At 66.6% G+C, this 56,397-nt stretch carries 48 protein-coding genes (1 of these 48 only partly in view); 30 read left to right on the top strand and 18 right to left on the bottom strand.

The annotated features are described in order from the left end of the window. The 7 genes from BMY53_RS14020 to lpxD all read left to right on the top strand — a co-directional run. Nucleotides 1–738, top strand: the 3' portion of a protein-coding gene (locus BMY53_RS14020; RefSeq protein WP_092947090.1) for a purine-nucleoside phosphorylase. It extends 120 nt beyond the left edge of the window; 738 of the gene's 858 nt are visible here — the last part of the coding sequence; its start codon lies off the left edge, out of view; the stop codon is at nt 736–738. Nucleotides 739–890: 152 nt separating this feature from the next. After that, complete coding sequence (deoC, locus tag BMY53_RS14015) at nt 891–1,655, top strand: deoxyribose-phosphate aldolase (protein ID WP_092947166.1); 765 nt, start codon at nt 891–893, stop codon at nt 1,653–1,655. Nucleotides 1,656–1,668: 13 nt separating this feature from the next. Continuing rightward, the gene (gene deoA / locus BMY53_RS14010; RefSeq protein WP_092947089.1) at nt 1,669–2,988 is read left to right on the top strand and encodes a thymidine phosphorylase; all 1,320 of its coding nucleotides are present in this window, start codon (nt 1,669–1,671) and stop codon (nt 2,986–2,988) included. 523 nt (nt 2,989–3,511) lie between these two features. Continuing rightward, complete coding sequence (gene trmB / locus BMY53_RS14005) at nt 3,512–4,306, top strand: tRNA (guanosine(46)-N7)-methyltransferase TrmB (protein WP_092947088.1); 795 nt, start codon at nt 3,512–3,514, stop codon at nt 4,304–4,306. A 139-nt stretch (nt 4,307–4,445) separates the two neighbouring features. Beyond that, nucleotides 4,446–5,675, top strand: a complete 1,230-nt coding sequence (gene coaBC, locus BMY53_RS14000; RefSeq protein WP_092947087.1) for a bifunctional phosphopantothenoylcysteine decarboxylase/phosphopantothenate--cysteine ligase CoaBC — start codon at nt 4,446–4,448, stop codon at nt 5,673–5,675. Nucleotides 5,676–5,825: 150 nt separating this feature from the next. After that, complete coding sequence (gene dut / locus BMY53_RS13995; protein ID WP_092947086.1) at nt 5,826–6,275, top strand: dUTP diphosphatase; 450 nt, start codon at nt 5,826–5,828, stop codon at nt 6,273–6,275. Nucleotides 6,276–6,422: 147 nt separating this feature from the next. After that, the gene (gene lpxD, locus BMY53_RS13990; RefSeq protein WP_092947085.1) at nt 6,423–7,556 is read left to right on the top strand and encodes a UDP-3-O-(3-hydroxymyristoyl)glucosamine N-acyltransferase; all 1,134 of its coding nucleotides are present in this window, start codon (nt 6,423–6,425) and stop codon (nt 7,554–7,556) included. 161 nt (nt 7,557–7,717) lie between these two features. Here lpxD and BMY53_RS13985 read toward each other — a convergent pair whose 3' ends face one another. Continuing rightward, the gene (locus tag BMY53_RS13985; protein ID WP_092947084.1) at nt 7,718–8,245 is read right to left on the bottom strand and encodes an FKBP-type peptidyl-prolyl cis-trans isomerase; all 528 of its coding nucleotides are present in this window, start codon (nt 8,243–8,245) and stop codon (nt 7,718–7,720) included. Between the two features lie 376 nt (nt 8,246–8,621). Between BMY53_RS13985 and BMY53_RS13980 the strand changes: the two genes are divergently transcribed. From BMY53_RS13980 to BMY53_RS26705, 3 genes are all read left to right on the top strand, one after another. After that, nucleotides 8,622–9,755 carry a JmjC domain-containing protein gene (locus BMY53_RS13980; RefSeq protein WP_092947083.1) on the top strand — a complete coding sequence of 378 codons (1,134 nt, stop codon included), beginning with the start codon at nt 8,622–8,624 and terminating at the stop codon, nt 9,753–9,755. Nucleotides 9,756–9,808: 53 nt separating this feature from the next. Beyond that, nucleotides 9,809–10,306, top strand: a complete 498-nt coding sequence (locus tag BMY53_RS13975; RefSeq protein WP_092947082.1) for a hypothetical protein — start codon at nt 9,809–9,811, stop codon at nt 10,304–10,306. A gap of 200 nt (nt 10,307–10,506) precedes the next feature. Beyond that, nucleotides 10,507–10,704: a hypothetical protein gene (locus tag BMY53_RS26705; protein ID WP_092947081.1), complete on the top strand. Its 198-nt coding sequence runs from the start codon at nt 10,507–10,509 to the stop codon at nt 10,702–10,704. A gap of 200 nt (nt 10,705–10,904) precedes the next feature. Here BMY53_RS26705 and bamC read toward each other — a convergent pair whose 3' ends face one another. The 7 genes from bamC to BMY53_RS13935 all read right to left on the bottom strand — a co-directional run bounded on the left by bamC (nt 10,905) and on the right by BMY53_RS13935 (nt 17,616). Beyond that, nucleotides 10,905–12,062: an outer membrane protein assembly factor BamC gene (gene bamC / locus BMY53_RS13965; protein ID WP_404947876.1), complete on the bottom strand. Its 1,158-nt coding sequence runs from the start codon at nt 12,060–12,062 to the stop codon at nt 10,905–10,907. 73 nt (nt 12,063–12,135) lie between these two features. Beyond that, nucleotides 12,136–13,017 (bottom strand): 4-hydroxy-tetrahydrodipicolinate synthase, encoded by an 882-nt coding sequence (gene dapA, locus BMY53_RS13960; RefSeq protein WP_092947080.1) that lies wholly within the window; start codon nt 13,015–13,017, stop codon nt 12,136–12,138. Nucleotides 13,018–13,105: 88 nt separating this feature from the next. Beyond that, nucleotides 13,106–13,750, bottom strand: a complete 645-nt coding sequence (locus BMY53_RS13955) for a class I SAM-dependent methyltransferase (protein WP_092947079.1) — start codon at nt 13,748–13,750, stop codon at nt 13,106–13,108. Then, nucleotides 13,747–14,550, bottom strand: a complete 804-nt coding sequence (locus tag BMY53_RS13950) for an SDR family oxidoreductase (RefSeq protein ID WP_092947078.1) — start codon at nt 14,548–14,550, stop codon at nt 13,747–13,749. The genes BMY53_RS13955 and BMY53_RS13950 overlap by 4 nt, the downstream gene beginning before the upstream one ends. A 50-nt stretch (nt 14,551–14,600) precedes the next feature. Continuing rightward, a complete protein-coding gene (locus BMY53_RS13945; RefSeq protein ID WP_092947077.1) occupies nt 14,601–14,780 on the bottom strand; it encodes a hypothetical protein in 180 nt (59 codons plus the stop codon). Further along, nucleotides 14,777–16,060, bottom strand: coding sequence for an MFS transporter (locus BMY53_RS13940; RefSeq protein ID WP_092947076.1), 1,284 nt, complete (start codon nt 16,058–16,060; stop codon nt 14,777–14,779). Before BMY53_RS13940 ends, BMY53_RS13945 begins: the two co-directional genes overlap by 4 nt. Before the next feature lie 92 nt (nt 16,061–16,152). Beyond that, nucleotides 16,153–17,616, bottom strand: a complete 1,464-nt coding sequence (locus tag BMY53_RS13935; protein WP_092947075.1) for an amidohydrolase family protein — start codon at nt 17,614–17,616, stop codon at nt 16,153–16,155. 184 nt (nt 17,617–17,800) lie between these two features. On the opposite strand from BMY53_RS13935, the gene BMY53_RS13930 reads away from it, so the two are divergent. From BMY53_RS13930 to parC, 5 genes are all read left to right on the top strand, one after another. Then, entirely contained in the window at nt 17,801–19,459 is a 1,659-nt protein-coding gene (locus BMY53_RS13930) for a hypothetical protein (RefSeq protein WP_092947074.1), read from the top strand. Between the two features lie 313 nt (nt 19,460–19,772). Next, on the top strand, nt 19,773–21,761 hold the full coding sequence (locus BMY53_RS13925) for a DNA topoisomerase IV subunit B (RefSeq protein ID WP_092947073.1): 1,989 nt from the start codon (nt 19,773–19,775) through the stop codon (nt 21,759–21,761). Further along, nucleotides 21,733–22,350 carry a GNAT family N-acetyltransferase gene (locus tag BMY53_RS13920; RefSeq protein ID WP_255370191.1) on the top strand — a complete coding sequence of 206 codons (618 nt, stop codon included), beginning with the start codon at nt 21,733–21,735 and terminating at the stop codon, nt 22,348–22,350. Before BMY53_RS13925 ends, BMY53_RS13920 begins: the two co-directional genes overlap by 29 nt. Next, on the top strand, nt 22,347–23,063 hold the full coding sequence (locus BMY53_RS13915; protein ID WP_255370190.1) for a lytic transglycosylase domain-containing protein: 717 nt from the start codon (nt 22,347–22,349) through the stop codon (nt 23,061–23,063). Before BMY53_RS13920 ends, BMY53_RS13915 begins: the two co-directional genes overlap by 4 nt. Nucleotides 23,064–23,155: 92 nt before the next feature. After that, nucleotides 23,156–25,492 carry a DNA topoisomerase IV subunit A gene (gene parC / locus BMY53_RS13910; RefSeq protein ID WP_092947071.1) on the top strand — a complete coding sequence of 779 codons (2,337 nt, stop codon included), beginning with the start codon at nt 23,156–23,158 and terminating at the stop codon, nt 25,490–25,492. A 9-nt stretch (nt 25,493–25,501) separates the two neighbouring features. Here the strand turns inward: parC and BMY53_RS13905 are convergent, their stop codons facing one another. Together BMY53_RS13905 and BMY53_RS13900 are read right to left on the bottom strand one after the other, a co-directional pair. After that, the gene (locus BMY53_RS13905; protein WP_218151232.1) at nt 25,502–26,197 is read right to left on the bottom strand and encodes an ion channel; all 696 of its coding nucleotides are present in this window, start codon (nt 26,195–26,197) and stop codon (nt 25,502–25,504) included. 75 nt (nt 26,198–26,272) lie between these two features. After that, a complete protein-coding gene (locus tag BMY53_RS13900; RefSeq protein WP_092947070.1) occupies nt 26,273–27,166 on the bottom strand; it encodes an SDR family oxidoreductase in 894 nt (297 codons plus the stop codon). Between the two features lie 150 nt (nt 27,167–27,316). On the opposite strand from BMY53_RS13900, the gene BMY53_RS13895 reads away from it, so the two are divergent. Together BMY53_RS13895 and BMY53_RS13890 are read left to right on the top strand one after the other, a co-directional pair. Beyond that, nucleotides 27,317–28,201, top strand: coding sequence for a helix-turn-helix transcriptional regulator (locus tag BMY53_RS13895; protein ID WP_404947878.1), 885 nt, complete (start codon nt 27,317–27,319; stop codon nt 28,199–28,201). A gap of 35 nt (nt 28,202–28,236) precedes the next feature. Beyond that, entirely contained in the window at nt 28,237–31,263 is a 3,027-nt protein-coding gene (locus tag BMY53_RS13890) for a sensor histidine kinase (protein ID WP_177200876.1), read from the top strand. A gap of 33 nt (nt 31,264–31,296) precedes the next feature. On the opposite strand, the gene BMY53_RS13885 is transcribed toward BMY53_RS13890, so the two are convergent. After that, nucleotides 31,297–32,337 (bottom strand): quinone-dependent dihydroorotate dehydrogenase, encoded by a 1,041-nt coding sequence (locus tag BMY53_RS13885; protein WP_092947067.1) that lies wholly within the window; start codon nt 32,335–32,337, stop codon nt 31,297–31,299. Nucleotides 32,338–32,514: 177 nt separating this feature from the next. Here BMY53_RS13885 and BMY53_RS13880 point away from each other — a divergent pair, with 177 nt between their 5' ends. The 3 genes from BMY53_RS13880 to rpiA all read left to right on the top strand — a co-directional run bounded on the left by BMY53_RS13880 (nt 32,515) and on the right by rpiA (nt 34,840). After that, nucleotides 32,515–33,648, top strand: coding sequence for a 3-deoxy-7-phosphoheptulonate synthase (locus BMY53_RS13880; protein WP_092947066.1), 1,134 nt, complete (start codon nt 32,515–32,517; stop codon nt 33,646–33,648). A 27-nt stretch (nt 33,649–33,675) separates the two neighbouring features. Next, a complete protein-coding gene (locus BMY53_RS13875) occupies nt 33,676–34,092 on the top strand; it encodes a hypothetical protein (RefSeq protein WP_255370189.1) in 417 nt (138 codons plus the stop codon). An 88-nt stretch (nt 34,093–34,180) separates the two neighbouring features. Next, on the top strand, nt 34,181–34,840 hold the full coding sequence (gene rpiA / locus BMY53_RS13870; RefSeq protein ID WP_177200875.1) for a ribose-5-phosphate isomerase RpiA: 660 nt from the start codon (nt 34,181–34,183) through the stop codon (nt 34,838–34,840). Here rpiA and BMY53_RS13865 read toward each other — a convergent pair. Continuing rightward, nucleotides 34,830–36,383 (bottom strand): methyl-accepting chemotaxis protein, encoded by a 1,554-nt coding sequence (locus tag BMY53_RS13865; RefSeq protein ID WP_092947064.1) that lies wholly within the window; start codon nt 36,381–36,383, stop codon nt 34,830–34,832. The genes rpiA and BMY53_RS13865 overlap by 11 nt on opposite strands. Nucleotides 36,384–36,549: 166 nt before the next feature. Between BMY53_RS13865 and BMY53_RS13860 the strand changes: the two genes are divergently transcribed. Further along, complete coding sequence (locus BMY53_RS13860) at nt 36,550–36,894, top strand: putative quinol monooxygenase (RefSeq protein WP_092947161.1); 345 nt, start codon at nt 36,550–36,552, stop codon at nt 36,892–36,894. A gap of 51 nt (nt 36,895–36,945) precedes the next feature. On the opposite strand, the gene mnmC is transcribed toward BMY53_RS13860, so the two are convergent. Both mnmC and BMY53_RS13850 read right to left on the bottom strand, forming a co-directional pair. Further along, a complete protein-coding gene (gene mnmC / locus BMY53_RS13855; protein ID WP_092947063.1) occupies nt 36,946–38,925 on the bottom strand; it encodes a bifunctional tRNA (5-methylaminomethyl-2-thiouridine)(34)-methyltransferase MnmC2/FAD-dependent 5-carboxymethylaminomethyl-2-thiouridine(34) oxidoreductase MnmC1 in 1,980 nt (659 codons plus the stop codon). Nucleotides 38,926–38,974: 49 nt separating this feature from the next. After that, a complete protein-coding gene (locus tag BMY53_RS13850) occupies nt 38,975–40,603 on the bottom strand; it encodes a DEAD/DEAH box helicase (protein ID WP_092947062.1) in 1,629 nt (542 codons plus the stop codon). Between the two features lie 475 nt (nt 40,604–41,078). Here BMY53_RS13850 and BMY53_RS13845 point away from each other — a divergent pair, with 475 nt between their 5' ends. Together BMY53_RS13845 and BMY53_RS13840 are read left to right on the top strand one after the other, a co-directional pair. Next, on the top strand, nt 41,079–41,786 hold the full coding sequence (locus BMY53_RS13845) for a winged helix-turn-helix domain-containing protein (protein ID WP_092947061.1): 708 nt from the start codon (nt 41,079–41,081) through the stop codon (nt 41,784–41,786). Between the two features lie 273 nt (nt 41,787–42,059). Then, nucleotides 42,060–42,758: a hypothetical protein gene (locus tag BMY53_RS13840; RefSeq protein WP_092947060.1), complete on the top strand. Its 699-nt coding sequence runs from the start codon at nt 42,060–42,062 to the stop codon at nt 42,756–42,758. Nucleotides 42,759–42,914: 156 nt separating this feature from the next. On the opposite strand, the gene BMY53_RS13835 is transcribed toward BMY53_RS13840, so the two are convergent. The 3 genes from BMY53_RS13835 to BMY53_RS13825 form a co-directional block, all read right to left on the bottom strand. After that, nucleotides 42,915–44,876 carry a B12-binding domain-containing radical SAM protein gene (locus BMY53_RS13835; protein ID WP_092947059.1) on the bottom strand — a complete coding sequence of 654 codons (1,962 nt, stop codon included), beginning with the start codon at nt 44,874–44,876 and terminating at the stop codon, nt 42,915–42,917. 95 nt (nt 44,877–44,971) lie between these two features. Further along, nucleotides 44,972–45,316, bottom strand: coding sequence for an HU family DNA-binding protein (locus tag BMY53_RS13830; RefSeq protein ID WP_092947058.1), 345 nt, complete (start codon nt 45,314–45,316; stop codon nt 44,972–44,974). A 259-nt stretch (nt 45,317–45,575) separates the two neighbouring features. After that, nucleotides 45,576–46,127, bottom strand: coding sequence for a LuxR C-terminal-related transcriptional regulator (locus BMY53_RS13825; protein WP_092947057.1), 552 nt, complete (start codon nt 46,125–46,127; stop codon nt 45,576–45,578). 130 nt (nt 46,128–46,257) lie between these two features. Here BMY53_RS13825 and BMY53_RS13820 point away from each other — a divergent pair, with 130 nt between their 5' ends. The 5 genes from BMY53_RS13820 to BMY53_RS13800 all read left to right on the top strand — a co-directional run bounded on the left by BMY53_RS13820 (nt 46,258) and on the right by BMY53_RS13800 (nt 51,917). Beyond that, entirely contained in the window at nt 46,258–46,959 is a 702-nt protein-coding gene (locus BMY53_RS13820; RefSeq protein ID WP_092947056.1) for a CoA transferase subunit A, read from the top strand. A 10-nt stretch (nt 46,960–46,969) separates the two neighbouring features. Further along, nucleotides 46,970–47,608: a 3-oxoacid CoA-transferase subunit B gene (locus BMY53_RS13815; protein WP_092947055.1), complete on the top strand. Its 639-nt coding sequence runs from the start codon at nt 46,970–46,972 to the stop codon at nt 47,606–47,608. A 205-nt stretch (nt 47,609–47,813) separates the two neighbouring features. Beyond that, a complete protein-coding gene (locus BMY53_RS13810) occupies nt 47,814–49,526 on the top strand; it encodes a DUF1800 domain-containing protein (protein ID WP_092947054.1) in 1,713 nt (570 codons plus the stop codon). Between the two features lie 12 nt (nt 49,527–49,538). Beyond that, nucleotides 49,539–50,927: a DUF1501 domain-containing protein gene (locus tag BMY53_RS13805; protein ID WP_092947053.1), complete on the top strand. Its 1,389-nt coding sequence runs from the start codon at nt 49,539–49,541 to the stop codon at nt 50,925–50,927. Nucleotides 50,928–51,257: 330 nt separating this feature from the next. After that, complete coding sequence (locus BMY53_RS13800) at nt 51,258–51,917, top strand: helix-turn-helix transcriptional regulator (RefSeq protein ID WP_092947052.1); 660 nt, start codon at nt 51,258–51,260, stop codon at nt 51,915–51,917. 84 nt (nt 51,918–52,001) lie between these two features. Here BMY53_RS13800 and BMY53_RS13795 read toward each other — a convergent pair whose 3' ends face one another. Then, nucleotides 52,002–53,591 carry an alkaline phosphatase D family protein gene (locus BMY53_RS13795; protein WP_092947051.1) on the bottom strand — a complete coding sequence of 530 codons (1,590 nt, stop codon included), beginning with the start codon at nt 53,589–53,591 and terminating at the stop codon, nt 52,002–52,004. A 101-nt stretch (nt 53,592–53,692) separates the two neighbouring features. On the opposite strand from BMY53_RS13795, the gene BMY53_RS13790 reads away from it, so the two are divergent. Both BMY53_RS13790 and BMY53_RS13785 read left to right on the top strand, forming a co-directional pair. Next, the gene (locus BMY53_RS13790) at nt 53,693–55,636 is read left to right on the top strand and encodes a gamma-glutamyltransferase family protein (protein WP_255370188.1); all 1,944 of its coding nucleotides are present in this window, start codon (nt 53,693–53,695) and stop codon (nt 55,634–55,636) included. 14 nt (nt 55,637–55,650) lie between these two features. Continuing rightward, nucleotides 55,651–56,274 (top strand): LysE family translocator, encoded by a 624-nt coding sequence (locus tag BMY53_RS13785; protein ID WP_092947049.1) that lies wholly within the window; start codon nt 55,651–55,653, stop codon nt 56,272–56,274. Nucleotides 56,275–56,397 lie beyond the last annotated feature (123 nt).

The raw sequence follows: 56,397 nt of genomic DNA, 5'->3' as shown, positions 1-56,397 counted from the left end.
GGCGGCGCGGTGGAGCAGCTGCAGGACCAGCAGCACCTGCCCTATGCCCAGCTGCCGGCCTTCCCGCAGCCCAAGGTCGAAGGCCACGTGGCCGAAGTGACGGTGGGCCGGGTGGGTCAGCAACGTGTGGTGATGCTGCGCGGCCGCGCCCACACCTACGAAAGCGGCGATTGCACCGGCATGGCCGGTGCCATTCGCAGCCTGAAGGCCTGGGGCGTGAAGGTGCTGCTGCTGACCAATGCGTCCGGCAGCCTGCGCGCGCACATGCCGCCGGGCAGCCTGGTGATGATCTCGGATCACATCAATGCGCCGCAGCGTTCGCCGCTGACTGGCCTGCCGGGCAACGATCGTTTCACCGACATGAGCCATGCCTACGACGGCGAACTGCGTCAGCAGGCCTTGAAGGTGGCCAAGACCCACAGCATGGTGCTGGGGCAGGGCGTGTATGTCTGGGCGGTGGGCCCGCAGTTCGAGACGCCGGCCGAGATCCGCATGTTCGCCGCCTGGGGCGCGGATGCCGTGGGCATGAGCACCGTGCCGGAAACCATCCTGGCCCGTCATGCCGGCCTGCGCGTGGCGGGCCTGGCGCTGATTACCAACATGGCCGCCGGCATGTCCGACGAGGCGCTGACCCACGCACTCACCCTGCAGCAGGCCAAGGCCTCGGGCGACCGGGCGGCGGCATTCCTGGGCCAGTTCCTGGCCTCGTTGGCAACGCTGGATTCCATTCACGCCTGAGCATCGGCAGGTGCAAGATGGGCAGGGCTCTCGCTGCGCAGGCGCGAGCTGCTGAGATTCTGGGTGTTGCGGTCCACGCGCCGGGCTCACAAGGTCGGGCGGTCGGTGGGCTGGCATCACCAACAAGGGAGTAGTGAAGCATGAAGACCGACATGAGTCTCGAACAAGCGGCGCGCCTGGCGCTGCAGTGCCTGGATCTGACCAGCCTGAATGATGGCGACACCGCCGCCACGGTCGACGCGCTCTGCCGTCGCGCCGTGGGCCCCGAAGGTCGTGGCCCTGTGGCAGCGGTCTGTGTGTGGCCCCGATTCGTGGCGCAAGCCCGCGCGGCCTTGCCCGCCGGCATCCATGTGGCCGCCGTGGCCAACTTCCCCGATGGCAGCCTGGACCTGGACCGGGTGCTGCGCGAGGTGGGCGAGATCTTCGGCGCGGGTGCGCAGGAAGTGGATGTGGTGCTGCCTTACCGTGCGTTGATCGAAGGCCGGCATTCCGAGGTGGCCGAGTTTCTGTCCGAAGTGCGTCATGCCACCCGGCCGCTGACGCTCAAGGTGATCATTGAATCCGGTGAGCTGACCTCCTCCGAGCTGATCGCCGATGCGACTCGTCTGGCCCTGATGGCTGGTGCGGACTTCGTCAAGACCAGCACGGGCAAGACCAAGGTTTCCGCCACGCTGGCGGCGGCCACCGTGATGCTGCACGAGATCCAGGCCAGTGGCCTGGGCAACGCGGGTTTCAAGGCCTCTGGCGGTATCCGTTCGGTGGTGGATGCGCGTGCTTATCTGCAGCTGGCTGCGCAGGCGCTGGGTGTGGAGGCCCTGCAGGCAAGACGTCTGCGCTTTGGTGCCAGTGGCTTGCTGGACGACATTGAAGCGGTGCTGGCCGGTCAGGCCAGCCAGGCTGTCAACAGCGTGTACTGAAGGCGGCCTGCTCATGCTGGTTCAAGAAATCATCCGCACCAAGCGCGAGGGCCTGGCCCTGGACGAAGCGCAGATCCAGCACTTTGTGCGGGGCCTGGTGGACGGCAGCTGGAGTGAGGGGCAGGTGGCGGCCATGGGCATGGCCATCTTCCTGAAGGGCATGGGCCGTGCCGAAGCCGTGGCGCTGACGCGCGCCATGATGCACAGTGGCCGTGTGCTGGCCTGGCCGGACATGCCCGGGCCGGTGCTGGACAAGCATTCCAGTGGCGGGGTGGGCGACAAGCTCAGCCTGATGCTGGCGCCCCTGGTGGCTGCCTGTGGCGGTTATGTGCCGATGATTGCGGGCCGTGGCCTGGGCCACACCGGTGGCACCGTCGACAAGCTCGAAGCGATCCCGGGTTATGGCACGGCGCCGGCACCGGCCGACTTCGACCGCATCGTCCGTACCCTGGGTTGCGCCATCATTGGACAGACGGGCGACCTGGCGCCGGCCGACAAGCGTTTCTACGCCACGCGCGACGTCACTGCCACGGTGGAGAGTGTGCCGCTGATCACGGCCAGCATCTTGTCCAAGAAGCTCGCCGCTGGTCTGCAGGGCCTGGCGATGGACATCAAGTGCGGCAATGGCGCCTTTGCTGCCACGCCGGCTTTTGGTGAAGAGCTGGCGCGCAGCATCGTGGAGGTGGCTGCGGGGGCGGGCTTGCGCACCCATGCGCTGATCACCGACATGAACCAGGTGCTCGGTGCCGAGGTCGGCAATGCGCTGGAAGTGCAGGGCGCGCTGGACTACCTGACCGGTCGTGTCCCGCGCGAGGTGCGCACCCACGAAATCACCTTGGCACTTGCCGCCGAGATGTTGCTGATGGGGGGCTTGGCCAAGAACCTGACCGACGCGCGTCAGCGGCTGCAGGCGGCACTGGACAGTGGCGCCGCCGCCGAGCGCTTTGCACGCATGGCGGCCGCTTTGGGCGGCCCGGTCGACCTGCTGGAGAAATCCCACCTCTATCTGCCGGCGGCACCGGTGGTGCGGCCTGTGCCGGCCTTGCAGTCCGGGCGGATCACGGCCATGCAGACTCGCGAGATTGGATTGATCATTGTGGAACTCGGTGGTGGTCGTCGGCTGCCGGGTGACGTGTTGGACATGCGTGTGGGTTTCAACGGCATGCGCCAGCTGGGTGACGTGCTTGCAGCGGGTGAACCGCTGGCCTTCGTCCATGCTGCGACGGAGGCCGCAGCGGATGCTGCTGCAGCGCGGCTGCAGGCAGCGATGACCTTGAGTGATGCCTCTGCGCCCTGGACTGCGTCACCGTTGGTGATGGCACGATTGGCTTGATGTGAGAGTGCTGCTGGCGCGCAGAGATGCATGCGCTGCATGAGCTGCACGAACTGCACAACTGCACAACTGCACAACTGCACGAAGCGGTATGTAGTTGTGGGCGGGTGCATGAGGTCGAGCTGAGCATGTCTTTAGACCCCCCCCTGTCTTGATGGGGGGTGGTTTTCGAAGTTGATTGGCGCAGACCACATCGGCGCAGTGCTGGGTTTGGGAAGGCGGCGGCCCGGGTGCCTTTTGCGTAAGTCAGGGAAGGAATGGCTGGCGAAGCCAGACAGGAGGGACATGGAGCAAAAGGTACCCGGGCCGGCGCCTTCCGGCGCATGAACCTGCTGGCGCGTCCCTGCGCATGAATCGGCTGGCGAGTCCCTGCGTGAACCGGCGCCGGTGCTTCCTGGCGCATGCACCGACGGGCCCGTTCAGGCGCATTGAACCGACCTGGCGCGTCCCGGCACACTGTGCCCGTAAAATCGCGCCTTTCGTCGGCGCCCGACGCCGACTTTCTCTTCTGCTGTTTTCATCCATGTCCCACCCCACCCCCGCCCAGCCCGAGATTCACGGCACCGACCTGCAAGACGAGGCGGCAGAAGACCCAGGCGTGGAAGACAGCAGCACCGGCACCGGCAAGGGCACAGACGTAGACCCCCGCCGCGCCCGCATCCGCAGCTTTGTCGTGCGTCCTGGCCGCATGGGCACGGGCCAGATCAAGGCCCTGGCCGAGCTGGGCCCTCGATTCATTCTGCCTTTCGAGGAGCGCCCCCTCGACACTGCCCAGGTCTTCGGCCGCCAGGCACCGGTCGTGCTGGAGATCGGGTTCGGCATGGGCGCTGCCACGGCGCAGATTGCGCACAGCTTGCCCGATCATGATTTTCTCGGCTGTGAAGTGCACGAGCCCGGTGTTGGTGCGCTGCTCAAGCTCATTGGCGAGCAGGACATCCCCAACATCCGCATTTTCCAGCACGACGCCGTGGAAGTGCTCGAGCACATGGTTCCTGAAGCCTCGCTGGCCGGCGTCCACATTTTCTTCCCGGACCCCTGGCACAAGAAGCGCCACAACAAGCGCCGGCTGATCCAGGCGCCGTTCGTGGCCAAGCTCGTCAAGCACATTGCACCGGGCGGCTATCTGCACTGTGCCACCGACTGGGCGCCCTATGCCGAGCAGATGCTGGAGGTACTGAGCGCCGACCCACACCTGCGCAACACCGCCCCGGATGGCGGCTACGCACCCAAGCCTGCCTATCGCCCGCTCACCAAGTTCGAGAACCGCGGCATCCAGCTGGGCCATGGCGTCTGGGACTTGGTATTCCAGAAGAAATAGGCTCAACCCGCGACTGATGTCCCTCCGATCTGCGTTTCGCGCAGCCGGTACGCGTAGCCAGGTGACCAAGGTCAATTGACGCCAGACGGGTAGCCCATCCGGCGGTGGGGCCAGGCCTGCACTGATAGAGTTGTCTGCTATGTCCGAATCCAATCCTCTGGCCGGCAAGCACCTGCTGCTGGGCCTCTCTGGTGGCATCGCCTGCTACAAGATCGCCGAACTGACCCGCCTGCTGGTCAAGGCCGGTGCCACGGTGCAGGTCATCATGACCGAGGCGGCCGAATCCTTCATCACGCCGGTGACGATGCAGGCCCTGTCCAACCGTCCCGTCTATACGAGCCAATGGGATGCGCGCCCGGACAACAACATGGCGCACATCAACCTCAGCCGTGAGGCGGACGCCATGCTCGTGGCGCCTGCCAGTGGCGACGTGATTGCCAGGCTGGCCCAGGGCCGTGCCGACGATCTGCTGACCCTCACCGCGCTGGCCCGGCCGGCGCTGCGCTGCGCCCTGCTGGTGGCCCCCGCGATGAACCGCGAGATGTGGGCCCATCCCGCCACCCAGCGCAACCTGCGCCAGATTACTGAAGACGGCGCCGTGGTGCTGGGCGTGGGCAATGGCGACCAGGCCTGCGGCGAAGTGGGCGACGGCCGCATGCTCGAACCCCAGCAGCTGCTGGAGCTGGTGGTGGCGCACTTCCAGCCCAAGGTGCTGGCGGGCCGCAAGCTGCTGATCACCGCCGGCCCCACTTACGAGGCCATCGACCCCGTGCGTGGCATCACCAACCGCTCCAGCGGCAAGATGGGCTTTGCCGTGGCCCGCGCAGCCGCCGAGGCCGGTGCCGAGGTCACGCTGGTGGCGGGGCCTGTGCATCTGCCCACGCCGCAGGGCGTGCGGCGCATCGACGTGCAGAGCGCCCGCGACATGCTGGACGCCGTCCTGCCCCTGGCCGCCTCCCACCAGGTCTTTGTGGCCACGGCTGCGGTGGCCGACTGGCGGCCTGCCCAGCAGCAGATGCACAAGATCAAAAAGAATGCGGCGCCGGGCCAGGCCGATATCCCTCGGCTGGAACTGGCGGAAAACCCGGACATCCTGGCCACTGTGGCAGCCTTGCCGCATCCACCTCTGTGCGTCGGATTTGCGGCGGAAAGCCAAGACTTGGTCAAGCATGCACGGGAGAAGCGCCAGCGCAAGAATGTGCCGCTGATCGTGGGCAACATCGGGCCAGCCACCTTCGGGCAGGACGACAATGCGCTCGTGTTGGTGGATGCGCGTGGAGAACGCGAGCTCTCCCGTGCCGACAAGCTCACGCTGGCGCGGGAGCTGGTGCGCGAGATCGCCCAGCGCCTGACCACCTACAACGCCTGAAGCTGCCCCAACCTGTTTGAACCTGCCTGAACCGGTTGAAGCCGCTGGCCCCCCCCAGTTCATTGCAGGCCATCCCCGGTCATCCCCGGTCATTCCCGGTCATTCCCGGTCATTTGGAATGGCCGGTGGCCTGCCCAACCCTTGCTTGTTATGACAACCATCGATCTGAAAGTGCTGGACCGCCGCATGGCGGAGCAACTGCCGGCCTATGCCACGCCTGGCAGCGCCGGCCTGGACCTGCGCGCCTGCCTGGACACCGCCATCACCCTGGCCCCCGGTGAAACCACTCTCGTGCCCACCGGCCTGTCCATCCATATCGGCGACCCCGGCCTGGCCGCGATCATCCTGCCGCGCTCCGGCCTGGGCCACAAACACGGCATCGTGCTGGGCAACCTGGTCGGGCTGATCGATTCGGACTACCAGGGTCAACTGATGGTCAGTGTCTGGAACCGCGGCCAGGAGGCCTTCACGCTTCAACCGATGGACCGCATGGCGCAACTGGTGATCGTGCCGGTGGTGCAGGCCCAGTTCCGGTTGGTGGAGGACTTCGATGCTTCATCGCGGGGCGAGGGCGGGTTCGGCTCGACGGGCAAGTGTTGAACACGGGGGCGGGCATTCCACCCACTTAGACGTGGGACGCTTGCCAGTTGTAAGAGTGAGGGGCGGCCGATTTGGCAGTGCTCTGAGCTATCGAAATCTGCAACTTTGCTTGAAATACTGGCGGCCTTCCGACTGTGAACGCCGTCCATGCCGAAAGCCCCCGAGGTATTCGAATCCCCGCCACCCGAGCCAGGCCATCGGCTCTCTCAACTCATTGCGCGCCTGGGTGGCACGCTGCAGGGGGAGGACCGGCTCATCCAGCGTGTAGCCGCTTTGGAGGATGCGCGCGCTGACGAGATCAGCTTTGTGGCCCATGCGCGCTACACAAAGCGGCTGGACGAATGCCGCGCCGGCGCTTTGATCGTCAAGCCGGAATTCATCCCGGCCGCCGAGCAGGCCGACCGTAGCCTGATCGTCACTCCCGATCCCTACCTCTACTTCGCCCTGCTGCAGCAGATGCTGCATCCGCCGCAGCCTCTGTGTGCGGACCGGCACCCTTCGGCAGTCATTGGCGAGAATCCAACCATTGGCATCGGGACCGAGATCGGCCCGATGGTGTGCATCGGAGACCGGGTGCGCATCGGCGCGCGCTGCCGGTTGATGGCGGGGGTGGTGATCGGGGATGACGTGATCATTGGCGACGATGTGGTTCTGTACCCGCGTGTCACGATCTATGCCGGGTGCGTGCTGGGGCACCGTGTGCGGATCCATAGCGGGGCCATCATCGGTGCGGACGGGTTCGGCATGGCCTGGGACGGGCAGCGTTGGCAACGCATCCCGCATACCGGCGGCGTGGTGTTGCATGACGATGTGGACATTGGCGCCAACACCACCATCGACCGGGGGGCGCTGGCCGATACGGTCATCGAGTCAGGTGTGCACATCGACAACCTGGTCCAGATTGCCCATAACGTTCACATCGGGGCTCACACGGCCATCGCGGCCTGCGCGGGCGTGGCGGGAAGCGCCCGGATTGGCGCGCGGTGCCGCATCGGCGGTGCTGCAGTGATTGTCGGCCACCTGGAAATTGCAGAGGGCACCATCATCAGCCCCGGCTCCCTGGTGCCCAACAGCCTGCGCGAGCCGGGCCGCTACACCGGGCTTTACCCCTTGCTGCCTCATCGCGAATGGCAGACATCGGCGGTCTATACGCGGCAACTGGGTCGGCTGGTGGATCGCATCCGAGAGATTGAATGCGCGTTCGAAGTGCTGGCGGCGGGGCTGGCCAAGCCCACAGCCAGGGAGTTGGAGGGTGGCCCGACCAATGGAATGCCACATTGAGCATCATGCCGCCGATGAGTGGCGGCTATGACGGCGACCTACAGCGGCCCCACTTGTAGCGACCGCCTGTAACGACCACCTGTAACGACCACCTGTAGCGCTTACCTATGGCTCTCGCCGATGACAGCGCCTAGGCCGCCAGCCCGAACCACCACGAATCGTCAATGCAGCAGCGGCTCGTCGTCCTGCGTCGGGCCATTCAGCACGGTCAGGCCGGAGTCTCCCAGGGTGCCGGCTTCGATTTCTTCCTCGGTCGCCTCGCGTACGTCGCACACGGTGACGTGGATGCGCAAGCCGATGCCGGCCAGCGGGTGGTTGCCGTCCAGCACCACGTGCTCGGGATAGATCTCCGTCACGGTGTAGATGCGGCCTGCGGGCATGTCCGGTGTGGCCGCGCCTTCTGGAAGGCCTTCGAACTGCATGCCCACCACGACGTTCTCCGGGAAGATGTCCCGAGCCTCGAAGCACACCAGACCGCTATCGTAGTCACCGAAGGCGTCTTCGGGCTGGAGTGCCACACTGATTTCGTCGCCTACGACGTGGTCGGCAAGCGCCTCCTCGACTTTGGCAAACAGGTCATCGCCGCCGTAGAAAAACTCCATCGCAGGGTTGAGTTCTTCCACGGACTGGCCTTGGGCATCTTCCAGTCTCCACGTCAGGGAGACCACGCAGGGGGCAGTGATTTGCATCAACGGATTCTCTCACGGCCCTTCAGGCACTGGTTGGACCGAGGACAATGCAGGAATGACCGCCAAGAACGCTACCACCGCCCCAACTTCCAAAGCTGCCGCTGCTGCCAGGCAGGATGCCCACCGCGGTGCCGTCCCCACCAAGAAGCTCAAGCCGGCCCAAACGGAGCAAACGGCCAAAACAGCCAAAACGGCCAAAACGGCCGCTGAAGCCATTGAGGCCGCTGAGATCGGTAAGGTCGCTGAAGCTGCAAAGACTGCTAAAGCCGCAAAAGCCCCGCAAGCCACGAAAGCCACGAAAGCCACAGTTGCCGTTAAGGCCACCAAGGCCTCGAAGTCTGGTGCCCGTAGCGTCCGTCCCGCGCAGCGCCCTGGGTTGGACATCACCCAGCCCACGGAACTCCTGGGTGGCTTGAGTCCGGAGCAATTCATGAAGCGCCACTGGCAGAAGAAGCCGCTGCTGGTGCGCCAGGCCCTGCCGGGCATCACGGCACCCGTGGATCGCGCCACGGTGGCGCAACTGGCGGCCAGCGATGAGGTCGAATCGCGGCTGGTCACTCAGCAGCCTGGTGGGCGCTGGTCCCTGCGCCAGGGGCCTATCGCCAAGCTGCCGGCCTGGAGCAAGCCGCAATGGACGGTGTTGCTGCAGGGCCTGGACCTGCACGTGCCTGCCGCCCATGAGCTGCTGAGCCGGTTCCGCTTCGTGCCGGAAGCGCGGCTGGATGACTTGATGCTTTCCTATGCCAGCGAGGGTGGGGGTGTCGGCCCCCACTTCGACTCGTATGACGTTTTCCTGATCCAGGTCAGCGGCCGTCGCCATTGGCACATCGGCCGCCGCGGCGTGGCCACGTCGGGTGAGCTGCGCGGTGACGTCCCGCTCAAGGTGTTGGCCGACTTCACGCCGGAGCAAGATTTCATCCTGGAGCCGGGAGACATGCTCTACCTGCCTCCGGGCTGGGCCCACGATGGTGTGGCTGTGGATGGGGACTGCATGACGGCATCGGTGGGCTTCCGTTCACCCTGGCGCGCGGAGCTGGCCAATGAACTGCTGGTGCGCCTGACTGACGAAGGCGACGAGAGCACCGCCGGGTCCGACCGCATGTATGTGGACCCGCTTCAGGAAGCCACGTCGGCGCCTGGCCTCATTCCCGAACAGCTGCTGGCCTTCGCACGTGAGGCGGTGCTCAAGGCGGTGCATGACCCCCTGGCACTGGAGCGGGCCCTGGGCGAGGCTCTGACCGAACCGAAGCCGCGTGTGTTCTTCGAACCTGGCGATGCGTTGCCGGAGGGCCTGAATGCCCGGCTGGATGCCCGCACCCGCATGATGTATGACGCGGCCCATATCTTCATCAATGGTGCGGCCTTCCGTGCCGGCGGCCGCGATGCGACCTTGATGAAGCGGCTGGCAGACCAGCGCCGCCTCCTGGCGGCAGATGTGGCAAGGCTGAGCGAAGGGGCACGTGATTTGCTGGACCAATGGACGGAGGACGGCTGGGTGCAGCCGGACTGAATCACCACATCCGCGGTGCTGGTCGCAGCTTCGGTTTTTCGAGGAGTCGGGTGATGGAATTGAAGGACGGTGTCTACGAATCCCGGGACCAGATCCAGCAGTTGCTGTTGCAAGTGCTGGTGAGGTCTGCTGCCGAGGGCGGTCGTGAGCTGTGCTGGATGGATGCGGATTTCGCCGACTGGCCACTCTCGGATCCGACCCTGCTGGGCGCGCTCAACGCCTGGGCCTTGCCGCACCGCCGCCTGCACCTTCTGGCCACCGACTACGAGCCATTGCGCCGCGCACACCCGCGCTTTGTGCAATGGCGGCAATTGCACGACCGTGTCATCTCGGCCAAGTCCTTCGAGGCTTCCGACCCGCCAGAGCGCAGCCAACCCTCACCAGTGGGGGTGGTGCTGGCACCTGGATTGCTGGTGTTCAAGCGATGGACGGCCACACGTGCCTCCGTGAGCCTTGGCAATGCCCGGGAAGAGGCCACGACACGGGAGTGGTTTGACGCTATTGAGCAACGCTCTACCGATTCGTTTGCGGGCACCACCTTGGGCTTGTAAGGAGATTACAAACTGATGGCTATAATCTTTGGCTAGGCGTGGGAAGCGCTCGAGGTTTTCCACGTCTTGGTCTGCTTGAAGTTCGTACTGTCTTTGCCGTGTTTGCCCGTGGTTTCTATGGGTTGGCCTCTTGGACTCTCGTACGACTTCATTAATTACCGGTAATTGATTGTTCGTCTAAAAGTTACTTGAGGACAAGTATGAAAAAGTCGATCCTGTTGGCCTCCCTGCTGGCCGCTGTTGCACTGACCGCTTGCGGCAAGAAGGAAGAAGCTCCGGCTCCTGCCCCCGTCGCTACGCCCGCTCCGGAAGCTTCGGCTCCCGTCATGGCTCCGGTGGATGCCGCTTCGGCTCCTGCCGTTGACGCTTCGGCTCCTGCTTCGGCCGCTAGCAACTAAGACGATCTTTCGTCCCTGAGAAAGCCGCCTGGGCCATGCCCTGGCGGCTTTTTCTTTGGGGGCTCCAAGTAATGGAGTATCTGCCGGGCTGATATTAGAGTGGATATTCAATACCCAAAGAAAAACGCCACCCCCGGGGTGGCGTTTTGCATGCAGTTTGTGCATGAAGCGGCAGGGACGGGCCTGACCCGTCCAGCGCTTCAGCGCAGATCTTCCAGCAGCAATTGCAGGATGCGCTTGGCCATTTCGTTGGTCTGCTGCTGACCCTTGTCGTCGAGGATGACCACGGTCGAGCGTTCGCCCTCGGACTTGACCGACACGCGATAACGCACAGAGCCCGCGCTCTTGTCCCCACCGAACAGGCGCGACCAGAAGCCCGGCTCTTCCTTGCCGGCCTGGTTGGGGTCGGCATAACGCAGGAAGAACAGGCCTTGCTTGCGGTCCCGGTCTTCGATGGTGAAGCCATGGCGGTCCAGCGACTGGCCGACCCGGCGCCAGGCGCGGTCAAAACCTTCATTGAGCTGGATGCTGTCCGGCACTTCGGCCAGCGAGCGCGGCGTCGGTGCGGCGCGGCCGTCGAGGGCCGGGGTCGGCGGCACCTTGTTATCGACCACGGCCTGGGCTGCGTCTTCCTTGCCGCCCAGCTTCAACAGCAGGCGCGACAGCATGATGGACTCCAGCTCCGGATCCGATGGGCGCGGTTGCCAGGCCGTGTCGTCCTTCTGGGAGTTGGTATAGACCTCGATCATCCCGCGGTGGGAAATATAGATGTCGGTGCCGCCGTTGGGGTTGCGTTCCACACGTGTGCGGTACTTGTCTCGCTCACCCGTGGAATAGATGGAATCCAGGATCGTACCGATGGACTTGCGGATGAAGTCCAGGGGCAGCTTGGCGCGGTTTTCCGCCCAGTTGGTTTCCATCACACCGATGGTCGGGTCGTCCGATTCGACCTGCAGGCCGCGCTCGCCCCAGAAGGCCTTCAGTTGGGGCCACAGCTCTTCCGGCGTCTGGCTGGTGTGCAGCCAGCGGGTGTTGCCCAGGCGCTGGACTTCCACATCACCGGCCTTGGCCAGGGCGATGGTGTTCGGGGTGGCGCCGGTGGGGCGTTGGGCCGTCGGCTGGGTGGCCAACTGCGCGGCGCTCACCGTGCCGCCCACCGGGCGGGTTTCGCGCGGCAGTTGGGTCAGGTCGGGCGGCACATCGAGGCCGGTGGTCTGCTTGGCCTGTGTCTTGTAATCGACCTTGTCACCGGAGGTGATGCTGTCCAGCGAGCTGCACGCCGCCAGCGAGGCCACTGCCACCAGGCAGGCCAGGCGCACCGGGGTGGACGCGCAGGAATCGGGAAGGGAACGAGTCACGCTAGACATCTCCGTTTGGTCGCCGCGGCCCAGCCGCATTCAGAAACAGGGTGAGAGGGGATTAGAGCAGGCATTACAGCAGACCGGCTTCGCGCATGGCCGCCTCGACCAACTGCTGGCCCTGGGCCGTCAGCGGGGTGAGTGGCAGGCGAAGGTGGTTGCCGCAGCGGCCCATCTGGGTCAGGGCCCACTTGGTCGGGGCCGGGCTGGGCTCGCAGAACAGTTGCTTGTGCAGGCCCAGCAGCTTGAAGTGGAGTTCGGTGGCTTCGCGGACACGGCCTTCGATGGCGGCCACGCACATCTTGTGCATGTCTCGCGGAGCGACGTTGGCCGTCACGCTCACATGGCCACGGCCACCCAGCAGCATCAGCGCCACGGCGGTGCCGTCGTCGCCGGAGTAGATGCCGAAGTGCTTCGGGGCATGCTTGATCAGCCAGGCGGCCCGCTCGATGTTGCCCGTGGCTTCCTTGATGCCGAACACACCGGGCAGCGAGGCGCAGCGCAGCGCGGTTTCCGGCGCCATGTCTGCCACCGTGCGGCCGGGCACGTTGTACAGCATCATCGGAATGTCCACCGCTTCGGCGATGGCCTTGAAGTGCTGATAGATGCCTTCCTGGGAAGGCTTGTTGTAGTAGGGCACCACCGACAGCGTGGCATCCGCGCCCACCTGCTTGGCGAAGCGGCTCAGCTCGATGGCCTCGGCCGTGGAGTTGGCGCCCGTACCGGCCAGGACCGGCTTGCGGCCTTTCACGTGCTCGACGGCCACGCGGATGACCTCACGGTTCTCTTCCATCGTGACGGTGGGGGATTCACCCGTGGTGCCGACCACGCCGATCACGTCCGTACCTTGGTCGATATGCCAGTCGATCAGGGCACGCAGCCCATCGAAGTCGATGCGGCCATCTTCATGCATCGGCGTGACCAGCGCGACGATGCTGCCAACAATTGCGTTCATTGAGGATTCCTCGAGATCGGACGGATTCTACTGAAGCGGCGGGCCGTCCCCGGCCACCTGGTGGCGGGCGGGGCGTCCCGGTGCCAGATCAGCCCTGCTGGAGCTGGTAGCGGGGGTAGGCGCCTGCCTCTGTGCCTGTTTCGCGAACCGCAGCAACGCGCTGGACGTAACGTCCGTTGACTGGCGGCGTGTTTCCTTCCACCGTGCCCTGCGCAGGTGCTTGCCCCTGGAGGAAGCCATCCTCGAAGCCCACCACCCGCAGGCCGGTGCAGACTGTTAGCAGTTCACCGGGCCGCAGCAGGAAGCTGGGCCGGGCAGGGCGGCCGATGGTCTGCTGGCCATCGGTAAAAGTTTCGTAAATCAGCCAACCGCCAGGCGCCACGGCGTTTTTGACGCGGTCCAGCAGTGGCCGCCAGAGGTAGTTGGTGACCAGGACCAGGTCGAACTGCCGCCCTTCCAGGGGCCACGGCCCGTCTTCGATATCGACCTCGATGAGCTCCACCGAGGGAACGCCCTTCAATCCGGCCAGGGCAGGGGCGTCCCGATCCACGCCCGTCACGCGCATGCCGGCTTCCGCCAGCAGGCGCACATGGCGGCCGCTGCCACAGGCCAGGTCCAGGGCGGTGGCGCCCGGCCGCGCCCAGGCCTGCGGCCAGCGCAGGAGCCAGTCGCTGGGGCGGCTCGTCGGTCCGTGGGATGCAGCAGCGGGAGGGGGGCTGGACAACGGGCTCATTGGGGACGCTGCTCCCGCTTCAGCGCCTGCATGGCCATGCGATCGACCAGGGCAGGGGCCAGCAGCTTGAGCCAGCGGCCCAATTTGCCCTTGGTGGTCATCACGATGTCCCGCTCGCGAGCAAGCAGGCCGTTCAGGATCAGCCGGGCGCAGGTCTGCACGCTCATGGCGCCCCGCTCGTCCAGGCTGCTTTGGCCCGAGGCCTCACCCCGGGCGTTGAAACCCCGGTAGCGGATCTGGGTGTCCACCACCCCCGGGTAGGCGATGGTGACGCTCACCCCGTGTGGCGCCACCTCGGTGCGCAGGGCCTCGAAGAAGCCGGTCATGGCGAACTTGCTGGCGCTGTAGGCGGTCCGGCCGGGAATGCCCAGCAGACCGGCCAGGCTGGACACGGCCACGATGCGCCCCCTGCTGGCCTTGATGGCGGGCAGGGCGGCCTGGGTGCACCAGGCCGAGCCCCACAGGTTGATCTGCATGAGCCGCTGGTACCAGCCCAGGTCCTTGACCTGATCAAACAGCGCATGGGCCGACATGCCGGCGTTGTTGACCAGCACGTCAATGCCGCCAAAGGTGCCCAGCGCCGCGTGGATCAACGCCTGGCAGGCGGACGGATCCTCCACGTCGCAGGGTTGCACCAGGGTGCGGGCGCCCAGCGCCTCGCATGCCGCAGCCACCTCGGCCAGCTTGTCCTGGCTGCGGGCGGCCAGCACCAGCGACAGCGTGGCGCCGTCTCGCTGGGCCCACTGCCGAGCCAGCTCCGCGCCGATGCCGTCCGATGCACCGGTGATGATCACGACCATGTTGTCTCCACCCAGTGACTGGGATTGTGGGTATATCCGGGAGGCCTCGGTCAGAAGCAGGCCCAGAGTTGATCTGCCAAGTGTTGCATCAGCGAGGGCTGCAGGTAGGCCAGGAAAACCAGGGCCAGCACCGCCAGCGCGCCCAGCCGCAGGAGCACGGCCCGCCAGGCCCCGCGGGCATGCCGTGGCGGCCGGGATGGCCGTGACGCCGTGTGGCGGAGGTCGCTCATGGCTGTGGCCTCGCTCGCACCGTGGCCGGGGTGGTGCGCCGGGCAATCGCGGTTTCTCGCACTGGCAGGTTGGCCAGCATGGCCATGATGCCCAGCGCAATGGCCAGCCACCACACCACGTCGTAGCTGCCGGTGGCGTCATACAGCTTGCCGCCCAGCCATACCCCCAGGAAACTGCCGATCTGGTGGCTGAAGAACACGAAGCCGCCCAGCATGGACATGTGCTGCACGCCAAAGATCTGCGCCACGATGGCATTGGTGGGTGGCACAGTGGAGAGCCAGAGCACCCCCATGACAGCAGCAAAGACGTACACGCTCCAGGGAGACAGTGGCACCTGCAGGAAGATCAGGATGACCACCGAGCGCAGGCCATAGATGGCAGAGAGCAGGTAGCGCTTGGGCAGGCGTTGGCCCAGGGTGCCGGCGGTGTAGGTGCCGAAGATGTTGAACAGCCCGATCAGCGCCAGGGCCATCGTGGCGACCTGAGGCGACAGGCCATGGTCCTTCAGGTAGCTCGGCATGTGCACGCCGATGAACACCACCTGGAAGCCGCAGACGAAGTAACCCAGCATCAGCAGTTGGAAGCTGCGATAACCGAAAGCTTCCCGCAGCGCCTCACCGATGCTCTGGTGAGGGCCGCTACTGCGGCGTGCCACCTGCGGCTCCCGCAGCCCCAGGGCCAGCGGGATGATCAGGCAGGCGGCCAGGGCCATCGCAAACAGGGCGTTCTGCCAGCCGGTGTAGCCGATCAGCCAGTTTTCCACCGGCACCATCAGGAACTGGCCAAAGGAGCCGGCGGCGGCGGCCACCCCCATGGCCCACGAGCGCCGTTCAGGGGCGATCTGCCGGGCGATGACGCCGTACACCACCGCATAGGTGGTGCCGGACTGGGCCAGGCCGATCAGCACGCCAGCGCTGCCCAGGAAGCCAGCGGCGGTGTTGGACACCGCCATGAGCGCCAGCCCGGCGGCATAAAGCAGGGCGCCCACCACCAGCACCCGCAGGGCGCCAAAACGGTCCGCCAGCATGCCGGCGAAAGGGCCGGCGACGCCCCAGGCGAGGTTTTGCACGGCCAGGGCCAGAGAGAAAGCTTCCCGGGTCCAGCCCCGGTCCACAGTGATGGGGGTGAGCCACAGCCCGAAGCCATGGCGGATGCCCATGGACAGCGTCACGATGGCCGCGCCGCACAGCAGCACCTGCTGAAGGCTGAGTGAAGCGCCGCCCTGGGCTGAAGGGTGGGGCGGGCCGGACGGCGAGGCGGGGGCGGGCTGCGAGCTCATGGGCGCACTGTAGCGTTTTGAGGGTCGCCAGGGTTGACGCCGAGTTGACGTTGGCCGGGTGGCCCTCGACGACCAGTCGCCAGCTTAATTGGCTAATTGGCGCCGGACTTCTTGCTGTTCTTCGCCGGCGCCTTGGTCGCTTTGCTCTTGCTGGCCGACTTCGTGGCCCTGGCGGCCTTGGCGGATTTGCCGCCGGCCTTGTGCGCAGCCGCGCCTTCGGCCAAGGTGTTGTCATTGCCCGCCGTAGCCGCCACGTCGTCCAACTGGGTCAGGATACGACCCTGCTTGATGCGCAGCAACGGCTTGTCCAGCGCCGCCAGGTCGTCGAGCGGGTTGGCGGCCAACACCAGGAAGCTGGCTTCGCAGCCGGGTTCGAAGCAGCCCAGCCTGCGCTTGGGGAAGAGGGCGCGCGGCGTGTCCTGCGTGGCCATGCGCAGCAGCGTTGGCTTGTCCAGGGCGCCCAGGCTGTCCAGGTGATGCAGTTCGTTGAGTGCATCGCCGGTGAACAGGTCGGAGCCGACCAGCAGCTTCACGCCCGCCTCCTTGAGCCGCGCCAGGTTGTGCTTCTGCACCTGCTCGATGCGGGCCAACAGCTCCGGCGCGGGTTGGAACAACTGGGTGGCAACGGTGGCGGTGATCACGCCGATCTTGCGTTCAGCCGCCATGACCGCGATCTCTGCCGGGATCTCGTGGCTTTCCGGGTCCTCACCGTGCTGCGGGAAGTAACCCGGCAGCTCGGCGATGAAGTCCACGCCGGCTCGCACGGCCGCCTCGAAGTCCTTGGCGCTTTCCACATGGGCGACCACGCGGAGCTGATCTTCATGAGCGCGGCGGACCACTTCGGCCAGCACCTCGGGCGTGACGCCCAGCTTGCCGCGCTGGTCGGCTTGCTGGCGCAGTTCCGGGCGGTCGTGGTAGCTCATGATGACCTTCACCAGGTCGGTGCGGCGTTCACGCACCAGCGGCCACTTGCGGGAGACGTCGGCCGGGAGGTCCATCACCAGCACGGCCTTGTCCACGATCTGGTCCAGCGTCATGGGTGGCTGGGCCGACTGCAGCATGGCCAGGGGCTGGCCGTCGGAGGAGGTGATGCAGGCGGTGGCGAACAGCACATCCGGCGTTTCCGCCTGGTCGATCTGGTCGCGGATGGGGTCGATGGCGGCGGGGTCGGCGCACAGCATGGCGGCGTAGAACACGCCGTCGCGCAGATAGTCCTGGCCGAAGCGCTCCAGGCCCCAGGCGCCCTGGAGGTTGTGGTTGTGGCCTTCGGCCAGCGGTGGCACCAGGGTCTGGCCCCGCAGTTCCATCAGCCGGTTCACCTTCTTCGGGCGCTGCGCGGTGAACACGCCGTCGTCGATGAAGAGCGAGCCACGCTGGATTTTCTCGCCGTCGAACCATTGCGCATGGCGCAGCTCGATGGCCATTTCCGGGCTGGCCTTGAAATTGGCGGCCATGGCCGGACCGGCAGCGAGCGAAGCGAGCAGGGCGGCGAACGAGGCCGCAGCGGCCACGGCGCTGGTCAGTACGCGTGCCGGAAAACGAGGGGACTTGAACATCAGGCAGAGACCTTGGAATCAACCGCCGATGCTACGACAGCATGTAACCGCGCTGAGGCCAGACCGGTAACCGCTTGTTTGGATGTCGCCCCTTCAGAAAGGTCCTGGCCGGCCGATACCCTGGTATGGGCCCCGCCATCAGTTGTCAGATTGTGCGCAGCGGCCCCTGGGGAGGGGAGGCTTCGTGACTTCGATCGCATCCACATTTTCGTCGGCAGGTGCCGGCTGGCTGGACCGCATCGCGGCCAGCCGCGGCCTCGCGGCGCGGCAGGCCAGCCTCTCGGGGGGCGTCACATCCTCGTCCGGAGGCACTTCGGGTGTGACGCAAGTCACACTCGGCGCCGCGAATGGCCAGGATGCCGGGCCGGTTGTTTATACGCGGCCGGTCTACGCCCTACAGCCGCAGCGAGCCTGGGGCGCCACGCCGGAAAAGGGCGACACCATCAGCGCCTTGATGTCCCGCAACCTGGGCAACAGCGCGACCTTGACATTGGCGGACCAATGGCGGGGGTTGGGCGGTGCCCTGCTGTCGCGCTTTGCGCAGGCACCCGAGACTTACCAGCAATCGCTGGTGTCCTACCTGGCGCCCGTGGCGGATGCAGCCGGGGTCGAGGGCGTGGGCGCCGCGGACGCTGCTGCTGCTGCCGTGGACGACTCCGAAGCTGCGGCGGCGCAGGCGCTCAGCGGTCTGGCGACCGGTGCCGCGACGGTGGGCATGAGCATCAGGACCCGCTCGGGCGAAGCCATCGAGTTGAAGATTCTGGTCAACAGTGGTGCCAGCGGCGGCCCGGGTCTGCAGGTGGAGATCCGTGGTTCGGACAAGCTCAGCGCCGAGGAAAAGGATGCGGTGGCCGGGTTGGCGTCGGGTCTGGACAAGGCGTTGGAGGGGTTGGGGCAGCGCAAGGCTGCGCGGCTGGACCTGTCGGGCCTGACGGGTTTTGACAGTGGCGTCCTGGCGGGCATTGATCTGAAGGTGGAGAACCCGCAAGTGGGTGCGGCGGTCGAGTCCTTTGCCCTGCATCTGGGCACGGACAAGCGCACGCTGGCGCTTGACGGCGCGGCCGGCGAGGTCAATTTGGTGGTGGATGCTGCGATGCCGCTGGGGGATGTGGCGCCTGTCCGGCGTTGGGCGTCCATTCATCAGTATCTGGAGAAGATGGAGGCTGCGGGTGCCCGCAGCCATGTGGACCGGCAGGTCCTGGAGCAGATGAAGGACGCGTTCCGATTCCTGCAGGCCGTGGGCACGCCGCCGGAGGATGAGGAAGCGCCGAAGGCCGGCTCTTCGGGCTCTTCCGGCTCTTCGGGTACTTCAGGCTCTTCCGGTCCCGCCGGCGCTTCCGCCCCTTCCGGCGCTGGTGTCGCTGACGGTACTGAGGCTGTTGAAGTTCCTCGGGAGACGGCTGCTCAGGCGCTGCAGAGTGGTTTGGCGGATTTTGACGTCAGTTTCGAGTCGGATTTCCGCAAGCTCAATCGTTATGGTGCTGCCCGGGAGGCGGGTCATGCGCGGTATCACCTGAGCCAATCCACGGTGACGACGGCGAATGCGGTGACGGGTGGTCAAAGCATAGGGCAGACGGTGAGTGAGCAATTGGAGAGCACCTGGCAGCGGTCGTTGGATGGTGGGACCTTGCGGGTGGATCTGGGCAACTACACCGCGCATGTGGTGAAGGACAGCAGCACGGTGGCGACCCTGATTGAAGCATCGGCGGATGGTGTGGCGCACGGGCTTCGCAAGACGGATCGGCAGCAGTCCCAGGCGGACAGCACCATCGTGGACCACCATTTGGCCGGCACCACTGGCACGCCGGTCCACCAGACCTGGGTCGAGCGCCTCTTCCGCTGAGCGGGGCTCTGGCAGGCGCAGAGGGCCACCGCCGGGCCGCCCCAAGGTGGCCCTTAGCCCCCTCGGGGGGCGGCTGTTCGGGCCCGAGGCCCGAACAGCCGGGGGCTCCATCATTTCCAAAGCCCTCCGCCAGGGCTGCTCTATGCATCGAGTCGTGCCGAACGCGCGAAGCGTCGTTCAAGCGGGGCTCTGGTGGGCGCAGAGGGCCACCGCCGGGCCGCCCCAAGGTGGCCCTTAGCCCCCTCGGGGGGCGGCTGTTCGGGCCCGAGGCCCGAACAGCCGGGGGCTCCATCCACCCATCTAGAATGTGTTCATGGCAACCAAAGCAGTCACCTCTCCCGGCAGCTACGGCGAAGGCTCGATCCGTGTCCTCAAGGGCCTGGAGCCCGTCAAGCAGCGCCCGGGTATGTACACCCGTACCGACAACCCCCTGCACACCATCCAGGAGGTGATCGACAACGCGGCCGACGAGGCACTGGCCGGACACGGCCGGCGCATCGCCGTCACCCAGCACACCGACGGTTCGGTGACCATCGAGGACGATGGTCGTGGCATCCCTTTCGGCCTGCACCCGGAAGAAGGCGTGCCCGTGGTCGAGATCGTCTTCACCCGTCTGCATGCCGGCGGCAAGTTCGACAAGGGCTCCGGTGGCGCCTACAGCTTCTCCGGCGGCCTGCACGGTGTGGGTGTCTCCGTGACCAATGCGCTGGCCAAGCGGCTGCAGGTCACGGTCTACCGCGACGGCCAGGTCGCCACGCTGGCCTTCTCCGGCGGCGATGTGGTCGAGCCGGTGCAGACCCGCAAGGCCGACCTCAAGGCCGGCGACCGCAAGCAGGGCACCACCGTGCGTGTCTGGCCGGACGCCAAATACTTCGAAAGCGCCGACCTGCCCAAGGGCGAGCTGGTGCACCTGCTGCGCTCCAAGGCCGTGCTGATGCCTGGCGTGACGGTCACGCTCACGCAGGAAAAGACCGGCGACGTCCAGACCTGGACCTACAAGGGCGGCCTGCGCGACTACCTGATGCAGTCGATGCTGGCGGACCCGCTGATCCCGCTGTTCGAAGGGGAGCAATACGCCAGCGCGTCCGAAAGCGAGAACTTCGCCGAGGGTGAGGGGGCTGCCTGGTGCGTGGCCTTCACCGAAGAAGGCCAGGTGATGCGTGAGAGCTACGTCAACCTGATCCCGACGGTGGCCGGCGGCACCCACGAGTCGGGCTTGAAGGACGGCCTCTTTGGCGCCGTCAAGGGCTTCATCGAAATGCATGCCCTCGCACCCAAGGGCGTGAAGCTGATGGCGGACGACGTGTTCTCCCGCGCCAGCTTCGTGCTCTCCGCCAAGGTGCTGGACCCGCAGTTCCAGGGCCAGACCAAGGAGCGCCTGAACTCGCGAGATGCCCTGCGGCTGGTGTCCGCCTTCGTCAAGCCGGCGCTGGAGCTGTGGCTCAACCAGCATGTGGAGCATGGCAAGAAGCTGGCCGAGCTGGTCATCAAGCAGGCGCAGACCCGCCAGCGTGCCGCCCAGAAGGTGGAAAAGCGCAAGAGCAGCGGCGTGGCCGTGCTGCCCGGCAAGTTGACGGACTGCGAAAGCACCGACCTGCTGCACAACGAACTCTTCCTGGTGGAAGGGGATTCCGCCGGTGGTTCCGCCAAGCTGGGCCGCGACAAAGAAACCCAGGCGGTCCTGCCGCTGCGCGGCAAGGTGCTCAACGCCTGGGAGGTGGAGAAGGACCGCCTGTTTGCCAACAACGAAATCCACGACATCTCGGTGGCCATCGGGGTGGACCCGCACGGCAAGAACGACGACCCGGACCTGTCGGGCCTGCGCTACGGCAAGATCTGCATCCTCTCCGATGCGGACGTGGACGGCGCACACATCCAGGTGCTGCTGCTGACGCTGTTCTTCCGCCACTTCCCCAAGCTGATCGCCACCGGTCACGTCTATGTGGCACGTCCGCCGCTGTTCCGTGTGGATGCGCCGGCCCGTGGCAAGAAGCCGGCCGCCAAGCTCTATGCGCTGGACGAAGGCGAGCAGACCGCCATCCTGGACAAGCTGCGCAAGGAAGGCGCCCGTGAAGGCAGCTGGAGCATCAGCCGCTTCAAGGGCCTGGGTGAAATGAACGCGGAACAGCTGTGGGACACCACGCTCAACCCGGAAACCCGCCGCCTGCTGCAGGTCGCTTATGGGGACATCGATTTCGGCGGCACCGAAGGCGCCATCAACAAGCTGATGGGCAAGGGTGAAGCCGCGTCACGCCGGGAGTTGATGGAGCTCCATGGCGACTCCATCGAAGTGGACGTCTAAGGACATGGTGCCCGAGCCGCGTGACCACCGGGTCACTCTGCGCCCGACGATGCTGTCCGATCTGGATTTCGTCGTGGGCGTGGAGCAGGACGCGGCCAACCGGCCTTTCATTACCCCATGGGAACGCACCCAGCATGAGGGGGCGATCCGCTTCCCGGATGCCCGCCACTTCGTGGTGGAGCTGGATGCCCAACGCGCCGGCTTTGTGATCCTTCAGGGTTGCCGCAATCCCAACCGCTCGGTAGAACTCAAGCGCATCGTGCTCACGCCCAAGGGGCTGGGCGTGGGGCGGGCCAGCGTGCGTCAGCTCAAGAAGCTGGCGTTCACCCAGTTGGGTGCGCATCGCTTCTGGTTGGACGTCAAGGGCCGCAACCTGCGCGCCCAGGCGCTCTACCGCAGCGAAGGCTTTGTGGAAGAGGGGCGTTTGCGCGAGTGCGTGCGCATCGATGGCACGGCCAAAGGCGTGATCCACGGCGTGATCCATGGCGCGCGCGATGCCGACGCCGACCTCTTTGATGATCTCATCGTGATGTCACTGCTGCGGCGTGAGTTCGACGATCGCGTGGCGCAGGGAAGGGAGTCCGCATGAAGGCCATCCCCATGAAGGCCACCCGGCTGGCCACACTGCTGGCCCTGGCCGGCCTGGCCCTGCAGTCCACACCGGCGCGGGCCGAGTTGTGGGGCTACGTGGACGCCACCGGCACGGCGCATTTTGCGGCGACGCGTGTGGACGCCCGGTATCAGCCCATCCTGGCCACAGCCACCAGCGCGGTCCAGCGTGTGCCCGGCAAGACGGACCACGGCTCGCGCCTGCTCACCTGGCTGGACATCTCGCCGGACGTAAAGGCGGTCACGCCGTATCTGCGCGAGGCCGAGGCCCAGACCGGCGTGGACATGGAACTGCTCAAAGCCATCATCGCTGTGGAGTCTGGCTTCAAGAGCGATGCCGTGTCGCCGCGCGGTGCCTCCGGGCTGATGCAGCTGACGCCGGTGAGCGCGCAACGGTATGGCACCCCGGAGGAGTTGCGTCGTCCGGCCGCGCTGCTGGAGGCGCGCACCAACATCCTCATCGGCGCGCGCATGCTGTCCGACCTCATCCGCCGTTTCGGCCGCATCGACGGCGCGTTGGCGGCCTGGAATGCCGGCGAGGGCACGGTTCGGCGCGCCGGTGGCGGGGTGCCGGACATTGACGAGACGCAGGCCCACGTGCACCTGGTGCTGGAGCTGTACTGGGCCCTGCTGCAACGCCGCATGGGCGCCCAGGCCAGGCAGATGACGCTGCAGCCGTTGGAGCAGCCATGAGATTTCTGGCGCCATCGGTGAATGGCGCCGTTTGCAGAACACTTCAAGAATATCTTCAGGATTCAGACAACCGGCCCGGCCGGTGAACCAGCATGACCCAAGAGACCTTTGACTTCGACACACAGCCTGGCGGCACGCCCCCGTCGGGCCCCACGGGCGATTCGCTGACGCTGGCCCGGTATGCGCAGCAGGCCTATCTGGAATATGCCCTGTCGGTGGTGAAGGGGCGCGCCTTGCCCGCCTGCAGCGACGGCCAGAAGCCGGTGCAGCGCCGCATCCTCTTCACCATGGAACGCATGGGCTTGGCCTTCGCCGGGACCGGAGGCGCCAAGGCGGTGAAGAGCGCCCGTGTGGTCGGTGACGTGCTGGGCAAATACCACCCGCACGGCGACCAGGCCGCCTATGACGCACTGGTGCGCATGGCGCAGGACTTCAGCCAGCGCTACCCGCTCATCGACGGCCAAGGCAACTTTGGCAGCCGCGATGGCGACGGCGCTGCCGCGATGCGCTACACGGAAGCGCGCCTGTCGCCCTATGCCCGCCTGCTGCTGGACGAGCTGGACATGGGCACGGTGGACTTCCAGGCCAACTACGACGGGGAGTTCGAAGAGCCGAAGGAACTGCCGGCTCGCCTGCCGTTTGTGCTGCTCAACGGCGCCTCCGGCATTGCGGTGGGCATGGCCACGGAAGTGCCCAGCCACAACCTGCGCGAAGTGGCCGCCGCCGCCGTGGCCTTGCTGAAGAACGACAAGCTCAGCGACGAGGACCTGTTCACCCTCGTGCCCGGCCCGGACTATCCGGGCGGCGGCCAGTTGATCAGCTCGCCGGATGAAATCCGCGCCGCCTACAACAGTGGCCGTGGCAGCCTCAAGCTGCGCGCGCGCTGGAAGATCGAGGACCTGGCGCGTGGCCAGTGGCAGTTGGTCGTGACCGAACTGCCCCATGGCGTCAGCGCGCAGAAGGTGCTGGAAGAAATCGAGGAAATCTCCAATCCGAAGGTCAAGACCGGCAAGAAGACGGTCACTCCGGAGCAACTGCAGCTCAAGGGCACCATCCTGGCGGTGCTGGACAAGGTGCGGGATGAATCCAGCAAGGACGCGCCGGTGCGCCTGGTGTTCGAGCCCAAGAGCCGCACCATCGATCAGCAGGACCTGATCACCACCTTGCTGGCACACACCAGCCTGGAAACCTCCGCGTCGCTCAACCTGACCATGGTCGGCGGCGACGGCCGGCCGATGCAAAAGACGCTGCGCAGCATCCTGACGGAGTGGCTGCAGTTCCGCCTGGGCACGGTCACCCGCCGCACCCAGCATCGCCTGGACCATGTGCGGGACCGCATCCACGTGCTGGAGGGGCGCCACAAGATCCTGCTGCACATCGACGAGGTCATCAAGATCATCCGCAACTCGGATGAGCCCAAACCCGCGCTGATTGAACGCTTCTCTCTGAGCGACCGCCAGGCCGAAGACATCCTGGAAATCCGTCTGCGCCAATTGGCGCGGCTGGAGTTCCTCAAGATCGAGCAGATGCTCAAGGACTTGCGCGAGGAAGCCACCAAGCTCGAAGAGATCCTGGCCAACCCGTCCTCGCTGCGCCGGACGGTGGTGAAGGAGATCGAGGCCGATGCCAAGCAGTATGGCGACGAACGCCGCACCCTGATCCAGGAAGACAAGCGTGCCGTCGCGGAAGTCCGCATCGTGGACGAGCCGGTGACGGTGGTGGTGAGCCTGAAGGGCTGGGTGCGGGCACTCAAGGGTCATGAGGTGGATCCGGCGGCGCTCGCCTTCAAGTCCGGCGATTCGCTCTATGGCGTCTTCCCCTGCCGCTCGGTGGACCCGTTGGTAGTGCTGGGCAGCAATGGCCGCGCCTATTCCGTGCCGGTCTCGGCACTGCCCGGCGGGCGTGGGGATGGTCAGCCCATCACCACCCTGATCGAGCTGGAATCGGGCAGCCAGATCGCGCATTACTTCGCCGGCGCTGCCACGCAGCGCCTGGTGTTGGCAGGCACGGGCGGCTTTGGCTTGGTGGCCGAGGTGGGCGACCTGGTTGGCCGTCAGAAGGCCGGCAAGAGCTTCCTGAGCCTCGAAGGCCAGGAGCTGCCGCTGCCGCCAGCCGTGGTGCCCACGGGCGCCACCCAGGTGGCCTGCCTGACGCTCACCGGACGCCTGCTGACTTTTGCGATGGATGAGCTCAAGCACCAGCCCAAGGGCGGCCGTGGCCTGACCCTGATCGACCTGGAGCCCAAGGACGCGCTGATCAGCGTGGCCGCCTTTGCCCAGAGCCTGCTGGTGCAGGGCAGTGGACGCGGTGGCAAGGCCAAGGAAGAGGTGCTCAAGGGCGCCGCGCTGTCCGGCCATGCCGGCAAGCGCGCACGCAAGGGCAAGCCCGTGGACGGCATGCAGAAGGTGCTGCGCGTGCTGCCGGCTTAAGGCGGTGGTTCAAGGCTTTTTCGGGCCACCTCGCTCGGACGGCGGGTGGCCCAGCAAGGTCAGCCCGATGAGGCGTGACACCACGGCGGCCAGGTACATGACGCCGGTGAACATCTCGATGGTCGTGACCGCGCGGGCCAGTGGCCGCACGGGAATGACGTCGCCGATGCCCGTGCTGGAGAGCAGGGCGAAGCTGAGGAACATCAGCTCCGTCCACGTGCGCGGTTCCGCCGGATTCACCGCCGCTGAGAAGCTGCCGGGCTGCACGGCCTGGACCACCACAAACACGTAGGCGAAGGCCCAGGCCAGCAGGGTGAAGGTGGCCCCCGCGGCGAAGAGTTCGTCCGTCGTTGCATGCAGGTCCCCCATCATGTAGGCGATGAGGCTGCCGGCAGCATAGAAGTAGAACAGTGCCTCCAGCGCCGATGACCAGGCCAGCAGCTCCGGCCGGTCCGTCAGGCCCTGCACCACCAGCAAGCCGATGGCCGGCAGGGCGATGCCCACGCTCAGCCAGGTCAGCCCGGGCGTGCGGCGCACCATGCGGGTGGTGAAGATCAGCACCACGATGCCCAGCGCGCTGAGCGCCAACGGTCCGGCCCGTGTGTCCTCCAGCAGCGGGTAGAGCAGCAGGCCAGCCAGTTGGACCATCAGCAAGATGGCGGACGGGTGCCGGCGTGTCAGGGCGAGGTAACGGATCATGCGCATCTGCGGATTCTGCCGGGGCCTGGGGCACCCCTTGCGCAACGCTGCCACCCGTTGAGGTGACGATCCACCGGCTGATCAGTGGTCGAAGTAATGGCGCTCCGCCAAATCGTCCAGCAGTCCCTGATGTGTGGGCATCCACCCCAGGTGTTCACGCGTCCAGGTACTCTGGGCCTGCATATCAGCCATGGCGAAATGCGTGAACCAGCCAAAGTGGCCGGTGGCCTGCTCCGGCGTGAGTGACACCACCGGCACGTCCAGCCCGCGTCCGATCGCCGTGGCGATCTCCCGGAATGGCAGGCCTTCCTCTCCCACCACGTGATACCGGCCACCCGCTTGAGGGGACTCCAGCGCCAGCCGGTAGGCCCGCGCCGCGTCGCGTCGATGCACGGCGGCCCAGCGGTTGCCGCCGTCGTTCACATAGGCGGAAACGCCGTGCTGGCGTGCCATCTGGATGAGCATCGGCACAAAACCGTGGTCGCCCGGCCCATGAACCGATGGCGCCAGACGCACGGCAGCACTGCAGACGCCACGCGCCAGCAGGCTGTCTGCCGCCGCCTCCGAAACACGCGGCATGGCGTCGCTGCGGGCGGGCGGACGGTCCTCTTCGGTGGCGGGACGCCCCAGCGCCAGGCGCGCCAGGCCGCTGGTCACGAGCAGGGGTCGGTCGCTGCCGGCCAGCGCGTCGCCCAGTGCCTCAATGGCGCGGCGGTCCAGCTCGCAGTTCTCGGCAAAACGGCTGAAGTCATGGTTGAACGCCGTATGGATCACCCCTTCGGCCCAGGCCGCGCCGGCTCGCAGGGTGTCACCATCTTCCAGCGTGCCTCGATGGGCGGCAGCGCCGATCCGGGCCAATTGTTCCGCCGCCGTGTCGGACCGCACCAGGCCGCGCACCTCATGGCCGGCGGCCACCAATTCCTCCACCACCGCAGCGCCCACAAAGCCGCTGGCACCCGTGACAAATACTCGCATGGAAAGACTCCGCAAAGGGAAAGGTCAGGAGTCTGGTCGCTTGTGTTATCCAGTTAAAGTAGTGGCGTTATCCAGGTATATAACCCAACAGGCTCTTTTGTGATGGACGACCAGCAGGTGAACGAATGGCTTTGCGCGCCCGCGCGCCCATTGCTTGAGGAGCCCAGGAACCGCCTGGGCCAGTACCTGAAGGACCGCCGCACCCGCATGGATGCCCAGGCGCTGGGGTTTGCCACCGGCAGGCGCCGTACACCGGGGCTGCGACGCGAGGAGGTGGCGCAGCGCGCCAACATCAGCCCGACCTGGTACACCTGGCTGGAACAGGGGCGGGGAGGGGCACCTTCGGCGGAAGTCCTGCACCGGATCGCCACCGCGCTGATGCTGACGGAGGTGGAGCGCGAACATCTGTTCCTGCTGGGCCTGGGGCGCATGCCCGAGGTGAAGTGGCGCGGCGCCGGAGATGCCACTCCGCGCCTGCAACGCGTGCTGGATGCGCTGGGTTGCTGCCCGGCACTGGTGAAGACGGCCACCTGGGACGTGGTGGCCTGGAACCGGGCGGCCTCGTTGGTGCTCAAGGATTACGGCAGCCTGCCCCCCAGCCAGCGCAACATCCTGCGCCTGATGTTCTGTGAGCCCGGCGTGCGCCGGGCCCAGTCCGACTGGATGGCGTCAGCCCGGTTCGTGGTGGCGGCCTTCCGCGCGGACGTGGCCCGAGCAGGCGCCTTGGCCGAGGCGGGCCTGCTGGTGGAGGAACTGACCCTGCGCAGTCCCGAGTTCGCCGCCATCTGGCGCGACAACGATGTGCGGTCCTATGGCGATGGAACCAAGCAGCTCCAGCACCCGGTTGTGGGTCGGCTGCAGTTCGAGTATTCATCCATGACCATCGATGGCCGGCCGGACCTTGCGCTGGTGGTGTTCCATCCCCTGGAGGCGCTGGACAAGGAGAAGATCGAAACATTGATGGCCGGACCGGACCGTGCGGGTAGCGCTTCCCCGGCGGTCGCCGCGCCGACGACTGCTGGCCGCCGCGCTTGATGGGCCGGGGAATGTTCCGGCGAGTGGTCAGGCGAATGGTCAATCGAGTGTTCCTGGGGCCGCTCCTGCGCGTGTCCCTGCGGCTGTTCCTGCTGGCCGCCGCCGCCTTGGGCATGACAGCCACCGCATGGCCGGCCCCGGCCGGAACGGGCGCACCCGCGCTCATGCTGGCGGACTACGAGCACACCGTCTGGGGGGAGAAGGACGGGTTGGCCGCCGAGGTGTTTTCGATCACCCCGGTGCCCAACGGCATGCTGAGGATCCGGACCACCGTGGGGAACCAAATCTTCGATGGGGTCGAGTTCCACGTCTTCCGCAAGGGCGCCGCCGGTGAGCCCTTCGTGCGTTATGCCGACGTGCTGGGGCAGGTGAGCCCGTCGGGCGCGGTCTACTACATCCACGCGGACACCCTGCGCCTGATGCGGGATTGGCAGGGGCGTACCGAAGCAGTCGAGGACAAGGATGGCGTCGGGTGGTGGACCCGGTTCGTCTTTGATCCGGCGGGCATCGGCTGGTACGTCAAGGAAGGGGGCATCTTCCGGTTGGATGGGCTCAAGGTGGAGGCTATTGGTGACGCATGGGGCATCCCGAAGGGCACACGGACGAGCTCCCGACCGGTGCTGGATGCCCATGGCGCGATCTGGATCTCCGCCCAGGGCGTGCTGTTCCGGTTGCCGCCTGGGGCGCGGGTGTTTGAGCGTCTGGCGCTGCCCTCCTGCGAGCGTTTTGCCTTTGCGCCCGATGGCGCGCTGTGGTGCGCCAGCGCCCAGGGCTTGTCCGTGGTGAGCATGAAGGACGGCCGCCCCGCAGCCCGGCGTGTCCTGACCCATTCGCCCTACCAGGGCATGTTTTTCGACCGCCGGGGTGGGTTCTGGATCGCCTCGCCCAAAGGCCTCCAGCATGCCGCTGACTGGCGGACGATTCTCGAGCCCGGCGGCGTGGCGGCCCTGCAGGCCGATTCGATGTCGCGCGAGCAGGGGCTGTCGTCCCTGTCCGTCAACACCATCGCGGAGGACGCTGCCGGGAACATCTGGGTGGGAACCGCCACGGGACTGGAGCGCTTTCGCGTGCCGCGATTCATGCCGGCGCGCTTTCCGCCCTACCACCTGGCCGCCAACTTCAGGCCGGATCCCGATGGGAGCCTGTGGCTAGGCCCCAGCGACGGCAGCCTGCTGCATCTGGTCCAGCAGCAGGTGACCGCCATTCCCCGGATCAAGGACGTCACAGCCCTGCGACCCGCGGCGAACGGCGGGCTGTGGGTCTCCACCCATCGGTCGCTCTGGCGCAAGGACCCGGGCCGGGACTTTGTGCCCGTGACCACGCCGGACCTGTCCTGGCGTGGGCGCATCCATGAGATTGCCGAGGATGGGACGGGCGCGGTGTGGCTGCAGGCCGGCATTCAGCTGCTGCGGCTTCAGGACGGCCAACTGTCTCTGCCGGAGGGCCCCGAGGCACCGCCCAGCGATGGACGTTACGTCATGGCCCGCGACTCGCAGGGCCAACTCTGGTTTGCCAGCAACGAGCGCCAGGGTCCCCATGTGCTCAAAGGCGGTGTCTTCCGCCAGATCAAATCCGACGCGTATGTGGCCACCATGGCCCAGGCGTGGGTGGCTTATGCACGCGGACCACGGATGTGGATCGGCGGCCGCACCGGGGTGGGTGCCTTTGTCGGCGACGAGTTCCATCCGCTGAAGAGCAGGGGCGACGTCCTCAAGGCGATCACCGGCATCGTCGAGACCGCGCAGGGTGATCTCTGGCTGTACGGCCTGAACAAGGTCTTTCACCTGTCCGCAGACCGGCTGCAGGCCGGATTGAACGGCGAGACGGTGGCGCCCGAGGTGTTTGATCACCGCGATGGACTGCACGGCGCCAACGACCGGCTTTACGCGCCCACCCTGACCGAGGATGCCGCTGGCCGTCTTTGGGTGTCCACCAACGTGGGCGTGTTCTGGACCGACCCCAATGCCCGCCAGGCGGTGTCCAGGCCGCCCGTGGCGCTTATCCGGGCGGTCCGCAGTGATGGTGAGGTCACATCCTCGACGGCGGGCGAGGTGCGGCTGTCCGCCAATCCTGGCCAGATCGAGTTCAGCTACGCGGCGGCGGCCCTGTCCGTTGCGGACCGTGTGCAATTCAGATATCGCGTCACCGGCGTGGACAGTGAATGGCAGGAGGCGGGAAGCCGCCGCACCGCCTACTACACCCAACTGCCGCCGGGCCGCCATCGCTTCGAGGTCCAGGCCAGCAATGAAGCGGGCCAATGGGCGGATGAGCCCACCGCCCTGGTGCTGGAGATCACGCCAGCCTGGTACCAGATGCTGGGGTTCCGCCTGCTGGGCCTGGCCTTGGTGCTGGGCTTCCTCTGGTGGCTGCACCGGCTGCGTGTGGGGGTGCTGCGGGCCCGCGAACAGGCGCGCACACGCGAGATCGCGGCAGAACGTGAACGCATCGCGCGTGAGCTGCACGACACGCTACTGCAGAGCATGCAAGGCGTGATCCTGGGGTTTCAGGCGGTGGCGAGCGAGTTGCCGGTTCAAAGTGGCACGCGCGGGTCCATCGAAGCCCAGCTGGATCGTGCTGACCAGTTGCTCGGCGAGGCGCGCGACCGGGTGCGTGATCTACGCGGCGCGGATTCGGAGGCGATCAGCCTGCGCGAAGCCTTTGAATTGGCTGCGGCGCAATTGACGGGCACTGCCGAGGTGGAAGTGGAGGAGATCGGGCGGGTGCGGCCCTTGCGTCCGCGCTCCCGCGACCGGATCTATCTGATCGGCCGGGAGGCGCTGCTCAACGCCGTGATCCACGGGGAGGGCAGCAAGGTGCACGTGCAGTTGCAGTACCGGCGGCATCGATTCGTGCTGCGCATACGCGACAAGGGGCCGGGCATTGATCTCGATGTCCTCGCAGCCGGGACGCGGGCGGGCCACTACGGGCTGGTCGGCATGCGGGAACGGGCGGCACAGATCGGTGGCACCCTCACCATCAACGGCCTGCCCGGCGGTGGCACCGAAGTCGAACTCCAGGTGCCTGCGGCGCAGGCCTTTGGGGACAGCGGATCGTCCGCTTGATCCGGCCCGTCGCAGGCGTTATGCCGAGGCTTCTTACAACCGCGCGAGCGCCTTGGCGCATTCCGGCACCAGTGCCGGCCCGCGATAGATCAGGCCGGTGTAGACCTGCACCAGGTCCGCACCAGCCTGCAGCTTGGCACGGGCATCGTCGCCACTGAGCACGCCGCCCACGCCGATGATGGGGAATTCACGGCCCAACGCGGAACGCAGCAGGCGGATCACCCGGTTGCTGGCCTCGAAGACGGGCGCACCCGAGAGGCCGCCGGTTTCATCCGCATGCGGCAGGCCCTGCACCGCGTCACGGGCGATGGTGGTGTTGGTGGCGATGATGCCGTCGATGCCGTGCCGGCGCAGGCTGGCCGCGATCGTGGCGACCTGGTCTTCCTCCAGGTCCGGCGCGATTTTCACGAACAGCGGCACGGTGCGGCCGGTGCGGTCCTGCAATTGCAGGCGGCGCGCCTGTAGCGGGCCGAGCAGGGCGTCCAGCGCCTCGTCACTCTGCAATTGGCGCAGGTTCTTGGTGTTGGGGCTGGAGATATTGACGGTGATGTAATCCGCGTGGGGGTACACCGCCTCCAGGCCGATCAGGTAGTCGTCCACCGCACGTTCAATGGGCGTGGCGGCGTTCTTGCCAATGTTCAGCCCCAGCAGGCCGCCGGCGGCGCGGAAGCTGTAGGAGCGGTTGACGTTGCTGATGAAGCTGTCCAGGCCTTCGTTGTTGAAGCCCAGGCGGTTGATCAGGGCCTGCTTCGCGGGCAGGCGGAACATGCGGGGCTTGTCGTTACCCGGCTGGGCCTTGGGGGTGACGGTGCCCACCTCGATGAACCCGAAACCCATGGCACCCAGGCCGTCGATGCAGCGGCCGTTCTTGTCCAGGCCGGCGGCCAGCCCGATGCGATTGGGAAAGCGCAGGCCGGCCACCGTGACCGGGTCCTGGACCCGGGTCTGCGCCCAGGCGCACTGGGCGGGCGTGTTCTGCAGGCGGGCAATGGCGCCCAGCGTCACTTCGTGAGCGTGTTCAGCATCCATGCCGAACAGGAAAGGACGAGCGAAGGAATAAGGGATCAGGGACATGCCGCGATTCTATTGGAGGCCTCCGGCAGGCCCCCGGCAGGCCCCCGGGAGGTGCCGCGTGCATGCCAAGGGCCCGTCTGCAGCGCAGGCGTCCCCCTTCAGGGGGAATGTTGAAGCGTGGGGGCTTGCGTAGGTCGATAATCGCCATCAGTTTCGGCCCCTACACAGCCACCCGCCATGAACAACCTCGACCACCCGCAGCATGACCGGGAAGTTGGCACCGCCGACAGTACCCGTGATGCCACCCGCACGGACGACACCCGTATCGATGCCGTCCGCCCCTTGATCTCTCCCGCGCTGCTGCTGGACCAGTTGCCGCTGCCGGAGCCGTCGCTGCGGATCGTCGAGTCTGCCCGCCAGGAGATCAGCGCCGTGCTGCACGGGCGGGATGACCGCCTGCTGTGCATCGTCGGCCCCTGCTCCATCCATGACCATGGCCAGGCCATCGACTATGCGCGCTTGCTGAAAGACCTGCGCGACGAACTCCGGCAGGACCTGCTGATCGTCATGCGCGTGTACTTCGAGAAGCCCCGCACCACCGTCGGCTGGAAGGGCTACATCAACGACCCGCACCTGGACGGCAGCTTCCACATGAACGAGGGCCTGCGCCTGGCCCGCCAGCTGCTGCTGGACGTGACCGCGCTGGGCCTGCCCGCCGGCACGGAATTCCTGGACCTGCTGTCGCCGCAATACATTTCCGACCTGATCGCCTGGGGGGCCATCGGCGCCCGCACCACGGAGAGCCAGAGCCATCGCCAACTGGCGTCCGGCCTGTCCTGCCCGGTCGGGTTCAAGAACGGCACGGACGGCTCGGTGAAGATTGCTGCCGATGCCGTGCTGGCCGCCCAGGCCAGCCATGCGTTCATGGGCATGACCAAGATGGGTCTGGCCGCCATCTTTGAAACCCGTGGCAATGACGACTGCCATCTGATCCTGCGCGGCGGCAAGGCCCCCAACTACGACGCGGCCTCGGTGCAGTCCGCCGCTGAGGCGCTCAAGGCGGCCGGCCTGCGTCAGGAACTGATGATCGATTTCTCGCACGCGAATTCCTCCAAGAAATTCGAACGCCAGATCGACGTGGGCCGCGATGTGGCTGGCCAGATCGCCGGTGGTGACCGCCGCGTTGCGGGGGTGATGGTGGAATCCCACCTGCAGCCAGGCCGCCAGGACCTGCTGCCCGGCCAGACCAAGGCCGACCTGCTGCCCGGTGTCTCCATCACCGACGCCTGCCTGGGCTGGAGCCAGACCGAGCCGTTGCTGCGCGAATTGGCGGCGGCCGTGCGCCAGCGCCGGGAACGTGCTGCGAACTGAGCGACGAACGTTTGATCCCCAGCGTCCTTGAACTCGTTGTTCTCCCACCCCTGGGTCTATCCGGCGCTTGAGGCCCTTCACCTGATGGGCCTGGGCGCGCTCTTCGGCGGGCTGCTGGTCTGCGATCTTCGCGTGTTGGGGTGGCGGCGTGAGCTGGACGCCAAGGATGTGGTGCGGCTGGCAGTCCCCCTGGCCCTGGCCGGCTTTGCGGTCTGCCTGGTGACGGGCGCCTGCATGTTTGCCACGCAGCCTTGGGAGCTGTGGATCAACGGGGCCTTTCGCCTCAAGATGGTGCTGATCCTGCTGGCGGGCGCGAATGCCGCCTGGTTTCACTGGCGCGGTGGCGTCTCCCGCCATGACCGGATGGCGCGCGCACAGTGCTGGCTGTCGCTGGGGATCTGGCTCGCGGTGATCATCTGCGGGCGTTGGATCGGCGTGGTCTGAAGCGCTTTCCGGTGGCCGGGGCCGGGCGCGATAATCCCGGTTTCCATCCCTTCCCCTGTTCCCCCCGTTGTCCCCCATGAGTGCTCCCATGACCCAAGACGAATTGAAGACCCTGGTTGGCCAAGCCGCCTTGCAATATGTGACGCCGGACACCGTGGTGGGCGTGGGCACGGGTTCCACCGTGGACAAGTTCATTGACGCGCTGGCCGCCAGCCAGATGCGCATCTCGGGTGCGGTCTCCAGCTCGGTGCGCAGCACCGAGCGCATGAAGGCGCTGGGTATCCCGGTGCTGGAAGCGTCCGAAGTGGAATCGCTGCAGGTCTACATCGATGGTGCGGACGAGATCGATCACGGGGGCCACATGGTCAAGGGCGGCGGTGCCGCACTGACGCGCGAGAAGATCGTGGCCGACCTGGCCGAGCGCTTCATTTGCATTGCCGACGAAAGCAAGTTGGTGCAGACGCTGGGCCAGTTCCCGCTTCCGGTGGAGGTCATTCCCATGGCCGCCGCCCAGATCACCCGCCGCTTTGCCGCCATGGGCGCGCAGGCCACCCTGCGTGCGGGCTGCGTGACGGACAACAGCTGCCACATCCTGGATGTGCGGGGCCTGCAGATCACCGATCCGGCGGCCTTCGAGGCTGACGTGACTCAGTGGCCCGGAGTGGTCACCGTGGGTGTCTTCGCCCGCAACAAGGCGGCGGTGTGCCTGCTGGGCACCGCTCAAGGCGTGAAGACACTCACCTTCTGAGCCGGAACACCGAGATGGCGCCTGCCAGGCGCTGTGACTGTTCCTTCAGGCTCTCGGCAGCGGCAGCGGACTCTTCCACCAGCGCCGCGTTCTGCTGCGTCATCTGGTCCAGATGGCCGACGGCGGCATTCACCTGGTTGATGCCGTCGCTCTGCTCGCGGGCCGCAGCGCTGATCTCGCCGATGATGTCGGCCACGCGCTGGACACTGGCGACGATGTCGGTCATGGTGCCCCCGGCATCCGACACCAGGCGGGATCCAGTTTCCACCCGCTCCACGCTGGCGCCGATGAGGGACTTGATCTCCTTGGCGGCTTCCGCACTGCGCTGTGCCAGTGAGCGCACCTCGCTGGCCACCACGGCAAAGCCACGGCCCTGCTCGCCGGCACGGGCCGCTTCCACCGCTGCGTTCAGGGCGAGGATATTGGTCTGGAAGGCGATGCTGTCGATGACACCGATGATGTCGGCGATCTTGCGTGAGCTTTCCGAAATGGCACCCATGGTGGAGACCATTTCACCCATCACTGCGCCACCCCGTTGAGCGGTCTCCGCAGCGGAGCTGGAGAGCTGGTTGGCTGTCATCGCACTGTCGGCGGTCTGGCGAACGGTGCCGGTGAGCTGCGTCATGGAGGCCGCGACCTGTTGCAGATTGGACGCGGTCTGCTCGGTGCGGGCGCTCAGGTCGTGGTTGCCCACGGCAATCTCGGCACTGGCGGTGCCGATGTTCTCGGCGGAGCCCCGCACATCACCGATCAGCTTGAGCAGCTGTTCCTGCATGCCACTCAACGAACCCAGCAACTGACCGGTCTCATCGGCGCCACCGCGCGGCACCTCGCGGCTGAGGTCGAAATGGGCGATGGCATCGGCCACGCCGGCAGCGCTGCGCAGCGGGCCGGTGATGGAACGGGTCAGGCTCACGGCGAACCAGACACCCAGGGCCAGCGCGATCAGCGAGAACACCAGCAGCGTGGTGCGGGCGTTCCCGTTGGACGCCTCCACCTGCCTGGCCGACTCGTCCAGGGTGCTGCGTTGATGTTGCACGATGGCCTGAATGGCTTCCTGAAACCTGGCGGCGGCGGGCTGGAACTGCTGGTCGAAGATCTGGCGCGCCTTGTCGGCTTCGCTATCCTTCTTGGCGGCCATCACGGCGTCACGGCTGCTGAGATAGGCCTTTCGGGCTTCGCCCAGCTGGTCGAAGAGTTCGCGCTCCTTTGGCGTGGTCATGAAGCCGTCCAGCTTCTTTTGCAGCTCGCCGGCCTGCTTGGTGGATTCGGCCACGCTGCTGGCGAAGAACCCGCCCAGGCTGGTGTCGGCGCTGATGGCGATGGCGGTGGTGCGGTTCACGCCATTGGTGATGTTGCGGAACCAGTCACCGGCGGCGCGTTCGGCCACCAGGTCCTCGTTGAACATCTGGCTGGTCTCCTCGGCAACGCGTTTCAGGGCGAGGTAACTGAGGCCGGACCCGACGAAGGAAATCAACAGCACCAGCCCCAGCACCAGGCCCAGGCGTTGGCCGATCGAGCGGCCAGCAACGTTTTGGATCATGACAGTCCCTGCTTCCCTATTCCGAGGCGAGCGATGTGTGGCGCCCCAACGCGGGGCATCTTCGGGCGATATCGGCAGCGCAGCCCAAGACTTGAGCCAACAATTTCACGAATCGGCAGTCAGAATGCGTGGGGCCATTTCTTTCTTGATCACCCACGGAGTCTTCATGTCCGATTCATCCGCGCCGTACCTTCAGGTCATTGCCTACTATCACGTCAAGCCGGGCTTTGGCGATCAGGTCAGCGCGCTGCTGGCACAGCTCACCGAAGCCACGCGCCAGGAGCCGGCCAATCGCTCCTACGACTATTTCCGCTCGCCGCAGGACCCGGATCGTTTCGTCATCCTGGAGCAGTACACCGATGCGGCCGGACTCGACGCGCATCGCGCCACCGAGCATTTCCAGCGGCTGGGCTTCGGCACCATCATCCCGCTGCTGGTGTCGCGCACCGTCAGCAGTGCGATGGTGTACCCCGCTGACGCGGGTCAGCCCGCGCGCGCCGTGTCGTCTTGATCGGCGTCGATTGAGGAGCTCGGCTGGGCGCCGGATGCTTCTCAGCGTGTGTCAGGTCAATGCGCGGCGCTGCTTGGCACCGAAGCGTGCGGGGTCCAGCGCGTCCACCAGGTCGGCTTCCAGCGGCAGTGGCTCACCCGTGATCTGAGCGGCGACCAGGTCCCCGCACAGTGTGGCCCACGTAATGCCTCTGGACGCCAGGCCGCCGCAGATCAGCAGGCCCGGGTGGCGAGGCCAGAAGCGGGCCTGCTCGGCACGCTGCAACGGCATCGCGCTGGGCAGCGGGCCCACCACCGGAAGGCGGTCCGGGACGAGGCTGCGCCAGCCCACACGGCCGCTCAAGGCGAGTCGTGTGTGCGCCTCAGCATCCGCTGGGGAAGCGCCGCAGACTTGCAGTGAAGGCAGCAACTGCGCCAGCCGCTGCAGATTCTGCGTCTGGTCTTGCACACGCAACGTGGGGTCGGTATCGCCCACGTCGGCTGTTGCGCCAAAACACAAGCGGCCGTCAGGCATGCCCACCGCGTAGCCGGTGCCCGCCACCGGCAACCGTGGTAGGGCCGAGGCCTGCCCTGGTGTCAGCACGCTCAACTGGCCGCGCTGCGAGATCCACGGCCATGGCGGGCCCGCCAACCATGGCGCGCTGAGCGCGACGTTGGCGGTGCCAGCCGCCAGCACCACGGCATCAGCTTCCGCGATCACCCCGCCGGCCTCATCGCAAGCCTGCCAACGCTCACCGCTGCGGCGCAAGCTGGCGACACTTGCCGAGGTGTGGGGCACGATGCCCGCTTCCTGCAGCCAGGTGTTGATCAGGGCCGCTGGTGACACGGCACCGCCACCTGGGAAGAACCACGCTGGTTGGCTCAGCGAGAGCCCGGCTCGTTGGCTGGCCTCGGCGGCATCGAGCGCCTGCACGTAATCGGCCGGCAAACCCGTGGTGGCCAGCAACGCCTGCATGGACAGATGCCCCTCGGCCTGCTCGACACGCAACAGCCCCCATTGCAGCCATGGCAGGGCAGGGCCCATGCGCCGCAGCTCCCGTTCGGTGGCCAGGGCGGCTGTCCGGTTGAACCGTGCATGAGGGCCATCGTCCACATGCAGCGTGCCGTGGAAAAGCCCGCCCGGATTGCCCGAGGCCTGTCCGGCGGGGGCCGTGCCTGCTTCCAGCACAGTGCAGTCCAAGCCACGGCGGCTGAGCGCGCGCGCGCAAGCGGCGCCGGCCAGCCCAGCTCCCACCACCAGCACCTGACGCGTGCTGGCGCCCGCGGCGATGCGGCCGGGTGCAGGGGGAGGGCGATGGCGCGGCTCGAAGAAGGCCGTGATCATCTCCCGGGTGCCAAGGGCGGCCGGGCGTTTCTCGACGCGGAAGCCCACAGCGGCCAGCGCGTCGTGCACCGGGCGCGCCAGACACCAGGTCGAGGCCGTGGCACCCGGTGCGGCCAGGCGAGCGATCTGCTTGAACAGACCGGACTCCCACAGCTCGGGATTCGCTGCCGCTGGGGAGCCGTCGAGGTAGAACGCATCGGCCTGCGCGACCAGGGCCGGCAGCCAATCTCGTGCATCCCCCAAGGCCAGCATCAGCCGGACGCGGCCGTCCTCGAAGTCCAGGGTATGGAGGTTGGGGGTGAGCGCAGGCCAGGCATCGATCAGGGCCCGGGCGAGTCGGGGTTCCGGCGACTGCGCGTGAGCCTGAACCAGATCGTCGCGGCGCAGCGGGTGCTTCTCGATGCTGACGAAGATCAGCCGCTCACAGCGTTGAGGATCGTGCCGCCACGCGGCCCAGGTGGCCAGGAAGTTGTTGCCCAGCCCGAAGCCGGTCTCCAGCACCACAAAGCGAGGGCGCCCCGCCCAGCGGCCAGGCAACGCGTTACCGCGCAAAAAAACATGCCCGGCCTGCGCGAAGGCGCTGGCACGGGCGTGCTGGGCGTCGCCAGAATCGGGCGCCTGTGTGAGGGCCGTATCTGGGAGGGCCGGGTCTGGTGGGGCCGCGTCGGGGAAATCAACGCGGGCCGGGACGATGGGCGCGGTCTTCATGGCTTGGCCAAAAGTATGCCGCGCTCCGTCGGCCCGGAGATGCCCTGGATCAGTTGGACGGCTTGGGGCGCGTCAACGCGCCACCGGCCGGACGGCCACCACCGTTGCCCGACGAGGGACGGCGATCGCCTTGGCGTTGCTGTCCCTGGCCTTGCCCTTGCCCCTGGCTGCGGGATTGGCCTTGATGGCCACCACCGGAGCGGCCCGACGGCGCACCGCCACCACCACCCGCCGGACGACCGCCCTGACCACCAGCGCGACCTTGGCCGCCGCCATTGCCAGCGCCGTGACCCTGGCCCTGTGCCTGCGGACGACCGCCTTGACCACTTTGACCACTTTGACCACCTTGACCGCCGCCCGAGCGGCCCTGGCCGCCCGCCGCACCGGCCCGGCCGCCTTCGCGACCACCACCGCCACCACCGCCGCGACGTTGGCCACCGCCACCACCGCTCGGACGTGGCGAGCCGCCGGACCTGCCGACGCCACCGTTGAGCACCATACGGCCCATCACGATGGGTTCCGGCTTGGCGTTCGGGTCCGGTTCGAAGCCCGGCACCACCTCACGCGGAATTTCGCGCTTGATCAGCTTCTGGATGTCGCGCAGGAAACCTTCTTCGTCCACGCACACCAGCGACAGGGCTTCACCCTGCGCGCCAGCACGGCCGGTACGCCCGATACGGTGCACGTAGTCTTCCGCGACGTTGGGCAACTCGTAGTTGACGACGTGGGGCAGTTGGTCGATGTCGATGCCACGGGCCGCGATGTCGGTGGCCACCAGCACTTGCAGGTCGCCACTCTTGAACTCGGCCAGCGCCTTGGTGCGTGCACCCTGGCTCTTGTTGCCGTGGATGGCCATGGCGGTGATGCCCTGCTTGTCCAGGAACTCGGCCAGGCGGTTCGCGCCGTGCTTCATGCGGGTGAAGACCAGCACCTGGTGCCAGTCATGCTGGCGGATCAGGTGCGCCAGCAGTTCCTTCTTCTTGTCGCGGTCCACCGGGTGGATCTTCTGCGCGATGGTGTCGGCCGTGGCGTTGCGACGCGCCACTTCGATCAGGCCCGGCTTGTCCAGCAGGCGGTCGGCCAGGGCCTTGATCTCGTCGCTGAAGGTGGCCGAGAACAGCAGGCTCTGCTTCTTCTTCGGCAGCAGGGCCAGCACCTTCTTGATGTCATGGATGAAGCCCATGTCCAGCATGCGGTCGGCTTCGTCCAGCACGAGAATTTCGACGTGCGAGAGGTCCAGCGTGCCTTGCTGAGCGTGATCGAGCAGGCGGCCGGGGGTGGCCACGAGGATGTCCACGCCCTTGCGCAGCTTGTCGATTTGCGGCTGCATGCCCACACCACCGAACATGACCATGCTGGTCAGCGGCAGGTACTTGCCATACGTGCGCACACTTTCCTCGACCTGGGCGGCGAGTTCACGGGTGGGGGTGAGCACCAGGGCGCGCACGGCCAGACGGCCGCGTGCATCACGGACCGGCTTGCCGGTGGAGAGCCGCTCCAGCAAGGGGAGCGTGAAACCGGCGGTCTTGCCGGTGCCGGTCTGTGCGCCGGCCATCAGGTCGCCGCCACTGAGGACGGCGGGAATGGCTTGGCTCTGGATGGGAGTGGGGGAGGAATATCCAACTTCGGCAATGGCACGAAGCAGGGGCTGGGAGAGTCCCAGTGCATCAAAACTCATAGGCTGCTTTATTGTGTTGCCCACGCAGGGCTTGTGCAGCACACCGTCCCGTGAGGAGGTGCCAGTCTTCGGCTGCTGTGGAGATCGCTGTGAGAGGTGGGGTCAGGCGTGGCCGACCATGCGCTCAATACATCAAGCCACGGCAAGACTGTGGCCGTGGCAATGGCGTGCATTGTAGCCGAGCGCGGACCACTGTCCCGCCGGTGAGGGCTCGGCGAGGATGGTGTGCGCATCAGCGGTGGCAATTTCACACAGGGTCCACGGACGGGGCGCACATGCGCCGCCATTCACCCACGAATGTCTACGAATCGCCCAGATTTTGTGTCCCGCACACCGTGATTTTGTCGGCGCACGCAACCGTGTATCACTCTCGTAAAGCGAGCGTAAAAAGCGCTGTGAGAGGGGCTCAGTTCCGCCTCTTAAAACGATTCTGTCGGCATAGTCTTAGGCCAGTAACCACTTGTGCCTGCTGACAATGAGTTCCCCTTTCCCCGATCCCGCCACCGGTACGCACCTGCTGCTGCTGGACCCTGACAGCCATGCGCGGCTGCGCTGCGCCGCGCTGCTGCGGGCCTGGGGATACCGCGTGACCGACAGCAGTGAACCTGCCTTGCTGGATCGCATCCCCCTGTTGCCGGTAGACCTGTGCCTGCTGGATCCCAGTGATGCCCGTGAAGCCGGCTGGTCCGCGCTGACCCGCCTGCGCCAGCGTTCACGCCTGCCAGTGATCGTGCTGCTGCAACACGACAGCACGCTGGAGCGTGTGCTGGCCCTGGAGCGCGGTGCGGACGCGGTAGCTCCCAAGGACGGCGAGCCGCGTGAGCTGCAGGCCCGGATCAAGTCGCTGCTGCGTCCCCGCGAAGGTGATCCGGCCGAGGTGCTGATGTTTGGCCGCTTCCGGCTGGAGCCCATGACCCGCCGGCTCTCGGGGCCCGGTGGCTTCTGCGTGGTGCTCTCCCAGAGCGAATACAAGCTCCTGCGTGCCTTCCTGGAGCGCCCGCACAGCGTGTTGCAGCGTCAGGAGCTTTTGCACCTGGCGCGCGGCGACGGTGTGACTGCGCTGGAGCGCAGTGTTGACCTGATGGTCTCGCGCCTGCGCCAGAAATTGAATGACGATCCGAGCTCGCCGCTGATTCGCACGGTCCGCGGCGTCGGTTATCTGTTCGATCCCCCCCTGCGTTGACGCACGACTGGGCGGGCCCTGATCGCGCTGCTCTGCGCGCCGTTGTGTTGCTGGGCGCACAGGCTGCACCAAGCAGGGGCCCGGTGTGTCACTGGCTCGGCGCTGGTGGCGCTCTCGGTGGTTTTGAAGGCTGCTTGTGTCAAGGTTGACAAAAGCCGCCTACAAAGTCGCCATTCACTCCCGATAACCCCAGCCGAAACAAGGTCTGGGGGATGGCGGGTCCGGACGCGGTGCGGATCACGGTCCATCCCGTTCACCGCAAGGAGGGAAAAGATGAACGTGGTTTCATCGTATGGCGGCAGCTGGAGCGCAACGCGCATCAGCCAGCGCCTCAACGTCAACGGCAGTTCAGCCACGACCGAGAGCACCACCATCACGCAAAGCAGCGAGACGTCGACCGAGGAGACGGATGCTCCGCAAGGGCCGCCGCCGGGGCCACCCCCTGGCCCGCCGCCGGAGTTCATGATGTTCATGAGCACGCAGCAGTTCGCTGCAAGCAGCACGGACAGTGAGAGCGACGACGAGACGGACGACGACTCGACCATCGATGCCACCAGCAGCGCCAGCAGCACGGGCAGTGCTGACAGCACTGACAGCACTGACAGCACTGACAGCACTGACAGCACCACCAGCGCGAGTTCGGCCTCGCAGGCCCTGATCGACGCGCTGGACACCGACAACGACGGTACCGTCAGCAGCGCGGAGGTGGATGCCTTCAAGCAGGCGCTGGAGGATGAACTCTCGAAGCCGGACGGCCCGCCCCCTGGGCCGCCGCCTGAGGGGCCTCCGCCGGGTCCGCCGCCGCAGGAGGCCAGCGCGACCAGCGACAGCAGCCAGGCGCAGGCCATGCTGCAGCGTCTGGCGGATGGTTATCTGGCGCTGCTGAACAGCTCGTCGAGCAGCGCCGCCACCACGGCCGGCACATCGGGAGCATCCGGCACGGGTAGCAGTTCGCTGTCGGCTGTGGCTTGATCACCAGGCCTGATCGCTAGGCCCGATCGCTGGGCCTGGAAGCAGAAGCAGGCGCCGGGATGGCGCCGCCTTGATGCACGGTCCCTGGTCCGGGCCATCCGCTCTGATCAGGGCCTTCCTATAGCCTGGTGCCAAGCCGGATCCCTGTCCCGGCGCTCAGGCGCCCAATGCCTTGGCGATGAAGTCCCTGGCCACCTTCGGTTTGGACACGCGCACGCTGAACCAGCGTCGCACGTCCTGCTCCAGCCCGATGCCGTGCATGAAGTTGTAGAGCGCCTTCTTGAGCGCATCCCCCATGGCATCGTGGTCCGTGCCGGTGGGGTCGATGAAGCCCACGTCGTTCTTCGCGAACGGGGAGGGCGGCAACGGCAGCAGTTCCACCCCGAAGGCTCCCGGGTCCTGGCCGACCGGTGAATGCACCGTGCACGCAAAGCGGTGGAAGAAGCCGCTCTGGATGCAGCCATTCTCGAAGAGCTGGCGCACGTATTCCAGCGCATCCACGGTGTCCTGCACGGTCTGCGTGGGGAAGCCATACATCAGATAGGCATGCACCAGGATGCCGGACTCGGTGAAAGCGCGGGTCACGCGGGCCACCTGCTCCACCGAGACCCCTTTTTGCATCAGCTTGAGCAGGCGGTCCGAGGCCACCTCCAGGCCGCCGCTGATGGCGATGCAGCCGCTGTCGGCCAGCAATTGGCATAGCTCCGGGGTGAAGGTCTTCTCGAAGCGCACATTGCCCCACCAACTGATGGAGACACCTCGGTCGATCAATTCCTGCGCCAGGGCCCGCAGCACCTTGGGAGGGGCGGCTTCGTCCACGAAGTGAAAGCCGGTCTGGCCGGTTTCTTGCACGATGGCTTCGATGCGATCCACCAGCGTTTTGGCCGATGCGGCTTCGTAGCGGGAGATGTAGTCCAGCGTGATGTCGCAGAAACTGCATTTCTTCCAGTAGCAGCCGTGCGCTACCGTCAGTTTGTTCCAGCGGCCATCGCTCCAGAGCCGGTTCATGGGGTTGAGCATGTCCAGCAGGGACAGGTAGCTGCCCAGGGGCAGGCCGTCCCAGGTGGGCGTTCCCACATCCTCGAAGGGCACATCCGGCTCGGCAAAATTGACGTAGCGCACGGTGGGGGTGCTGCCACCGGTGCCGCCTTCGCCAGCGTGTGCGCCAGTGTCTTCCCCAGCCGCTGCGTTGCTGCGCAGGAAAGTTCTCACCAGCCGCTGCGGCCCCCGACGGCCCGCCAGATGCTCCAGCAAGGCCAGCAAGGGGCGCTCGCCTGCGTCCAGCGTCACGAAGTCCACGTAATCGAACAGGCGCGTTTCGGTGAGCTCGCGCAGTTCGGTGTTCACAAAGCCCCCGCCCAGCACCACCGGCAGGCCCGGCCGGGCCCGCTTGATGGTTTGCCCGATGCGCAGTGCCGCATAAACCGCACCCGGGAAGGGCACGGACAGCAGCACCACGTCCGGCTGTTCTTCCTCCAGCGCCTGCAGGGTCAGTTGCTCCAGCAACTCGTCCACCAGGTTGGCGGGTGCCTGCAGCGCGTCATGCAGCGGGTCGAAGGTGGGCTGGCTGGTGGCCAGTTGCTCGGCATAGCGGACGAATTCAAAGCGTTCGTCGACGGACTCGCGCAGCACATCGGCCAGGTCGTTCAGGTAGAGCGTGGCCAGGTGGCGGGCACGGTCCTGCAGGCCAAGCGCGCCGAACGCCCATGCCAAGGGATCTTCCCCTTCTTCGGAGACGTACACGTCCAGGGACTGGAAGCGGGCGCCCTCAGGCAGGAAACCGCGCGTATTGATGCGGTGTGCCAACGTGGTGTCGCGGCCCTGCAAGAACGCAATGGTGGCCGAGATCGTGGAAAAGTACCGCTCGAAGTCCTGCACGAAATGGGTGGAGGCGGGGCCGCGCTCATGGGCGGGGATGGCCTGCACGGCTGCGAGGATGCGCTGAAGCCCCTCGCGGGAGAACAGGCGCAGCACCAGTGCCAGCGCCAGATCGCGCTGGGCGGCAGGCTGGCCGCGTGAGCGCAGGAACCCGGTCAGGTAGGCGGTGGACGGGTAGGGCGTGTTGAGCTGCGTCATCGGCGGGATGAGCGACAGCACGCGAAGCGACGTGGCGGACATGCAGCAACTGTAGGAGCAAAAAACAAACCCGGCCGAAGCCGGGTTTGTTGGAAGACCCCCCGGGTCTCCGGGTGGTCTTCAGGCGGAAGCCAGAATTACTTCTTGGCGGCCTTCTTGGCAGCGGGCTTGGCGGCCGGCTTGGCAGCAGCCTTGCGGGCAGCAGCCTTGGGGTCCACGGCGGCCTTGAAGCCAGCGCCCGGGGTGAACTTGGGCAGCTTGGCAGCGGCGATCTTGATCTTGTCGCCGGTGGAGGGGTTCACGCCGGTACGGGCGGCACGAGCGTGCTGCTTGAAGGAGCCGAAGCCCGGGATGGAGACTTGGCCACCCTTCTTCACCGTAGTGACCACGGCGTCCAGCAGCGTTTCCAGGATGCGGCCGGATTCGGCCTTGGTCAGTTCGTGCTTGGAAGCCAGGTGTTCGATCAGTTCGGTCTTGTTCATTCGATTGACTCTTGCAAGTTAAGCCCGGCGTGTCACCGGACGCTGCGTATTGTGCAAGAGAAATGGCCTGTGCATCTCCGGGTTGCCCCGCAAACGCACGATGAAAGCACGATGAAATCGCACATCCGGGGCCAGGTCTTGAGGAAAGCCCGTGTTGATCGGGGTTTGCGCGCATCTGTCAGAGATTGAAACCGTGCGTCGCCCGCCCCGGAAATCGTTATTCCCGCGCCACGACGAGCCTGGAATCGCGCCGGAGGGGCTACATCAACAGGCGATGGACGAGGTCCGGGGTACTCGCGGCACCGTATTTCTTCATCAGGCGAGCGCGGTAGACATCCACCGTGCGTGGGCTCACGCCGAGCTTGCGGCCGATCAGCTTGCTGGTCAGCCCCTCGATCAGAAGCGCGGCGATCTCCCGCTCGCGCGGTGTCAGCTCGGCCTTGAGTTGGCGGCGTGCCGACAGGTCCTCGAAGCTCCAGATACCGCTGGCATGCGGCTGCGCCGGGTCCAGTGCGCGGCCGGAGACGTGGCACCAGAACAGCTCGCCGGCACGCGGCCCGCCCACCCGCTTCATGACGCGCTCATCGGCGTAATAGCCGTTGGCATCGAGGCTGGCGATGATGCGCTCGCCGGTGCGCTCGAATTCCACCGGGCTGGGATAGAGCAGGGCGAAGCTGCGGCCGATGAGCTGATCGCGCTCCACGCCGAAGATGGCCAGCAACTGCCGATTGCAGTCCTGGATCAGGCGGTTTTCGGAAATGACCAGTCCGATCGGGGCGAGGTCAAACGCGGTACGGTAGTCCAGCGGCATGTGTGGGCCTGCGGCAGGGCGTGAGGAGGGAGGCGAGCGACGCAGCTTGGCGGTTAGTCAATTCTACGTACCCGCTACCTAAGCGCTTACGTAGTACGCTTTTCGGCGGTGGTGAAACCAGGAGACATTGATGAACAAGCTATATCCCAGCGCCGAAGCCGCGCTGGAGGGCATCGTCCAGGACGGCCAGCTCATGGCCGTGGGCGGCTTCGGGTTGTGCGGCATTCCGGAGGCCCTGATCAAGGCACTGCGTGACAGCGGCGTGAAGGGGTTGTCCGTCATTTCCAACAATGCGGGCGTGGACGGCTTCGGCCTGGGCCAACTGCTGGAGACCCGCCAGATCCGCAAGATGATCTCCAGCTACGTGGGTGAGAACAAGGAATTCGAGCGCCAGTACCTGGCTGGCGAGCTGGAACTCGAGTTCACCCCGCAGGGCACCCTGGCGGAGAAGCTGCGTGCAGGTGGCGCCGGCATCCCCGCCTTCTTCACCCGCACCGGGGTGGGAACGCTGGTGGCGCAAGGCAAGGAGATCCGCGAATTCGATGGCCATGCCTACGTGATGGAACGAGCGCTCAATCCGGATGTGGCCCTGGTCAAGGCCCATGTGGCGGACAAGAGCGGCAACCTCATCTTCCGGCGCACCGCGCGCAACTTCAATCCGGCTTGCGCCATGGCGGGCAAGGTCACGGTGGTGGAGGTGGAGCAGGTGGTGAACGTGGGCGACCTGGACCCGGACGCCATCCACCTGCCTGGCATCTATGTGCATCGCATCGTGCACAACCCCCATCCCGAAAAGCGCATTGAAAAGCGCACCATCCGCTCTGCAGCCTGAGGAGACCGACATGCCCTGGACCCAAGACCAGATGGCGGCCCGCGCCGCCCAAGAGCTGGAAGACGGCTTCTACGTGAATCTCGGCATCGGCATCCCGACGCTGGTGGCCAACTTCGTGCCGGCCGACAAGGAGGTGTGGCTGCAGAGCGAGAACGGCATGCTGGGGATCGGCCCCTTCCCCACAGAAGAGGAAGTGGATGCCGACCTCATCAACGCCGGCAAGCAGACGGTCACCACCATCCCGGGCAGCGTCATCTTCGGCAGCCACGACAGCTTCGCCATGATCCGCGGCGGCAAGATCAACCTCTCCATTCTGGGGGCCATGCAGGTCAGCGAGCACGGTGACCTGGCCAACTGGATGATTCCTGGCAAGATGGTCAAGGGCATGGGCGGCGCGATGGACCTGGTCGCAGGCGTCCCCCGCGTCATCGTGCTGATGGAGCATGTGGCGCGCAAGAAGGACGGCACGGAAGACCTCAAGATCATCCCGTCCTGCACGCTGCCGCTGACAGGTGTGGGGGTGGTGAACCGCATCATCACCGACCTGGCCGTCATGGATGTGACCCCGCAAGGCCTGACACTTGTCGAGCTGGCGCCCGAGGTGACCCGGGAGTTTGTGCAGAGCAAGACGGGGGTACCGTTGCGCTGAGGGCCGGCCTGCACTGAGTGAGCTCTATATATATGTATTGTTTCGGTCAGGTTTCCGGCGCTTAAACCGCGCCGGCCGATTTGCAGAGTGCAAAAGTCACGTGTAGCAGGACTGTTGCCGAGCGATTCACCTGTTATACGAATGACGGTGCGCAAACCGCGCCGGCTCGACACCATGCGGCATCCACAGAAGCCCATGTGTCGAGATGCTCACCATCGCAACCCCCAGTGCCCCCCATGTTTCCGCTGCCCCTGGTGCTGCCGACCGTGCCCTGGACCCTGACCATGGGGGCCTGAGCGCCGTTGCGGCAGCTGCTGCCGCGGCTGCGTTGCTGGCCGCCTGCGGCGGGGGCAGCGAATCCGATGCGGGCGACACGCCCAACACCGTGCCGCACAGTGCCAAGCCGGAAACCGACGCCGAGGCGGCGCGTTTCCTGGGGCAGGCGGGCTTCGCGGCGGTGGATACGGACCTCACCTCGCTCAAGTCCATCGGTTACAGCCGCTGGCTGGACCAGCAGTTCAGCGCGGCCCGCACCACCAGCCACACCGACTGGTTGATCGCCAAGGGTTACGGCGCCGAGAGCTACCGCTACAGCCTGGCCGGTGTGGACGCCACGCTGTGGCGCAAGCTCATCAGCTCGCCGGACCAGTTGCGCCAGCGTGTGGTGCTGGCGCTGTCGGAAATCTTCGTCGTCTCCATGAACGGGTTGCCGGTGGCCTGGCCCCAGTTCGCCACCTCGGGCTATGTGGACATGCTGGAGGCCCGCTGCTTCGGCACCTTCCGCGAGCTGCTGGAGGGCGTGACCCTGTCGCCGGCCATGGGCGTCTACCTGGCCATGCGCGGCAATCGCAAGGAAGACACCAAGACGGGCCGCCAGCCCGACGAGAACTACGCCCGGGAGGTGATGCAGCTGTTCACTATCGGCCTGAACCAGCTCAACGCCGACGGCTCCGCCAAGACCAGTGGCGGCAAGACCATCGACACCTACAGCCTGGACCAGATCACCGCGCTGGCTCGGGTCTTCACGGGCTGGGACTTCGACACCGCCGCGCCCAATGGCACGGACTTCAGCTACATGAACCGGCCGATGGTGAACACCGCATCGCGCTTCTCCACCGGCACCAAGCAGGTCCTGGATGTCAGCATCCCGGAGTCGGCCGACGGGCCCGCCGCGATGAAGGCCGCGCTGGACACGCTGACGGCCCATCCCAACGTCGGCCCCTTCATCGGCCGCCAATTGATCCAACGCCTGGTGGCGTCCAACCCCAGTGGTGGCTATGTGCAGCGCGTGGCTGCCGTCTTCGACAACAACGGGCAGGGCGTGCGGGGCGACATGCGAGCCGTGATCCGCGCCATCCTGCTGGACAACGAGGCGCGCACTGCCTCCACCACGCCGGACGGCGGCAAGCTGCGGGAGCCGGTGCAGCGCCTGGTGCAATGGACTCGCTCGGTGGGTTTCACCTCACCGGGCGACCTCTGGGCCATTGGAGACTGCAGCAACCCGGCCACGCGCCTGGGCCAGAGCCCGCTGCGCAGCGGCTCGGTATTCAACTTCTTCCGCCCCGGCTATGTGCCGCCCAACTCCGAGCTGGGCAACAACAACGTCACGGCGCCAGAGTTCCAGCTCTGCAACGAAAGCACGGTGGCGGGTTACCTCAACTTCATGCAGACCCTGGTGAACAGCGGCATCGGCGACATGAAGCCGGACTACACCGCCGATCTCGCCCTGGCGGCCGATGCCACCAGCCTGGTCCAGCGCCAGGCGAACCTGCTGGGTGGCGTCTCGGAAACCACGCTGACCCTCATCACGACCGCCGTGGGCGCCATCACCGGCACCACGGACGCCGGCAAGCTCAACCGCGTCAAGGCGGGTTGGCTGCTGCTGCTGGCCTCCCCCGATTACCAGATCCAGAAATAAGCGGAGCGTCTCATGGCTCATGTGTCCCGCCTGGCGTCCCTGAAGCGCCGCGAATTCCTGAAACACGCCTCGGCCGTGTCCATCGCCGGCACCGCCGCCCCCTGGGCGCTGCAACTGGCCGCCATCAATGAAGCGGCTGCTGCGACCGCCGCCGGGGACTACAAGGCCCTGGTGTGCCTGTTCCTCTATGGCGGCAACGACTACGGCAACACACTGGTGCCGTACGACACGGCCAGCTACAACGCCTATGCCACCATCCGCCAGACCCTGGCCACGCCTCAAGCCGACCTGACTGCCACCGCGCTGACGCCCTCCTTGGCCTTGCCGGACGGCCGGCAGATGGCGCTGGCACCGACGCTGTCGGGCATCAAACCGGTCTTTGATGCAGGCCGCCTGGCGGTGATGCTCAACATCGGCACGCTGATGCAGCCCACCACGCTGGCGCAATACAAGGCGCAGAGCGTGCCGCTGCCGCCCAAGCTGTTCTCCCACAATGACCAGCAGAGCCTGTGGCAGTCGTCCAAGCCGGAAGGCGCCATCTCCGGCTGGGGCGGTCGCCTGGGGGACCGCTTCCTCTCGGGCAACGGCAATGCCACCTTCACCTGCATCAATGTCTCCGGTAATGCGGTGTTCATGTCGGGCGGCCAGGCCGTGCAGTACCAGATGAGCAGCAGCGGGGCAGTGGCCATCAATGGCGTCACCAAGAGCCTGTTTGGCTCGCAGGCCTGCAGCGAGGCGCTGCGCACCCTCGTCACCGGCAACCGCACGCACTGGATGGAGTCGGAGCTCAACCGGGTGACGGCGCGCTCGATCAGCGCGCAGGCCACGGTCAGCACCGCACTGACCGGCGTCAGCCTGACCACGCCGTTCGAGACCAGCTCGCTGGCGGCCCAGCTCAACATGGTCGCCAAGCTGATCGGTGCGCGCTCGGCGCTGGGCGCGTCACGCCAGGTGTTCTTCGTGTCGCTGGGCGGTTTTGACCTGCACGATGTGCTGGTGGACCAGCACCCCAAGCTGCTGCAGCAGGTGGGCAACGCCATGGCCAGCTTCGATGCCGCGCTGCAGGAGCTGGGCGTGGCCAACAACGTCACCACCTTCACCGCCTCGGACTTCGGCCGAACCCTGACTTCCAATGGGGATGGCTCCGACCATGGCTGGGGCAGCCACCACCTGGTGATGGGCGGCGCAGTCAAGGGCGGCCGCTTCTACGGACAATTGCCCTCGGTGAGCGTGAATGGGCCGGACGATGTCGGCCAGGGCCGGTTGCTGCCCACCACGGCGGTCGACCAGCTGGCTGCCACGCTGGCCTTGTGGATGGGCGTGAGCGTGTCCGACCTGCCCTCGGTGCTGCCAGGCATCGGCAACTTCAGCCAGCAGAACCTGGGTTTCATGACGGCCTGACCTCGCTGCATGGTGGCCTGACCATGCCGCATGGGTGCGCATCGCCACGCGAGGCCGGGAGGCCCCGTTGCGGTGCGTTGCCGGAGCTGCCCTGGTGCATGGGCGCCAGCGTTCCGCTTCCGCTTCGCTCACGGATCGATGAGCACGTGAAAAACCGCCCAAACCCGACACGCTGACGCCCCTCAGCCAAGGGGGCTGCTCCCCTAGAAACATGGCTACGCATTTCCTGTTGCATCTCCTAACATTAAGGCGTTGCTCTGCTATTCGCACGTCATCACAAAGTGCGAAAGCATGAAGCCGCGTTCCACAGCCTGATCAGCGGAGGCAGCGATGGATGGAATGCTGGGGAGGACCCAGGAACTGGATTGGTGGTCGGTCTATCGCGGTCCGGAGCGGCGGCGGGGGAGCGACAAATGGTGGCGCAGTGCGCTGGATGCGATCGACCTGGGCGTCTGTCTGGTCGGTGCGGGCGGACGGCTGGTCTACGCCAACTGCACGGCCCGTGATCAACTGGGGCCGGAGGCGCCGGTGCAACTGGTGGACGGCCAGGTGAGCGCCGTGCAGCGGCCCGACCAGCAACGGCTGGAGCAGGCGCTGCAGGACGCTCAGCAGCGCAGCCTGCGGCATCTCATCTGCCTGGGACGCGGCGCGCAGCGCCTGTCGCTATCGGTGCTGCCGATGGTGGACGGGGTGCAGACCCATGCCATGCTGGTGCTGGGCAAGCGCAACCTCTGCGGCGAGCTGCCGATGCTGGCGTTCTCGCGGGAGCATCAGCTGACCGCGGCGGAGCAGGGCGTGTTGCAGGCGCTGTGCGAGGGCCTGCAGCCGCAGGAGATCGCCCAGCGGCATGGCGTGGCCATTTCGACGGTGCGCACCCAGATCGCCAGCGTGCGGGCCAAGACGGCCACCGAGAGCATCCGCGAACTGGTGTCCATGGTGGCGCAGTTGCCGCCGATGCAGGGCGTGCTGCGGGCGATGGAATACCGCTGAGCCTCGTGGTGGCCTTCGCTCGGTGCGGTGGGCCGGGGCCCGGTGGCGCTGCGCAGAAGGGGCTCCACCGGGCATGGCAAGGCCTCAGGCCCGGTGCGGTGCCAGCGTCTTGCTGAACAGCGATGCCCCGGTCAGGTCCTTCAGCGTCACCGTGAGCCCCCCTGTCCTGGCGTCGATGTCCACCTGCCCGAAGAACTGCAGCCCGTCCGAGGGCGGCGAATTGGCCTCCTTCGGCGCCTTCTCATAGACCACCTGCATGCCGAACGTGGCATCGCCCTTGTTCGGGCCGAAGCCGCCCGCATGCAGCGGGCCGGAGACGAATTCCCAGAACGGCAGGAAATCGCTGAACTGGGCCCGTGTCGGGTCGAAGTGGTGCGCGGCGGTGTAGTGCACATCAGCCGTCAGCCAGACCACGTTGTGCTGGCCCAACTGCTTGATACCCCGCAGCAGGCGTGCGATCTCGATCTCTCGCCCTCGCGGCGCGCCGTTGTCGCCATTGGCGATGGCCTCCCACTTGTCACGGCCCTGGGCGTCCTTGCCATCGCCGACCTGCAGGCCGATGGGCATGTCGGCCGCGATCACCTTCCACAGGCCCCTGGAGCGCTTCAGGCCGTCCAGCAGCCAGTCCACCTGGGTGGGGCCCATGAAGGCGCTGGTGGCGTCCTCCTGCGTCTCCAGGTTGGCGCCGTTGGGGCCGCGATAGCTGCGCATGTCCAGCACAAAGACGTCCAGCAGCGGGCCCTGCGGCAGGTGGCGATAGATGCGCTCCACCTCGGCGTCGCCGAAGCGGCGCATCGGCGCATATTCCATGAATGCCCGGGTGCCGCGGGCCACCAGCAGGGGCACGTTCTTCTCGGTGTAGCGTGGGTCGGCCGTGACGTCCTTGCTGTCCGAGTAGTTGTTGCTGATCTCGTGGTCGTCCCACTGCCAGATCTGCGGGACCTCGGCGGACATGCGGCGCACATGGGTGTCCATCAGGTTGTAGCGGTAGCGGCCCCGGTATTCGTCCAACGTCTCCGCGACCTTGCTGACCTCTTCCGTCACGATGTTCTTCCAGATGCTGCCATTGGCCAGCTTCACCTCGGCGCTGATGGGGCTGTCCGCATAGATGGTGTCGCCGCTGTGCAGGAAGAAGTCGGGGTTCACGCGGCGGATCTGCTCGTAGATGCCGATGCCGTCCCAGTCGGGATTGATGCCCCAGCCCTGGCCCATGGTGTCGCCGCTCCAGCAAAAGCGCACATCGCGCAGTGGTGAACGGCCGGAGGCCCCGGGCAGGCGCAAATGGCCCTGGAGGGGTTCGGACATCACCCGCTCGTTGTGCAGGTCCTGCAGCATCACGCGGTAGAAGATCTCCTGGCCGGTGGGCAACTGGCGCAGATCCACGCGGCCTGTGAAATCAGTGTCCGGCAGCAGAAAAGGGCCGCGTACACGTTGCACCTGGGTGAAGCTGGCGGTGGTGGCCCACTCCAGCCACATGCGGGCGGGGCGGTCGGCGCGCGTCCAGATCACGGCGGCGTCGGCCAGCGGATCGCCGCTCTGGATACCGTGCGGCATCTGGGGGCGCATGGCGTCGCGGGTGATGAGCGCTGGCGCCTGGGCCCGCACGGCCTGGGGCATGATCAGTGACGCCCCTCCGAGCAGGGCGCTGGCATTCAGGAAGCGGCGGCGATCCATGGCATGACTCCATTCGGGGTGGCAAGGCCGCTGATGCTCTCCGGACCGCATGACAGGTCCGTGACGCCAGCGCCGCCGGGTGCGGTCAGGAGACGACAAGCATGGCAGAGCAAGTACAGCGGCGTGTCAGCGCACAATTGGGGCCCATCGCACTCATGCGCCGGAGAGCAGCGGGCCGAGCCGCCGGGTCCGCGACGCGGCACATGGGGTGGGCACTGGCGGTCTGGGTGGCCGCACGAGTGGCTGTATCGGTGGCTGTATCGGTGGCTGCATCGGTGGCTGCATCGTTGGCCGGCCCGGCTTGGGCGCAGGCCGTGCCACCGCCGCCGGAGGCCGCCTCCGGCTGGACGGCCAAGCCGGGCTGGACCTTTCAGCGGCAGGCCGTGGCCGCCGCAAACCCTGCCGCTGCACAAGCCGGCCTGGAGATGCTGCGCCAGGGTGGCAGCGCGGTGGATGCCGCCGTGGCCGCCCAGATGGTCCTCGGCCTGGTGGAGCCGCAATCCAGCGGCATCGGCGGTGGCGCCTTCCTGATGTTGTGGGATGGCGACCATGTGGTGGCGCTGGACGGCCGGGAAACCGCCCCTGCGGCGGCCGACGAGACCCTGTTCCTGAACGCCGAAGGTCAGGCGCTGCCCTTCCAGGATGCCGTGCAGAGTGGCTTGTCGGTGGGTGTGCCGGGCACCTTGCGGCTGCTGGAGCTGGCGCACCGGCGTTACGGTCGGCTGCCCTGGGCCCGCTTGTTCGAGCCGGCCATCCGCCTGGCCGCCGACGGCTTTGTGGTGGGGCCGCGCCTGAGCCACCTGGCAGCAGCCGACCCCGCACTGCGCCAGCAGCCTCGTATCAATGCCTACCTGATGGACCCGCACGGCCGGCCCTGGCCGGCCGGTCACCGGCTGCGCAACCCGGCCTACGCGGCCGTTCTGAGGCGCATCGCGAAGGAGGGCGCGGACGCCTTCTATCGCGGGGCAATCGCACGGGACATCGTGGCGCAGGTGCGTGGGCATGCCTCGCGGCCGGGGCGCCTGCAGCTGACTGATCTTGCGGCCTACCGTGTGCAGGAACGTGCGCCGCTGTGCCAGGACTGGCGCGCGTGGCGCCTGTGCGGCTTCCCGCCCCCGGGCAGCGGCGCCATTGCCATCGACCAGATCCTGGGCGTGCTGGACCGGCTGCCCGCCCCAACCGAACCCGTGCTGACCAATGGCCTGCCGGGGGCGGAGTTCCTGCATCGCTACGCTGAAGCCTCCCGGCTCGCCTTTGCCGACCGCGCCGCCTACGTCGCGGACCCGGACTTCGTGAAGCCCCCGGCAGGCGACTGGCGCAGCCTGCTGGCGCCGGCCTATCTGCGCCAACGTGCGGCGCTGGTGGGCGAGCGCAGCATGGGCGAGGCCAGCGCAGGCCGGCCGGAGGCGGTACCGCAGGCTTACGCGCCGCAGCCTGATCAGCCCGAGCACGGCACCAGCCACCTGGCGATCGTGGATGCGCAAGGCATGGCACTGTCCATGACCACCACCATCGAGGCCCAATTCGGCAGCCGGCTGATGAGTGATGGCGGCACCGGCCTGCGCGGCGGGTTTTTCCTCAACAACGAGTTGACCGACTTCTCGCTCCAGCCCCGTGATGAAGCGGGTCAGCCCATGGCGAACCGGGTGGAACCGGGCAAGCGCCCGCGTTCGGCCATGAGTCCCACGCTGGTCTTCCGTCGGCCGGAGCAGGAGGGCGAGGCGCCCCGCTTTGTCATGACCGTGGGCTCGCCAGGCGGCGCGGCCATCATCCATTTCGTGGCCAAGGCACTGATCGGCTCGCTGGATTGGGGCCTGGATCCGCAGGAAGCCCTCAATCTGCCCAACTTCGGCAGCTTCAATGGGCCCACGGTGCTGGAGGCCGGCCGCTTCCCGTCCACCACCGTGGAGGGGCTCGTTCAGCGCGGACATCGCATCATGAGTACCGAGCTCACCAGCGGCGCCCAGGCCGTGATGCGCCTGGGGGATGGCCGGCTGCGTGGCGCCGCCGACCCGCGCCGCGAGGGTGAGGTGCGCGGCGACTGACTATCATCCCGCCCATGCTGTCAATTGAACAATTCCTGGGCTTCCTCGCCGCTGCGGTGCTGATCACGGCCTCGCCGGGGCCGGACAACCTGATGGTGCTGAGCATGGGCCTGTCCAAGGGCCGCCGGCAGGGGATGGTCTTCGGGCTGGGCTGTGCACTGGGTTGCCTCAGCCACACGGTGCTGGCCGTGATCGGGGTCAGCGCCCTGGTGGCGGCCTCGCCGGTGGCGTTCACGGCCCTCAAGGTCTGCGGCGGGCTCTACCTGATCTGGATGGGCGTGAAGGCCCTGCGCAGCTCCGGCGCCATGCGGCTGGACCGTGCGCCGCAGGAGGAATCCCTGCGCCGCCTGTTCTTCAAGGGCGTGTTCGCCAATGCGATCAACCCGAAGGTGGTGCTGTTCTTCCTGTCGTTCCTGCCGCAATTCGTGGTGGCCGGGCGCGGTGATGAAAGTCTGCAGATGGCGCAGCTTGGTCTGCTGTTCACGGCGCAGGCGGCGCTGCTCTTCGGGCTGCTGGGCTACTTTTCGGGCGCCATCGGCCGCTGGATCAGCCAACGTCCGCGTGCCGGCCTGTGGTTGGACCGGCTGGCGGGCACCGTGTTCGTGGGGCTCGGGCTGAAGCTGGTGATCGCGCGCTGAGGCGTTGGCAGCGCGCCATGAAAAAGGGGCCCGTGAAGGGCGCGAGGACAAGGGGGGGCCGTGGAGGGCGCGATGAAAATGGGGCCCGTGGAGGGCCCCATGGCATGGGTGGGCGTGTCAGTG

It is taken from the genome of Roseateles sp. YR242 (assembly GCF_900109745.1).
Taxonomy (GTDB): domain Bacteria; phylum Pseudomonadota; class Gammaproteobacteria; order Burkholderiales; family Burkholderiaceae_C; genus Roseateles.
Note: the sequence above shows the minus strand (reverse complement) of the source record. Positions and strands in the feature narration are given on the sequence as shown.

Bases quoted from the DNA above. Each gene is read 5' to 3' on its own strand.
- BMY53_RS13800 (WP_092947052.1), top strand. From the start codon at position 51,258: ATGGATGGAATGCTGGGGAGGACCCAGGAACTGGATTGGTGGTCGGTC.
- BMY53_RS13830 (WP_092947058.1), bottom strand. From the start codon at position 45,316: ATGAACAAGACCGAACTGATCGAACACCTGGCTTCCAAGCACGAACTG.
- trmB (WP_092947088.1), top strand. From the start codon at position 3,512: ATGTCCCACCCCACCCCCGCCCAGCCCGAGATTCACGGCACCGACCTG.
- BMY53_RS13820 (WP_092947056.1), top strand. From the start codon at position 46,258: ATGAACAAGCTATATCCCAGCGCCGAAGCCGCGCTGGAGGGCATCGTC.
- BMY53_RS13985 (WP_092947084.1), bottom strand. From the start codon at position 8,245: ATGCAAATCACTGCCCCCTGCGTGGTCTCCCTGACGTGGAGACTGGAA.
- coaBC (WP_092947087.1), top strand. From the start codon at position 4,446: ATGTCCGAATCCAATCCTCTGGCCGGCAAGCACCTGCTGCTGGGCCTC.
- BMY53_RS13825 (WP_092947057.1), bottom strand. From the start codon at position 46,127: ATGCCGCTGGACTACCGTACCGCGTTTGACCTCGCCCCGATCGGACTG.
- BMY53_RS13815 (WP_092947055.1), top strand. From the start codon at position 46,970: ATGCCCTGGACCCAAGACCAGATGGCGGCCCGCGCCGCCCAAGAGCTG.
- parC (WP_092947071.1), top strand. From the start codon at position 23,156: ATGACCCAAGAGACCTTTGACTTCGACACACAGCCTGGCGGCACGCCC.
- BMY53_RS13810 (WP_092947054.1), top strand. From the start codon at position 47,814: ATGCTCACCATCGCAACCCCCAGTGCCCCCCATGTTTCCGCTGCCCCT.
- BMY53_RS13975 (WP_092947082.1), top strand. From the start codon at position 9,809: ATGGAATTGAAGGACGGTGTCTACGAATCCCGGGACCAGATCCAGCAG.
- mnmC (WP_092947063.1), bottom strand. From the start codon at position 38,925: ATGAAGACCGCGCCCATCGTCCCGGCCCGCGTTGATTTCCCCGACGCG.
- dut (WP_092947086.1), top strand. From the start codon at position 5,826: ATGACAACCATCGATCTGAAAGTGCTGGACCGCCGCATGGCGGAGCAA.
- BMY53_RS13890 (WP_177200876.1), top strand. From the start codon at position 28,237: ATGGTCAATCGAGTGTTCCTGGGGCCGCTCCTGCGCGTGTCCCTGCGG.
- BMY53_RS13940 (WP_092947076.1), bottom strand. From the start codon at position 16,060: ATGAGCTCGCAGCCCGCCCCCGCCTCGCCGTCCGGCCCGCCCCACCCT.
- BMY53_RS13955 (WP_092947079.1), bottom strand. From the start codon at position 13,750: ATGAGCCCGTTGTCCAGCCCCCCTCCCGCTGCTGCATCCCACGGACCG.
- BMY53_RS13935 (WP_092947075.1), bottom strand. From the start codon at position 17,616: ATGTTCAAGTCCCCTCGTTTTCCGGCACGCGTACTGACCAGCGCCGTG.
- BMY53_RS13840 (WP_092947060.1), top strand. From the start codon at position 42,060: ATGAACGTGGTTTCATCGTATGGCGGCAGCTGGAGCGCAACGCGCATC.
- BMY53_RS13795 (WP_092947051.1), bottom strand. From the start codon at position 53,591: ATGGATCGCCGCCGCTTCCTGAATGCCAGCGCCCTGCTCGGAGGGGCG.
- BMY53_RS13880 (WP_092947066.1), top strand. From the start codon at position 32,515: ATGAACAACCTCGACCACCCGCAGCATGACCGGGAAGTTGGCACCGCC.
- BMY53_RS13945 (WP_092947077.1), bottom strand. From the start codon at position 14,780: ATGAGCGACCTCCGCCACACGGCGTCACGGCCATCCCGGCCGCCACGG.
- lpxD (WP_092947085.1), top strand. From the start codon at position 6,423: ATGCCGAAAGCCCCCGAGGTATTCGAATCCCCGCCACCCGAGCCAGGC.
- BMY53_RS13785 (WP_092947049.1), top strand. From the start codon at position 55,651: ATGCTGTCAATTGAACAATTCCTGGGCTTCCTCGCCGCTGCGGTGCTG.
- deoC (WP_092947166.1), top strand. From the start codon at position 891: ATGAGTCTCGAACAAGCGGCGCGCCTGGCGCTGCAGTGCCTGGATCTG.
- BMY53_RS13900 (WP_092947070.1), bottom strand. From the start codon at position 27,166: ATGCGAGTATTTGTCACGGGTGCCAGCGGCTTTGTGGGCGCTGCGGTG.
- BMY53_RS13805 (WP_092947053.1), top strand. From the start codon at position 49,539: ATGGCTCATGTGTCCCGCCTGGCGTCCCTGAAGCGCCGCGAATTCCTG.
- BMY53_RS13860 (WP_092947161.1), top strand. From the start codon at position 36,550: ATGTCCGATTCATCCGCGCCGTACCTTCAGGTCATTGCCTACTATCAC.
- BMY53_RS13905 (WP_218151232.1), bottom strand. From the start codon at position 26,197: ATGCGCATGATCCGTTACCTCGCCCTGACACGCCGGCACCCGTCCGCC.
- BMY53_RS13850 (WP_092947062.1), bottom strand. From the start codon at position 40,603: ATGAGTTTTGATGCACTGGGACTCTCCCAGCCCCTGCTTCGTGCCATT.
- rpiA (WP_177200875.1), top strand. From the start codon at position 34,181: ATGACCCAAGACGAATTGAAGACCCTGGTTGGCCAAGCCGCCTTGCAA.
- BMY53_RS13845 (WP_092947061.1), top strand. From the start codon at position 41,079: ATGAGTTCCCCTTTCCCCGATCCCGCCACCGGTACGCACCTGCTGCTG.
- BMY53_RS13885 (WP_092947067.1), bottom strand. From the start codon at position 32,337: ATGTCCCTGATCCCTTATTCCTTCGCTCGTCCTTTCCTGTTCGGCATG.
- dapA (WP_092947080.1), bottom strand. From the start codon at position 13,017: ATGAACGCAATTGTTGGCAGCATCGTCGCGCTGGTCACGCCGATGCAT.
- deoA (WP_092947089.1), top strand. From the start codon at position 1,669: ATGCTGGTTCAAGAAATCATCCGCACCAAGCGCGAGGGCCTGGCCCTG.
- BMY53_RS13925 (WP_092947073.1), top strand. From the start codon at position 19,773: ATGGCAACCAAAGCAGTCACCTCTCCCGGCAGCTACGGCGAAGGCTCG.
- BMY53_RS13790 (WP_255370188.1), top strand. From the start codon at position 53,693: ATGGCAGAGCAAGTACAGCGGCGTGTCAGCGCACAATTGGGGCCCATC.
- BMY53_RS26705 (WP_092947081.1), top strand. From the start codon at position 10,507: ATGAAAAAGTCGATCCTGTTGGCCTCCCTGCTGGCCGCTGTTGCACTG.
- BMY53_RS13920 (WP_255370191.1), top strand. From the start codon at position 21,733: ATGGCGACTCCATCGAAGTGGACGTCTAAGGACATGGTGCCCGAGCCG.
- BMY53_RS13915 (WP_255370190.1), top strand. From the start codon at position 22,347: ATGAAGGCCATCCCCATGAAGGCCACCCGGCTGGCCACACTGCTGGCC.
- BMY53_RS13835 (WP_092947059.1), bottom strand. From the start codon at position 44,876: ATGTCCGCCACGTCGCTTCGCGTGCTGTCGCTCATCCCGCCGATGACG.
- BMY53_RS13865 (WP_092947064.1), bottom strand. From the start codon at position 36,383: ATGATCCAAAACGTTGCTGGCCGCTCGATCGGCCAACGCCTGGGCCTG.
- BMY53_RS13950 (WP_092947078.1), bottom strand. From the start codon at position 14,550: ATGGTCGTGATCATCACCGGTGCATCGGACGGCATCGGCGCGGAGCTG.